50 protein-coding genes and 7 tRNA genes (1 of these 57 running past the window's edge) are annotated in these 57,671 nt (G+C 60.5%); 28 read left to right on the top strand and 29 right to left on the bottom strand.

All coding sequences use genetic code 11. The features are described 5' to 3' along the window. Positions 1-1,242 carry the final stretch of a sensor domain-containing protein gene (locus tag GV819_RS29665; RefSeq protein ID WP_161759589.1) on the top strand. Its footprint begins 2,037 nt before the window's first position, so only the last 1,242 of its 3,279 coding nucleotides appear in the window; the start codon falls outside the window, past its left edge; the stop codon is at positions 1,240-1,242. 48 nt (positions 1,243-1,290) lie between these two features. Here the strand turns inward: GV819_RS29665 and GV819_RS29660 are convergent, their stop codons facing one another. From GV819_RS29660 to gltX, 11 genes are all read right to left on the bottom strand, one after another. Next, positions 1,291-1,737 carry an Hsp20 family protein gene (locus tag GV819_RS29660; protein ID WP_161759588.1) on the bottom strand — a complete coding sequence of 149 codons (447 nt, stop codon included), beginning with the start codon at positions 1,735-1,737 and terminating at the stop codon, positions 1,291-1,293. Between the two features lie 113 nt (positions 1,738-1,850). Next, complete coding sequence (locus tag GV819_RS29655) at positions 1,851-2,810, bottom strand: tRNA dihydrouridine synthase (RefSeq protein ID WP_161759587.1); 960 nt, start codon at positions 2,808-2,810, stop codon at positions 1,851-1,853. Positions 2,811-2,974: 164 nt separating this feature from the next. Continuing rightward, positions 2,975-3,409, bottom strand: coding sequence for an acyl-CoA thioesterase (locus tag GV819_RS29650; protein ID WP_161759586.1), 435 nt, complete (start codon positions 3,407-3,409; stop codon positions 2,975-2,977). 174 nt (positions 3,410-3,583) lie between these two features. Next, complete coding sequence (locus GV819_RS29645; RefSeq protein WP_161759585.1) at positions 3,584-4,123, bottom strand: TetR/AcrR family transcriptional regulator; 540 nt, start codon at positions 4,121-4,123, stop codon at positions 3,584-3,586. 183 nt (positions 4,124-4,306) lie between these two features. Continuing rightward, positions 4,307-4,382, bottom strand: a tRNA-Glu gene (locus GV819_RS29640). Between the two features lie 78 nt (positions 4,383-4,460). Continuing rightward, positions 4,461-4,536: transfer RNA gene (locus GV819_RS29635), tRNA-Ala, on the bottom strand. Between the two features lie 52 nt (positions 4,537-4,588). Continuing rightward, a tRNA-Glu gene (locus GV819_RS29630) sits at positions 4,589-4,664 on the bottom strand. A 78-nt stretch (positions 4,665-4,742) separates the two neighbouring features. Then, positions 4,743-4,818 (bottom strand) — tRNA-Ala (locus GV819_RS29625). Positions 4,819-4,870: 52 nt separating this feature from the next. Continuing rightward, positions 4,871-4,946: transfer RNA gene (locus GV819_RS29620), tRNA-Glu, on the bottom strand. A gap of 79 nt (positions 4,947-5,025) precedes the next feature. Then, positions 5,026-5,101, bottom strand: a tRNA-Ala gene (locus GV819_RS29615). A gap of 259 nt (positions 5,102-5,360) precedes the next feature. Continuing rightward, positions 5,361-6,842: a glutamate--tRNA ligase gene (gltX, locus tag GV819_RS29610; protein ID WP_161759584.1), complete on the bottom strand. Its 1,482-nt coding sequence runs from the start codon at positions 6,840-6,842 to the stop codon at positions 5,361-5,363. A gap of 233 nt (positions 6,843-7,075) precedes the next feature. On the opposite strand from gltX, the gene GV819_RS29605 reads away from it, so the two are divergent. Both GV819_RS29605 and GV819_RS29600 read left to right on the top strand, forming a co-directional pair. After that, positions 7,076-8,122 (top strand): HlyD family secretion protein, encoded by a 1,047-nt coding sequence (locus GV819_RS29605; RefSeq protein WP_161759583.1) that lies wholly within the window; start codon positions 7,076-7,078, stop codon positions 8,120-8,122. Further along, on the top strand, positions 8,112-9,662 hold the full coding sequence (locus GV819_RS29600; protein WP_161759582.1) for an MDR family MFS transporter: 1,551 nt from the start codon (positions 8,112-8,114) through the stop codon (positions 9,660-9,662). Before GV819_RS29605 ends, GV819_RS29600 begins: the two co-directional genes overlap by 11 nt. Before the next feature lie 136 nt (positions 9,663-9,798). On the opposite strand, the gene uvrB is transcribed toward GV819_RS29600, so the two are convergent. Next, positions 9,799-11,814, bottom strand: coding sequence for an excinuclease ABC subunit UvrB (uvrB, locus tag GV819_RS29595; protein WP_161759581.1), 2,016 nt, complete (start codon positions 11,812-11,814; stop codon positions 9,799-9,801). 336 nt (positions 11,815-12,150) lie between these two features. On the opposite strand from uvrB, the gene GV819_RS29590 reads away from it, so the two are divergent. Beyond that, positions 12,151-13,347 carry an amino acid aminotransferase gene (locus GV819_RS29590; RefSeq protein WP_161759580.1) on the top strand — a complete coding sequence of 399 codons (1,197 nt, stop codon included), beginning with the start codon at positions 12,151-12,153 and terminating at the stop codon, positions 13,345-13,347. Positions 13,348-13,480: 133 nt separating this feature from the next. Then, a complete protein-coding gene (locus GV819_RS29585) occupies positions 13,481-13,678 on the top strand; it encodes a hypothetical protein (protein WP_161759579.1) in 198 nt (65 codons plus the stop codon). Between the two features lie 6 nt (positions 13,679-13,684). On the opposite strand, the gene GV819_RS29580 is transcribed toward GV819_RS29585, so the two are convergent. After that, a complete protein-coding gene (locus GV819_RS29580; protein WP_161759578.1) occupies positions 13,685-13,918 on the bottom strand; it encodes a hypothetical protein in 234 nt (77 codons plus the stop codon). A 269-nt stretch (positions 13,919-14,187) separates the two neighbouring features. Here GV819_RS29580 and GV819_RS29575 point away from each other — a divergent pair. The 3 genes from GV819_RS29575 (at position 14,188) to GV819_RS29565 (ending at position 16,724) form a co-directional block, all read left to right on the top strand. Next, positions 14,188-14,263, top strand: a tRNA-Asn gene (locus GV819_RS29575). A 608-nt stretch (positions 14,264-14,871) separates the two neighbouring features. Further along, the gene (locus tag GV819_RS29570) at positions 14,872-16,029 is read left to right on the top strand and encodes an MFS transporter (protein ID WP_161759577.1); all 1,158 of its coding nucleotides are present in this window, start codon (positions 14,872-14,874) and stop codon (positions 16,027-16,029) included. A gap of 113 nt (positions 16,030-16,142) precedes the next feature. Beyond that, positions 16,143-16,724, top strand: coding sequence for an SH3 domain-containing protein (locus GV819_RS29565; RefSeq protein ID WP_161759576.1), 582 nt, complete (start codon positions 16,143-16,145; stop codon positions 16,722-16,724). Between the two features lie 63 nt (positions 16,725-16,787). On the opposite strand, the gene GV819_RS29560 is transcribed toward GV819_RS29565, so the two are convergent. From GV819_RS29560 to GV819_RS29540, 5 genes are all read right to left on the bottom strand, one after another. Then, on the bottom strand, positions 16,788-18,317 hold the full coding sequence (locus GV819_RS29560) for a nucleobase:cation symporter-2 family protein (RefSeq protein WP_161759575.1): 1,530 nt from the start codon (positions 18,315-18,317) through the stop codon (positions 16,788-16,790). A gap of 321 nt (positions 18,318-18,638) precedes the next feature. Continuing rightward, positions 18,639-19,460 carry a hypothetical protein gene (locus GV819_RS29555; protein WP_161759574.1) on the bottom strand — a complete coding sequence of 274 codons (822 nt, stop codon included), beginning with the start codon at positions 19,458-19,460 and terminating at the stop codon, positions 18,639-18,641. A gap of 117 nt (positions 19,461-19,577) precedes the next feature. Continuing rightward, complete coding sequence (locus GV819_RS29550; protein WP_161759573.1) at positions 19,578-20,402, bottom strand: arylamine N-acetyltransferase family protein; 825 nt, start codon at positions 20,400-20,402, stop codon at positions 19,578-19,580. 219 nt (positions 20,403-20,621) lie between these two features. Beyond that, positions 20,622-22,193, bottom strand: a complete 1,572-nt coding sequence (locus GV819_RS29545) for a sensor domain-containing diguanylate cyclase (RefSeq protein WP_161759572.1) — start codon at positions 22,191-22,193, stop codon at positions 20,622-20,624. 74 nt (positions 22,194-22,267) lie between these two features. Beyond that, positions 22,268-23,128 carry a LysR family transcriptional regulator gene (locus GV819_RS29540; RefSeq protein WP_161759571.1) on the bottom strand — a complete coding sequence of 287 codons (861 nt, stop codon included), beginning with the start codon at positions 23,126-23,128 and terminating at the stop codon, positions 22,268-22,270. 97 nt (positions 23,129-23,225) lie between these two features. On the opposite strand from GV819_RS29540, the gene GV819_RS29535 reads away from it, so the two are divergent. From GV819_RS29535 to tal, 10 genes are all read left to right on the top strand, one after another. Next, complete coding sequence (locus GV819_RS29535; RefSeq protein ID WP_161759570.1) at positions 23,226-23,876, top strand: FMN-dependent NADH-azoreductase; 651 nt, start codon at positions 23,226-23,228, stop codon at positions 23,874-23,876. 319 nt (positions 23,877-24,195) lie between these two features. Then, positions 24,196-24,942 carry an ABC transporter permease gene (locus tag GV819_RS29530; protein ID WP_256667656.1) on the top strand — a complete coding sequence of 249 codons (747 nt, stop codon included), beginning with the start codon at positions 24,196-24,198 and terminating at the stop codon, positions 24,940-24,942. Further along, positions 24,932-26,206 (top strand): ABC transporter ATP-binding protein, encoded by a 1,275-nt coding sequence (locus GV819_RS29525; protein ID WP_161759567.1) that lies wholly within the window; start codon positions 24,932-24,934, stop codon positions 26,204-26,206. The genes GV819_RS29530 and GV819_RS29525 overlap by 11 nt, the downstream gene beginning before the upstream one ends. Then, complete coding sequence (locus GV819_RS29520; RefSeq protein ID WP_161759566.1) at positions 26,203-27,579, top strand: polysaccharide pyruvyl transferase family protein; 1,377 nt, start codon at positions 26,203-26,205, stop codon at positions 27,577-27,579. Before GV819_RS29525 ends, GV819_RS29520 begins: the two co-directional genes overlap by 4 nt. 5 nt (positions 27,580-27,584) lie before the next feature. After that, on the top strand, positions 27,585-28,277 hold the full coding sequence (locus tag GV819_RS29515; RefSeq protein WP_161759565.1) for a 2OG-Fe(II) oxygenase family protein: 693 nt from the start codon (positions 27,585-27,587) through the stop codon (positions 28,275-28,277). Between the two features lie 56 nt (positions 28,278-28,333). Beyond that, positions 28,334-30,412 (top strand): glycosyltransferase, encoded by a 2,079-nt coding sequence (locus tag GV819_RS29510; protein ID WP_161759564.1) that lies wholly within the window; start codon positions 28,334-28,336, stop codon positions 30,410-30,412. Next, a complete protein-coding gene (locus tag GV819_RS29505; RefSeq protein ID WP_161759563.1) occupies positions 30,409-31,512 on the top strand; it encodes a glycosyltransferase family 1 protein in 1,104 nt (367 codons plus the stop codon). The genes GV819_RS29510 and GV819_RS29505 overlap by 4 nt, the downstream gene beginning before the upstream one ends. A 7-nt stretch (positions 31,513-31,519) precedes the next feature. Continuing rightward, complete coding sequence (locus tag GV819_RS29500) at positions 31,520-32,395, top strand: glycosyltransferase family 2 protein (protein ID WP_368668955.1); 876 nt, start codon at positions 31,520-31,522, stop codon at positions 32,393-32,395. 152 nt (positions 32,396-32,547) lie between these two features. Next, positions 32,548-33,546, top strand: coding sequence for a tRNA dihydrouridine(20/20a) synthase DusA (dusA, locus tag GV819_RS29495; protein ID WP_161759562.1), 999 nt, complete (start codon positions 32,548-32,550; stop codon positions 33,544-33,546). 178 nt (positions 33,547-33,724) lie between these two features. Beyond that, positions 33,725-34,651 (top strand): transaldolase, encoded by a 927-nt coding sequence (tal, locus tag GV819_RS29490; protein WP_161759561.1) that lies wholly within the window; start codon positions 33,725-33,727, stop codon positions 34,649-34,651. Between the two features lie 73 nt (positions 34,652-34,724). Here tal and rssC read toward each other — a convergent pair whose 3' ends face one another. Next, positions 34,725-35,207, bottom strand: coding sequence for an anti-sigma factor antagonist RssC (gene rssC / locus GV819_RS29485; RefSeq protein ID WP_068587814.1), 483 nt, complete (start codon positions 35,205-35,207; stop codon positions 34,725-34,727). After that, positions 35,207-36,388 (bottom strand): two-component system response regulator RssB, encoded by a 1,182-nt coding sequence (gene rssB / locus GV819_RS29480; protein ID WP_161759560.1) that lies wholly within the window; start codon positions 36,386-36,388, stop codon positions 35,207-35,209. The genes rssC and rssB overlap by 1 nt, the downstream gene beginning before the upstream one ends. 276 nt (positions 36,389-36,664) lie before the next feature. Between rssB and GV819_RS29475 the strand changes: the two genes are divergently transcribed. Further along, positions 36,665-36,964, top strand: a complete 300-nt coding sequence (locus GV819_RS29475; protein WP_161759558.1) for a PilZ domain-containing protein — start codon at positions 36,665-36,667, stop codon at positions 36,962-36,964. 65 nt (positions 36,965-37,029) lie between these two features. Here the strand turns inward: GV819_RS29475 and GV819_RS29470 are convergent, their stop codons facing one another. After that, positions 37,030-37,716, bottom strand: a complete 687-nt coding sequence (locus tag GV819_RS29470) for an MlaA family lipoprotein (RefSeq protein ID WP_161759556.1) — start codon at positions 37,714-37,716, stop codon at positions 37,030-37,032. A gap of 204 nt (positions 37,717-37,920) precedes the next feature. Between GV819_RS29470 and GV819_RS29465 the strand changes: the two genes are divergently transcribed. Beyond that, positions 37,921-38,541 carry an HAD family phosphatase gene (locus GV819_RS29465; protein WP_161759555.1) on the top strand — a complete coding sequence of 207 codons (621 nt, stop codon included), beginning with the start codon at positions 37,921-37,923 and terminating at the stop codon, positions 38,539-38,541. 122 nt (positions 38,542-38,663) lie between these two features. After that, positions 38,664-38,927, top strand: a complete 264-nt coding sequence (locus GV819_RS29460; RefSeq protein ID WP_161759553.1) for a DUF4404 family protein — start codon at positions 38,664-38,666, stop codon at positions 38,925-38,927. Positions 38,928-38,989: 62 nt separating this feature from the next. Here the strand turns inward: GV819_RS29460 and queF are convergent, their stop codons facing one another. Then, the gene (gene queF / locus GV819_RS29455; protein WP_161759551.1) at positions 38,990-39,820 is read right to left on the bottom strand and encodes an NADPH-dependent 7-cyano-7-deazaguanine reductase QueF; all 831 of its coding nucleotides are present in this window, start codon (positions 39,818-39,820) and stop codon (positions 38,990-38,992) included. 68 nt (positions 39,821-39,888) lie between these two features. Then, on the bottom strand, positions 39,889-40,461 hold the full coding sequence (copI, locus tag GV819_RS29450; protein WP_161759550.1) for a copper-resistant cuproprotein CopI: 573 nt from the start codon (positions 40,459-40,461) through the stop codon (positions 39,889-39,891). A gap of 157 nt (positions 40,462-40,618) precedes the next feature. On the opposite strand from copI, the gene GV819_RS29445 reads away from it, so the two are divergent. Both GV819_RS29445 and GV819_RS29440 read left to right on the top strand, forming a co-directional pair. After that, positions 40,619-41,299 (top strand): heavy metal response regulator transcription factor, encoded by a 681-nt coding sequence (locus GV819_RS29445; protein ID WP_161759549.1) that lies wholly within the window; start codon positions 40,619-40,621, stop codon positions 41,297-41,299. Then, on the top strand, positions 41,299-42,660 hold the full coding sequence (locus GV819_RS29440; protein WP_161759548.1) for a heavy metal sensor histidine kinase: 1,362 nt from the start codon (positions 41,299-41,301) through the stop codon (positions 42,658-42,660). Before GV819_RS29445 ends, GV819_RS29440 begins: the two co-directional genes overlap by 1 nt. 62 nt (positions 42,661-42,722) lie before the next feature. Here GV819_RS29440 and GV819_RS29435 read toward each other — a convergent pair whose 3' ends face one another. The 3 genes from GV819_RS29435 to GV819_RS29425 all read right to left on the bottom strand — a co-directional run bounded on the left by GV819_RS29435 (position 42,723) and on the right by GV819_RS29425 (position 45,980). After that, positions 42,723-43,967 (bottom strand): lipoprotein-releasing ABC transporter permease subunit, encoded by a 1,245-nt coding sequence (locus GV819_RS29435; RefSeq protein WP_161759547.1) that lies wholly within the window; start codon positions 43,965-43,967, stop codon positions 42,723-42,725. A gap of 71 nt (positions 43,968-44,038) precedes the next feature. Further along, entirely contained in the window at positions 44,039-44,722 is a 684-nt protein-coding gene (lolD, locus tag GV819_RS29430; protein ID WP_178124932.1) for a lipoprotein-releasing ABC transporter ATP-binding protein LolD, read from the bottom strand. 7 nt (positions 44,723-44,729) lie between these two features. After that, positions 44,730-45,980, bottom strand: coding sequence for a lipoprotein-releasing ABC transporter permease subunit (locus tag GV819_RS29425; protein ID WP_161759545.1), 1,251 nt, complete (start codon positions 45,978-45,980; stop codon positions 44,730-44,732). Between the two features lie 94 nt (positions 45,981-46,074). Between GV819_RS29425 and GV819_RS29420 the strand changes: the two genes are divergently transcribed. Together GV819_RS29420 and GV819_RS29415 are read left to right on the top strand one after the other, a co-directional pair. Beyond that, on the top strand, positions 46,075-46,662 hold the full coding sequence (locus GV819_RS29420; RefSeq protein ID WP_161759544.1) for a PilZ domain-containing protein: 588 nt from the start codon (positions 46,075-46,077) through the stop codon (positions 46,660-46,662). 49 nt (positions 46,663-46,711) lie between these two features. Then, entirely contained in the window at positions 46,712-47,434 is a 723-nt protein-coding gene (locus GV819_RS29415) for a glycerophosphodiester phosphodiesterase (protein ID WP_161759543.1), read from the top strand. Between the two features lie 42 nt (positions 47,435-47,476). On the opposite strand, the gene sthA is transcribed toward GV819_RS29415, so the two are convergent. After that, positions 47,477-48,871: a Si-specific NAD(P)(+) transhydrogenase gene (gene sthA, locus GV819_RS29410; protein ID WP_161759542.1), complete on the bottom strand. Its 1,395-nt coding sequence runs from the start codon at positions 48,869-48,871 to the stop codon at positions 47,477-47,479. 190 nt (positions 48,872-49,061) lie between these two features. Further along, the gene (locus GV819_RS29405) at positions 49,062-50,054 is read right to left on the bottom strand and encodes an FAD:protein FMN transferase (RefSeq protein ID WP_434738445.1); all 993 of its coding nucleotides are present in this window, start codon (positions 50,052-50,054) and stop codon (positions 49,062-49,064) included. Positions 50,055-50,367: 313 nt separating this feature from the next. On the opposite strand from GV819_RS29405, the gene GV819_RS29400 reads away from it, so the two are divergent. Next, positions 50,368-51,666, top strand: a complete 1,299-nt coding sequence (locus tag GV819_RS29400) for an MFS transporter (protein WP_161759541.1) — start codon at positions 50,368-50,370, stop codon at positions 51,664-51,666. Between the two features lie 126 nt (positions 51,667-51,792). Here the strand turns inward: GV819_RS29400 and GV819_RS29395 are convergent, their stop codons facing one another. Continuing rightward, on the bottom strand, positions 51,793-53,256 hold the full coding sequence (locus GV819_RS29395; RefSeq protein WP_161759540.1) for a glyceraldehyde-3-phosphate dehydrogenase: 1,464 nt from the start codon (positions 53,254-53,256) through the stop codon (positions 51,793-51,795). 353 nt (positions 53,257-53,609) lie between these two features. On the opposite strand from GV819_RS29395, the gene mfd reads away from it, so the two are divergent. Then, positions 53,610-57,059, top strand: a complete 3,450-nt coding sequence (gene mfd / locus GV819_RS29390; RefSeq protein ID WP_161759539.1) for a transcription-repair coupling factor — start codon at positions 53,610-53,612, stop codon at positions 57,057-57,059. Positions 57,060-57,069: 10 nt separating this feature from the next. After that, positions 57,070-57,636: a CsiV family protein gene (locus tag GV819_RS29385; protein ID WP_161759538.1), complete on the top strand. Its 567-nt coding sequence runs from the start codon at positions 57,070-57,072 to the stop codon at positions 57,634-57,636. Positions 57,637-57,671: the final 35 nt, after the last annotated feature.

Genomic DNA, 57,671 nt, shown 5'->3' with positions numbered 1-57,671 from the left:
AGCCAGCAGATCGCCCTGCTCAAACGCCACAACCTGCGGGGCGCCCTGTTGTTTCTCGACCTGGATCACTTCAAGCACATCAACGATTCCCTGGGACACCCGGTGGGCGACACCGTGCTGAAAATCATCACCGCCAGGCTGGAAGCCAGCGTGCGCATGGAAGACACCGTGGCACGCCTGGGCGGCGATGAGTTCGTGGTGCTGTTGAGCGGCCTGGAAGGCTCGCGCAATGAAGTCAGCGAGCAGGTCCGGCAACTGGCTGGCACCTTGCGCGAACTGCTCTCGGAACCGATGTTCCTCGACGGCCAGCGCCTGCAAGTTACCCCCAGCATTGGCGTGGCACTGATCCCCGACCACGGCTCGACGCCCACCGACCTGCTCAAGCGCGCCGACATTGCCCTCTATCGCGCCAAGGACTCCGGGCGCAACACCACGCAGATGTACCACAACACCATGCAGAAGGCCGCCAGCGAGCGCCTGCGCATGGAAACCGACCTGCGCCTGGCCTTGTCCCGTGGTGAATTCAGCGTGCACTTCCAACCCCAGGTGGATGCCCGTGACAACCGGATCGTTGGCGCCGAGGCCCTGGTGCGCTGGCAGCACCCGGAACTGGGCACCCAGTCACCGAGTGAATTCATCAAGGTGCTGGAGGACAGCGGGCTGATCCTTGAGGTCGGCACCTGGATTCTCGATGAGGCTTGCCTGGCCTTCAGCCAGCTGATCAACCAGGGCCTGGTAGATCCGTATCACTTCAGCCTGTGCGTCAACATCAGCCCACGGCAGTTCCGCCAGAACGACTTTGTCGAAAAAATCGAACGCAGCCTGACTGCCCATGCCCTGCCCTACTCACTGCTCAAGCTGGAGATCACCGAGGGCATCGTCATCCAGAATCTGGACGACACCATCAGCAAGATGCGCCGACTGAAGAAACTCGGGGTCAGTTTTGCCATGGATGACTTCGGCACCGGCTACTCCTCCTTGACCTACCTCAAGCGCCTGCCGGTGGACACCCTGAAAATCGACCAGTCCTTCGTTCGTGATGCGACCCACGACCCCAATGATGCAGAGATCATCCGGGCCATTGTCGCCATGGCTCGCAGCCTGGACTTGAAGGTCATCGCCGAAGGCGTGGAAACCCCACAGCAGTTGGAGTTTCTACAAGGATTGGAATGCCACTTGTACCAGGGCTATCTGCACAGCCGGCCGCTCCCCCTGAACGAGTTCAAGAAACTGCTGAAATGACCGCCACGAAAAAGGGCGCCACCAGGGCGCCCTTCTTTTACGGCGATATTAGTTTTGCAGAGCCGCCTGCTGCACACCGTTGATCGGGATGCGCTTGGCTTTGGCCTCTTCCGGCACGACCCGCAGCAGGTCGATGTTCAACAGACCATTGCTCAGGCCCGCAGACTTGACCTCGATATGGTCTGCCAGGCGGAACGACAGCTTGAACGCGCGCTGGGCAATGCCCTGATGCAGGTAAGTGACGTTCTGATTGGCGTCGCGCTTGCCACCGCTCACGGTCAGCACGCCGTTTTCCACCTGCAGCTCCAAGTCTTCTTCCTGGAAGCCAGCCGCCGCGATCACAATGCGGTATTGATCGTCAGCGTATTTTTCAACGTTGTAGGGTGGATAGCTACTGCCCGGCTCATTGCGCAGTGCCGACTCGAACAAGTCGTTGAAACGGTCGAAGCCGACAGAGGAACGGAACAGCGGGGCCAAGGAAAATGCAGTACTCATGGGTCTATCTCCTGATATTCAGCGAGTGGTTATCTCCGCGACCCGAATTCGGCATCGCGTACCCAAGAGATATGGATCGGCCCCGGCATTTCAAGAGGTGTTTTTTGAATTTTTTACGCCGCTTCGCTGCGTGGCATACCTAGCAGGCGCCCCACCTGGTCCAGATCGGTTTCCCGACGCAAGGCGGTGAATAGCTCGACCGCTTCCGGGTAGTTGCGAGTCAGCATTGCCAACCACTGCTTCAAACGCCCAGGCGCCGAACGTGGCGTCAACTGCACCACCACCTGCGCCCAGAAGTCCTGGAGCATCGGTTGCAAATCGGCCCAGGACATCTCCTGCACTTCTTCTCCAGCCCGAGCGGCAGCAATCTGCCGGGCCAGATCCGGACGCGATACCAGTCCGCGCCCAAGCATAATGTCCTCGACGCCGCTGATCTCCCGGCAACGCCGCCAGTCCTCGACACTCCAGATATCGCCGTTGGCGAACACCGGCACCCTGACCACGTCCTGTACCCGCGGGATCCACTCCCAGTGCGCCGGAGGCTTGTAGCCGTCAACCTTGGTCCGCGCGTGCACCACGATATGCTCCGCTCCACCCTCGGCCAACGCCGTGGCACATGCCAGGGAGCCATCCGGGCTGTCGAAGCCCAAGCGCATTTTCGCGGTGACCGGAATATGTGCCGGAACCGCCCGTCGTACATGCTCGACAATCTGATTCAGCAGCTCGGGCTCCTTGAGCAGCACCGCCCCGCCCCGTGACTTGTTGACGGTCTTGGCCGGGCAACCGAAATTAAGATCGATGACCGCGCTGCCCAACTCACAGGCCAGCGCAGCGTTTTCGGCCAGACACACTGGATCGGAGCCCAACAACTGCACCCGCAACGGCACGCCGGCGGCAGTCTGTGCGCCTTGCAGCAATTCGGGGGCGAGCTTGTGGAAATAGGCAGGCGTCAGCAGACGGTCATTGACGCGAATGAACTCGGTGACACACCAGTCAATCCCGCCAACGCGGGTCAGTACATCGCGCAGGATGTTGTCGACCAACCCCTCCATGGGCGCCAGGGCAATTTGCATGAAACACACTCAACAAAAAAACGGGCAAAAAAAACGTCGCCCAGTCTACTGGGTTTCACCCACCCGCTGGGATTTTGTAGGAGCCGGCTTATCGGCGTGCCCCGCGCTCCGCACTTGAAGGCGCCTTAACTGGCAGCCAACCCCTGCGACACGGGAGAAAGCGATCAGGAAGCCTGCAAGGCCGGCCCGTAGCCCTCGAGGAACTCGACAGGCATGCGCTTGGGCTTGCCAGTGGACAATTCGATGCAGACAAAGGTGGTCTGGGCCCGCAGCAGCGTGGCGCCATCGCTCGGACGGACCAGCTGGAAGCGCCGGGTCATTTTCAAGCGTTGATCCCAGTCGACGATCCAGGTGGCCAATTGCAGTTCATCTTCCTCATAACCTGCAGCCAGATAATCAATCTCGTGCCGCACCACCGCCATCGCCCGGTCCAGACGGCGATACTCGGCCAGATCCAGCCCCAGTCGCTGGGAATGCCGCCAGGCGCAACGCTCCAGCCAGGTGACGTAGACCGCATTATTGGCGTGCCCCAAGCCATCGATATCCTCGGCGGCAACCTGCAGATCGATGACGAATGGCGTTGCCAGATCCCAACTCATGCCCAACTCCCGGTCAGATTTTTTGACTGGGGCAGTGTAACGGATGCTCAGGTGGATTGGCGTGCTGCAGATGCTGGCCGGCGATCAGCACAAACGAATTGAGTGGCGCGCCGTTGATGCTACGAATCCAACTCAACCCGCTCCTCACTCGCCATTGCAGAATCAAGCCTCAGGTCATAGAACTGCCGACTTGGCAGCACGCAGCAAGCGGTCGGACAACTCACCCGGACCCAGCGCCCGCGCCAGGGACAATCCACCTACCATCAGCGCCATGTCTGCCAGAGCCTTGTCCGTGTCTTCGGGGCTTGCGGCCAATTGCGCAACCATCAACTCCATGTGCTCGCTCAAAGCGTTGCGAAAACTGTCCGGCAAGCGCCCCAACTCACCGACTGAAGCCGGAATAGGGCAAGCCTGCTCGGTAGAGTCACGGTGCTTGCGCGACAGATAAAATGCCGCCGTAAGCGCCCTACGCTCCTCGCCACTCAAGCTCGAGTCCATTTCGTCGAGCAGGCCACGGCGGTGGGCGAGCAACTGAGTGAAGGCCTCCAGCATCAGCGCATCCTTGCTTTCAAAGTGCGCATAGAAGCCGCCCACCGTCAGCCCGGCCGCCCCCATCACCTCACCCACACTCGGCTCGGCCGGGCCATGCTGAATCAGCGCGGAACTGGCGGCCTGGAGAATGCGTTCGCGGGTCTGAGCTTTTTTATCGTTCATGGTTGCCTCCGAATATTACGGAGAAAATATTATTCGCATAATAATTTTCCGCAAGTCGCTAGCGTGACCGTCGGTCAGAGGGGCAGGCTGAGGAAAAAAGAGAAAATTGGCTGAACGCCAGACAAACAAAAGGGCCATTCAATAATCGAATGACCCTTAAAAATCCCGCAAAGCGGGTAAACGTGGCGTCCCCTAGGGGACTCGAACCCCTGTTACCGCCGTGAAAGGGCGGTGTCCTAGGCCACTAGACGAAGGGGACACAAACCCTTCTAACAACTGACCAGTGCTGAGTACTGATCGATTCAAGGCCGGTGTGGCCAGGCCTTGAACTGTAAATTGGTGGAGCTAGACGGGATCGAACCGTCGACCTCTTGCATGCCATGCAAGCGCTCTCCCAGCTGAGCTATAGCCCCGGATTTTCGCCTCGCGGCGCAGCGACGTCTTGCAACATCACTTGTGTGAAACTGGCGTCCCCTAGGGGACTCGAACCCCTGTTACCGCCGTGAAAGGGCGGTGTCCTAGGCCACTAGACGAAGGGGACACAAACCCTTCTAACAACTGACCAGTGCTGAGTACTGATCGATTCAAGGCCGGTGTGGCCAGACCTTGAACTGTAAATTGGTGGAGCTAGACGGGATCGAACCGTCGACCTCTTGCATGCCATGCAAGCGCTCTCCCAGCTGAGCTATAGCCCCGGATTTTCGCCTCGCGGCGCAGCGACGTCTTGCAACATCACTTGTGTGAAACTGGCGTCCCCTAGGGGACTCGAACCCCTGTTACCGCCGTGAAAGGGCGGTGTCCTAGGCCACTAGACGAAGGGGACACAACCCTTCTATACAACTGACCAGTGCTGAGTACTGATCGATTCAAGGCCGGTGTGGCCAGACCTTGAACTGTAAATTTGGTGGAGCTAGACGGGATCGAACCGTCGACCTCTTGCATGCCATGCAAGCGCTCTCCCAGCTGAGCTATAGCCCCTCGTCGGTTAGGACGGGGCGAATCTTAAGGGGCGATCGGAACGCTGTCAAATTTTTTTCGGTTTTTTGAAAAGAAATTTGCCGGGATAACAATCACTTACCACCCCACCCGGAAAACCCAGGCTTTTCCGCCCTTCCCGACCCGCGCCAGCTAGCGCAAAAGGGCTACCGCGGGCCAGCAACCAACCCGCCTGGCGCTTGAGACTCAAGCGTAGTCGAAAAGGTTGCCGCCTCGGCCACTCCCGCAGCGCACAACTGCCTCAGGCGATCGTGCCCAGCAGTTTTTCCCACTCTTTATTCTCTTTCTTCGACACACCACCGAGCAGATCGATGGCCTGGCGCAGGCGGAAACGAGTCAGGTCCGGCCCCAGGATTTCCATGGCATCGAGCACCGACACCGAACTGGCCTGGCCAGTGATAGCGGCAAACATCAGCGGCATGGCATCACGCAGCTTCAGTTCCAGGGACTCGACCACCGCCTGAATAGTCGCGGTGATACTGTCCTTCTCCCACTGCCGCAGGCTTTCGAGCTTCCACAGGATCAATTGCATCAGTTGGCGCACCTGATCGCCCGAGAGTTTCTTGGACTCGAAGAGCTTGGCATCCGGGGTTACGCCACCGGCAAAGAAGAAACCTGCCAAGGGAGCGATCTGACTGAAGGTCTCGACCCGCCCCTGAACGTGCGGCGCAATCTTCATCAGGTATTCGGGATTCAAGGCCCAGGTCTGCACCCGACTGGCGAACTCTTCCAGCGGCAGGTCCCGCAGCCACTGGCCATTGAGCCAGGACAGCTTCTCGACATCGAAAATCGGACCGCCGAGGGAAACCCGCGACAGATCGAAGTTGTCGACCATTTCCTGCAACGAGAACTTCTCGCGCTCGTCCGGCATCGACCAGCCCATGCGCCCCAGGTAGTTGAGCATGGCTTCAGGCATGAAGCCCATGCGCTCGTAGAACGTCACCGAGGTCGGGTTCTTGCGCTTGGACAGCTTGCTCTTGTCCGGGTTACGCAGCAGCGGCATGTAGCACAACTGCGGCTGTTCCCAGCCGAAATATTCGTACAGCAGGATCAGCTTCGGTGCCGATGGCAGCCACTCTTCGCCACGCAGCACGTGAGTGATACCCATCAGATGGTCGTCGACCACATTGGCCAGGAAGTAGGTCGGCAGGCCGTCGGTCTTCATCAGCACTTGCATGTCCATGCGATCCCACGGGATCTCGACATCGCCACGCAACAGGTCCGGGACCACGCAGACGCCTTCGGTCGGCACTTTCATGCGGATCACGTGAGGCTCACCAGCAGCCAGGCGCTGAGCCACCTCTTCCTTGGACAGCAGCAAGGCTCGGCCGTCGTAACGCGGGGTTTCACCGCGAGCCATCTGCTCGGCACGCATCTGGTCCAGCTCTTCGGCGGTGCAGAAGCACGGGAAGGCGTGCCCCAGGTCCACCAACTGCTGGGCGTACTTCTGGTAGATGTCACCGCGCTCGCTCTGACGGTACGGGCCATGAGGACCACCGACATCCGGACCTTCGCTCCAGTTGATGCCCAACCAGCGCAAGGCATCGAAAATCTGCTGCTCGGACTCACGGGTCGAACGCAATTGATCGGTGTCTTCGATGCGCAGGATGAACTCGCCGCCATGCTGCTTGGCAAAGCAGTAGTTGAACAAAGCGATGTAAGCAGTACCTACGTGGGGATCCCCGGTAGGCGATGGCGCAATGCGCGTGCGGACGGTGGTCATGGCATGTCTCGAGAAGAATAGAAAAACGAGGAATAAAACAGGGGGCGAATGGTAACAGGCGACACCAGCCCGGCTCCAGTGAGGAGGGCATTTAAGCCAAGGTTGCGCCTACAGGCCACTCCAACCCCGGTGAATAGCCAATAATCAGCCAATGGCATTTACCACCCAGTGGCTATCTGCCAGATTCGCCCACTGATAAATTTCCTTACACTTTTATTGATTACAGCCTGCCCATGCCTGCCCAACTCAAGCGTCGCCTGTTCATCTTCTTGTCCCTGGTCCTGTTGATCGCCCTGGGCTTCCTCGCCCACTGGTGGTTCCACGGGCGCTTTTATGAAACCACAGACAACGCCTACGTCCAGGGCGAAATCACCCGGATCTCCAGCCAGTTGAGCGCTCGCATCGACGAAGTGCTGGTACAGGACAACCAGCATGTGGAGAAGGGTCAACTCCTGGTGCGCCTGGAAGGCGAGGATTTTCAACTGGCGGTGGATCGCGCCGAAGCGGCCCTGGCGACCCGCGAGGCGGAGCGCCTGCAGGCCCAGAGCAAGCTGACCCAGCAAGCCAGCCTGATTGCCGCGAGCGAAGCCCAGGTGGCATCGACCCAGGCCAGCCTCGGCCGCTCGCAGATCGACCTGTCCCGGGCGCAAACCCTGCGCAAGCCCGGCTACGTCTCCGAAGAACGGGTCACCACCCTCTCCGCCGACAACCATATCGCCCACTCCCAGGTCATCAAGGCCCAGGCCGATCTGCAAGGCCAGCGCCAGCAGGTCAACGCCCTAAATGCCGAGATCAAGCGCCTGGATGCGCAGATCGCCAATGCCCAGGCCGATCTGGCTCAGACGCGACTGAACCTGACCCGCAGCGAGATCCTCGCCCCCATCAGCGGCATCATCGGCCAGCGTGCCGCGCGCAATGGCCAAGTGGTGCAGGCCGGCGCCTATCTGCTGTCGATCGTTCCTGACCAGGACATCTGGGTCCAGGCCAACTTCAAGGAAACCCAGATCGGCCACATGCGACCCGGACAGCAGGCCGAGCTGACCTTCGATGCCTACGGCGATACGCCGATCCAGGCTCAGGTCGACAGCCTGTTCGCCGCCTCAGGCGCGCAGTTCAGCCTGCTACCGCCGGACAACGCCACCGGCAACTTCACCAAGGTGGTACAGCGTATTCCGGTAAAGCTGACCTTTGCCGCCGACAATCCGCTGCAGGGCAAGATCCGTCCTGGCATGTCCGTGACCGTCAAAGTGAACATCAAAGACCCTGTCGATGGCCGGTGATCAACTGCTGCGCCCGGTAGGCGAGCCGACCCGACGTGACTGGATCGCAGTCATGAGCGCGATGCTCGGTGCCTTCATGGCAGTGCTCGACATCCAGATCACCAACTCTTCCTTGAGAGACATCCAGGGCGCACTGTCCGCCACGCTGGAGGAAGGCTCGTGGATCTCCACCTCCTACCTGGTGGCGGAGATCATCATGATCCCCCTCACCGCCTGGCTGGTGCAGTTGCTCTCGGCACGGCGGCTGGCGGTCTGGGTATCGGTGGGGTTTCTCATTGCCTCGCTGCTTTGCTCCACGGCCTGGAGCCTGGAAAGCATGATCGTGTTCCGCGCCCTGCAAGGCTTTACCGGTGGCGCGCTGATTCCCCTGGCGTTCACCCTGACCCTGATCAAGCTGCCCGAACATCATCGAGCCAAAGGCATGGCCATGTTTGCCATGACCGCCACCTTCGCCCCCTCCATCGGCCCGACGCTGGGCGGCTGGCTGACGGAAAACTGGGGCTGGGAATACATCTTCTATATCAACGTGCCGCCAGGCCTGCTGATGATCGCCGGCCTGCTCTACGGCCTGGAAAAAAAGGCAGCCCATTGGGAGCTGCTGAAAAGCACCGACTACACCGGCATTCTCACCCTCGGCGTGGGGCTGGGCTGCCTGCAAGTGTTTCTGGAGGAAGGACATCGCAAGGACTGGCTGGAATCGAGCCTGATCGTGACCCTGGGCAGCATTGCCCTGGTCAGCCTGATCAGCTTCGTGATCGTGCAGGTGTCCAAACCCAATCCGCTGATCAACCTGGGGATTCTGCGCAACCGCAACTTCGGGCTGTCGAGCATTTCCAGCCTGGGGATGGGCGTCGGCCTGTACGGCTCGATCTACCTGTTGCCGCTGTACCTGGCGCAAATCCAGGACTACAACGCCTTGCAGATTGGCGAAGTGATCATGTGGATGGGAGTGCCGCAGCTGTTTCTGATTCCCCTGGTGCCCAAGCTGATGCAGTTCATCCCGCCGAAATGGCTGTGCACCCTGGGTTTTGGCCTGTTCGGATTGGCGAGTTTTTCCTCGGGCGTGCTCAACCCGGACTTTGCCGGACCGCAGTTCAACCAGATCCAGATCATCCGCGCACTCGGCCAACCGCTGATCATGGTCACCATCTCGTTGATCGCCACCGCTTATATACAGCCTCAAGACGCGGGATCGGCCTCCAGCCTGTTCAACATTCTGCGCAACCTCGGCGGCGCCATCGGCATCGCCTTGCTCGCGACCCTGCTGGACGCACGGACCAAGACCTACTTCGACTACTTGCGCGAAGCCATAGTCCCGAGCAACCCGCAGGTTGCGGAACGCCTGGCCAACCTCACCGAGAAGTTCGGCAATGAGACTGCAGCCCTGGGCAAGCTCAGCGAGATCACCCATCAGCAGGCGCTGATCATGGCCTACAACGATGCCTTCCATTTTGTCGGGATTGCCTTGGGAGTCAGCATGCTGGCAATCCTGCTGACCAAGGCGCTGCCCAAAGGGCTCAAGGCCGGCGAAGCTCATTGACCAAGCGGCGGGAACCGGCTTTCGCAAGATCAAGCTTGTACCGGCGCCGGCTTGCCAGCGAACAGGCCCCTCACTCCATCACAGGATTCAAGGGCTTCTTCGCCGGCAAGCCGGACAAGGATGGATGATGCCGCGCTCAGACAGTCAGCAGACGCTCGCGCAGCTTGGTGATTTCGTCACGCATCTGCGCTGCGGCCTCGAATTCCAGGTCCCGGGCCAACTGGTACATCTTCTCTTCGAGCTGGCGAATACGCTTGGTGATCTCGCTCGGCGAACGCAGTTCGTTTTCGTAGCGGGCATTTTCCTCGGCGGCCTTGGCCATGCCTTTGCGCTTCTTGCTACGAGAACCCGGAACGGTGGCGCCTTCCATGATGTCAGCGACATCCTTGACCACGCCCCTGGGGGTAATGCCATTGGCCAGGTTGAAAGCGATTTGCTTGTCACGCCGGCGCTCAGTTTCGCCAATCGCCCGCTCCATGGAGCCGGTGATGCGGTCGGCATAGAGGATCGCCCGGCCATTGAGGTTACGCGCAGCCCGGCCGATGGTCTGGATCAATGAACGTTCGGAGCGCAGGAAGCCTTCCTTGTCGGCGTCGAGAATCGCCACCAGGGACACTTCCGGCATGTCCAGGCCCTCACGCAACAGGTTGATACCCACCAGCACGTCGAAGGTGCCCAGGCGCAAATCGCGGATGATTTCCACCCGCTCCACGGTGTCGATGTCCGAGTGCAGGTAACGTACACGCACGCCGTGATCAGCCAGGTAATCGGTAAGGTCCTCGGCCATGCGCTTGGTCAGTGTGGTCACCAGCACTCGTTCTTCCACGGCCACGCGCTTACCGATTTCCGAGAGCAGGTCGTCCACCTGGGTCAGGGCCGGGCGCACTTCCACCTGCGGGTCCACCAGGCCGGTAGGACGCACTACCTGCTCTACCACACGCCCGGCGTGCTCGGCCTCGTAGTTGCCCGGAGTGGCGGAAACAAAGATGGTCTGCGGGCTGACCCCTTCCCACTCATCGAAGCGCATCGGCCGGTTATCCAGGGCCGACGGCAGGCGGAAACCATATTCCACCAGGGTTTCCTTGCGTGAGCGGTCGCCTTTGTACATGGCGCCGACCTGAGGCACGCTGACGTGGGACTCGTCGATTACCAGCAAGGCATCCGCCGGCAGGTAGTCGTACAGCGTCGGCGGCGCCGCGCCGGCAGGACGGCCAGAGAGGTAGCGGGAGTAGTTCTCGATGCCGTTGCAGTAGCCCAGCTCGAGAATCATCTCCAGGTCAAAACGGGTGCGCTGCTCAAGACGCTGGGCTTCCACCAGTTTGTTGTTGGAGCGCAGGTATTCCAGGCGCTCCTGCAGCTCCACCTTGATGCCCTCGATGGCGTCCAGCAGGGTTTCCCGCGGAGTCACGTAGTGGCTCTTGGGGTAGAAGGTGAAACGCGGCAGTTTGCGAATCACTTCACCGGTCAGCGGATCGAAGGCACTGATGCTTTCCACTTCGTCGTCGAACAGCTCGATGCGGATCGCCTCAAGATCGGATTCCGCCGGGTAGATGTCGATCACATCACCCCGCACACGAAAGGTGGAGCGGGCAAAGTCCATGTCGTTGCGGGTGTATTGCAGGTCCGCCAGGCGCCGCAACAGCGCACGCTGGTCGAGCTTGTCACCGCGGTCCACGTGCAGGACCATTTTCAAGTAGGTTTCCGGGCTGCCCAGACCGTAGATGCAGGACACCGTGGTGACGATGATCGCGTCCTTGCGCTCCAGTAACGCCTTGGTCGCGGAAAGACGCATCTGTTCAATGTGGTCGTTGATCGACGCGTCTTTCTCGATAAAGGTGTCCGAGGACGGCACATAGGCTTCGGGCTGGTAGTAGTCGTAGTAGGAAACGAAGTACTCCACCGCATTGTTCGGGAAGAAGGCCTTGAATTCACCGTACAACTGCGCCGCCAGCGTCTTGTTCGGCGCCAGCACCAGGGTCGGGCGCTGCACCTGGGCGATCACGTTGGCGATGCTGAAGGTCTTGCCCGAGCCGGTCACACCGAGCAGGGTCTGGTGCGCCAGACCGGCCTCAATGCCCTCGACCATCAGACGGATGGCTTCCGGCTGGTCGCCGGCAGGCTGGAAGCGGGTGACTAGCTGGAACTCAGACATAACGTACCTCTGGAATCATTCGTATACGGCAAGACCGCACAGGAACGAGAAAGACCACGTACGACCCATGTCGCCGAGGAAAAATCGGGAATGTTCTAGATGTGGAGCCAAATACCACAGCTTTCAAGGTAAAGGTCCTACACCCGCTAACACCCTGGATGTTGCAATAAGACTAACGGTCGAAAAATAAAGCGAAAAACTTGCCGCAAAAGCTCAATCGGCTGTCGCTCCCCGCGATGATGGCCTCTATACTAGCTCCCCGTTTGTGCACCGCTCTAGTGCATTCGGCTGGAGCGCGACACGTCCCTCCACACTCCATTCAGAGCCGCCGTAAAAATGAGCCTGTTCTCCGCTGTCGAAATGGCACCACGCGATCCAATCCTGGGCCTCAACGAAGCATTCAACGCCGACACCCGCACCAATAAGGTCAACCTTGGGGTGGGCGTGTACTGCAACGAGGAGGGACGCATTCCGCTGCTGCGCGCCGTTGTCGAAGCCGAGACAATTCGCGCCGCTCAACACGCCTCCCGTGGCTACCTGCCGATCGACGGCATCGCCGCCTATGACCAGGCAGTACAGAAGCTGCTGTTCGGCAACGACTCGCCACTGCTGGCTGCCGGCCGCGTAATCACCACCCAGGCCGTTGGCGGCACCGGCGCACTGAAGATCGGTGCCGATTTCCTCAAGCAATTGCTGCCGAACGCCGTGGTTGCCATCAGCGATCCGAGCTGGGAAAACCACCGCGCACTGTTCGAGACTGCCGGCTTCCCGGTACAGAACTACCGCTACTACGACGCCGCCACTCATGATGTAAACCGCGCCGGCCTGCTGGAAGACCTCAACGCCCTGCCGGCCCAATCGATCGTGGTGCTGCACGCCTGCTGCCACAACCCGACCGGTGTCGACCTGAGCCCGCAAGACTGGAAAAACGTGCTGGAAGTGGTCAAGGCGAAAAACCTCGTGCCATTCCTCGACATGGCTTACCAGGGCTTTGGCGACGGCATCGACGAAGACGCCGCAGCGGTGCGCTTGTTCGCCGAGTCGGGCCTGACCTTTTTCGTCTCCAGCTCGTTCTCCAAGTCGTTCTCGCTGTACGGCGAGCGTGTCGGTGCCCTGTCCATCGTCAGCAGCTCGAAGGAAGAAAGCGCGCGCGTGCTGTCCCAGGTCAAGCGTGTGATCCGCACCAACTACTCCAACCCGCCTACCCACGGCGCAACCATCGTTGCCGCAGTGCTGAACAGCCCGGAACTGCGCGCCCAGTGGGAGCAGGAACTGGCGGAAATGCGCCTGCGGATTCGCGGCATGCGCACCCAGATGGTCGACCTGCTGAGCAAAGGCGCACCACAGCACGACTTCAGCTTCGTCGGCCGTCAGTGCGGCATGTTCTCCTACTCCGGCCTGACGGTTGAGCAAGTCACTCGCCTGCGCAACGAGTTCGGCATCTATGCCCTGGACACCGGCCGCATCTGCGTTGCCGCTCTGAACCAGAACAACATCGGCGTAGTGACCAAGGCGATCCTGCAGGTGATCTGATTCGCACCCGCACAAAAAAAGGGGAAGCCATCGTGCTTCCCCTTTTTCATGCCCTTGTCACACATATTCCCCCAGGCCCGGCTTCTGCAACCTCTAGACTGAGGCCATGCTTCCCTTCTGATCGAGAACACAAATGAAAGACGATGACCTGCGGGCTGACCGCGACGAGCTGGAGCGCTATCAGCCCCGCGCGCAGAAACGTGAAAAAAGCCTGGTGCTGCAAATTGCCCTCGGCGTGTTCCTTGGCGGACTGGCGCTGTGGCTGGTGCAACTGGCGGCCACCTCGCTGATGGCCAAGCTGATGCTCGGTACCTTGACCTTCGGCGGTTGAACCGGCTCAGTCCGTCAGTTCGCCCAAGCGCTGGCTGGCGGCATCGTCGAAGGCCACATACAGCGCCTCGGCGATTTGACTCTTTATCGCCTTGGCGCTCTCCAGCCCCAGGACAAAACCTTCGGCCTTGCCTGCGGCACGATTCAGATCAGCCGTGGACCCCGCCTGAGCAATTGCATCCCACAGCTTGCTGGCCTGTGGCCCTACTCCCTTGGGCAGACTGATCTGCTCAATGCTCATGACAGCACCTTGAATCGAGGGGCGAAAAAGCGTGCGGGAACCAACGAGAAATCGAAGCGGATCATAAATCTACCTTTGCGGCTTGAGGCCGGCAGCGCGTGAAACCACTTCCGGGGCGCCATGGTAGCCCCTCCCGGCCCGCCGGTAAGCGTGAGGGAGCGATAAATCCCTCAAACAATGTCACTGCATCATTCAGTTGTGTGCGTGCCGGCAAAAAAATGCCTGCACTTGCTTGACTTCCCTTTTTGAATCAGTAAGATACGGCGCATTCCGCGATAGCTCAGTTGGTAGAGCAAGTGACTGTTAATCACTGGGTCCCTGGTTCGAGTCCAGGTCGTGGAGCCATATTCCTACACTGATTTTCATCATTCCTCACAAGAGCGCCCTGCTCTTTCGGAAAATCAGCTCAAGCCCCCCCTCAGTAGATAACCGATCCGCATGTCAGCCAGGCATGCGGATGAACGTCCCCGCATGCCAGAAATCCTCATGCCCAGGTCCTGTTGCCTTGCCGCAAAGGCTTGACGTAGGCTGTGCGCCTCTTTATCCGACCAGTCAGACAATGATGTTCCTGCCAGCACAATCACCGTGCATTTCCCCCTCGATGAGCCCCTCGGCAACCCTCGCTGTTGCCCAGCATGACTGCGCGATCAACCGTCGGCGCCGCAGCGTACTGTTTGCCTTCACCTTCTCCCCGCCTCAGGGCAATCGCTGATAGCGATTGACTCCGGCCTGCAGCACAACGATTGGCTGCAGGAGCTGGCTGTAGTAACCGGCTTGCCAGCAAAGGCCCTCTGAAGAGCAGCACATCACTCAATGGTCTCTTCGCCAGCAAGCCAGCGCCTACCCAAGTGGCACACGCCCGGCAATCGCCCGCACGTCGGCCCGCCTTATCAGGCGGTGTCTGCAACACCCCTACTTTTCGGTGCCTGAACCTTCAGGCGCAGGTCTTGATCATGAACAAAGCCTTGTTAGCGGCCCTGATCCTGGGCATTTCCATCGTCGGCCTGAGCATCGGCTCAACGGTGCCGATCCTCGCTCTACGCCTGTATCAGGCCGGTGCGTCCAATAACCAGATTGGCCTCATGTCGGCACTGCCTGCAGCGGGCATGATGCTTTCGGCGTTCCTGGTCAATAGCCTGTGCCAGCGCCTGACCCGTCGTCAGATCTACCTGCTGTGCTTCAGCCTTTGCGCCCTGAGCGTCGCCGCCCTGGAACTGCCAGGGGCCAGCCTCTACAGCCTGGGTGTGGCCCGGATCGCCATGGGCCTGGGCGCGGGGCTGATCATCATTCTCGGGGAAACCTGGGTCAATGAAATGGCCGAAGACGCTACCCGCGGACGGTTGGTCGCGGTGTACACCACCTGCTTCACCTTCTTCCAGCTGTTGGGCCCCGGCCTCGTGTCGCTGCTAGGCACCGAGGGACCGACAGTGCTCGCGATTGTCAGCGTCGGCTACGCCGTGGCGATCGCCGTGGTCTGGCTGACCCTGCCCCAGGAAGACGCCCCAAGCCCACACAGCGAAAGCCGGACATTCTCGGTGCTGGGTTTCATCCGCATCGCCCCGGCGCTGTGCGTGGGCATCCTGTTCTTCGCTTTTTTCGACAGCGTGGTGCTGTCGCTGTTTCCGGTGTACGCCGCCACCCATGGCTATAGCATCAAGCTCGCGGCGCTGATGGTGACCATCATTCTCCTGGGCGATACGGCATTCCAGTTTCCTCTGGGCTGGCTCTCGGACAAGCTCGGGCGTCCCGGCATCTACCTGGGTTGCGGCGTCATCGCCCTATTGATCGGCCTGAGCCTGCCGCTGCTGATGGAGGCTCCCGGCCTGCTCTGGCCAAGCCTGGTGATTCTTGGCGCAGCTGCCGGCGGCATCTACACCCTGGCCATCGTGCTGATCGGCCAGTCTTTCAGCGGGGCCGACCTGGTGACCGCCAATGCCAGCGCCGGCCTGCTCTGGGGCATCGGCAGCCTGCTAGGACCATTGCTCAGCGGCGCGGCTATGAGTGGTGGCAGCTATGGCCTGCCGCTGACCCTGTCAGCCGCCGCCGCGCTGGTGGTGGTGTTTGCCCTGTCCCTGGTGCGCCAAGGACATTTCAGCAAGGTCGCGGAGTAAAATCCGCGCCCGCTGCATTGGTCGATCAGGACGCGGCACGTGACGATTCACAGGCCGCGTGTTTGTCATTACCATCGCGCCATCCGACTCTGCACCTCATGGATTCCCCCGCGATGGACCGACCTCTGTACCTCTTGCCTGTGTATGGGCTGCTGCTTCTACTTCCTCTGCCAGTTCTGGCCGAGACAGCGGTGGATTGCGCCACGCTGAGCGACAACGTCTCCCTGGAAGCCGGCGCATACCGCCCGCCCCTGGAAGCCAAGGTGATCGGCGCAGGACGCCTGCATTTCCACAGCGGTCCGAATGCCGCCTGCGTGAACCACACGTTGTATGTGGTCCCAGACGATGTCCTGACGGCCTATGCATCCAGCGACAACGGTTGGACCCAGGTCATGTACATCGCCAAGGACGGTGAGGACTACACCGGTTGGGTCGAGGAAAAACGCCTGCAACTCGGCGGTCATTACGGCGGCGCACAGCTGCCGGCGGACGTCACCGCCTTCATCCAGCGCCATGAAGAATGCCTGCACTTCGCCGGCGAAGAGCCCTATGACGCAGAGCGCAGGGCCTTCCTCGAGAAAGCCGTCAATGAGGTCTGTGTCGGCCATGATCGCCAGCTCGCGGCCTTGCGCAAGCAGTACCAGGAGCAACCCCTAGCCCGGCAAGCCCTCGCCTCTCTGGAGAACCTGGAATAACCCCTCGCCCATAAAAAACCGGCGCCTCCAGGCGCCGGTTTTTTTATGCCGCAATGATCGGATTCAGTGGGTGGCTTCAGCACTGCCGCGAGCATGACTCGGCGAAGATCCATCGCCTTGCTGGTTCAAGACCTCCGCTACCAGTGGCACTTCGTTGCCTTCGGCGTCATGCAGCTTGCCGCCACTGAAGTAATCCCCTTCACGCAACAGGGCAATGTCCTGAAAACGCAGGCTACGTTCGGTGCCGGCGACGAACACCGACTGCTGGTCGGAGTTGCCTGCGGTGAAATGGTTGAACGCCAGGTTCAGCAGGATCGCCATGATCGCCGACGAACTGATGCCCGAGTGGAAAATCGTTGCGAACCAGCTAGGGAAATGATCGTAGAAACTGGGTGCGGCAATCGGGATCATGCCGAAGCCGATGGACGTCGCGACGATGATCAGGTTCATGTTGTTGCGGTAGTCGACCTTGGACAAGGTACGAATGCCACTGGCAGCCACGGTACCAAACAGCACGATACCGGCACCGCCCAGCACCGAGGTAGGCACCGCGGCGATCACCCGCCCCATGAACGGCAACAGGCCGAGGATCACCAGGAACAACCCGCCGGTGGCGACCACGAAGCGGCTCTTGATCCCGGTGACTGCCACCAGCCCGACGTTCTGGGCAAAAGCACTCTGGGTGAAGGAGCCGAAGATCGGCGCAATCATGCTCGACAGCATGTCAGCACGCAGGCCATCACCGAGGCGCTTGGAGTCGACCTTGGTGTGGATGATTTCACCCACGGCCAGGATGTCCGCCGAGGTTTCCACCAGGGTCACCATGACCACGATGCACATCGACAGGATGGCCGCGATATGAAAGGTCGGCATGCCGAAATGGAACGGCGTGGGCAGGCCAAACATCGGCCCCTGGGTGACGCTGGAGAAGTCCGCCATGCCCAGGAACAGCGCAATCACCGTACCGATGATCATGGCCAACAGAATCGACAGCCGGGAAATCGCCGCGCTGCCAATCTTGCTCAGCAGCAGTACCAGCGCCAGGGTGATGGCCGCCAGGCCGATGTTCGACATGCTGCCGAAATCCGCCGCACGACTGTTGCCACCCATGGCCCAGCGCGCCGCCACCGGCATCAGCGTGAGGCCGATGGTGGTAATGACGATGCCGGTGACCAGGGGTGGAAAGAATTTGGTGATCCGCGAGAACACCGGCGTGATCAGCAGGCCGATCAGCGAAGCCACGATCACCGCGCCGAGAATCGACTGGAAACCACCCTCGCCGCCGCTGGTAACGATTGCCACCATGGTCGAGACACCGGCAAAGGACACCCCTTGCACCAACGGCAGCTTGCACCCGAAAAACGGCACGCCGAGGGTTTGCAGCAATGTAGCCAACCCCCCGGCAAACAACGATGCGGCAATCAGCAGGCCGATCTCCGCCGGCGATAAACCTGCAGCCTGGCCGACGATCAGCGGCACAGCAACGATGCCGCCATACATGGTCAGGACGTGTTGCAGGCCATAAGCCATATTCGCGCCAATGCCCAAATTCTCATCTTCGGGCCGCTGCTGTGAAACCTGAGGGGTATTCATGGTGTGGGGTTCCCTGTTTTTGTTATGCGCACACTGTATGCAACATTAAAGACAACTGTCTATATAATTGTATACAGTTTATCGGCCAGCCTTCAGGCACATCCCCCTTGCGATTGCGCGGGCTGAAATCGATCTCCAGCCGTCGAGACTTCGACCTCTTACAACCTGAAACCGCCCCACCGCTGCCTTGCAACCTCCACCCTCGGCAGTACTGACCGATCCTGCCACCAACAGCGTCCTCACTCCCACGCCTGGAAAACAGCATAAAAAAAGGGCCGACCTCTCAGGGAGATCGACCCTTGCTCTGAATCAGCAGCCTACTCAGGAAGCCGGCACGCGGATTTTGTACACATTTGGCGCAACACGAATCCACTGATCGCTCACCAGCGGGTAGACCCGGGTCCGAGACGACAATCGCAACAACTGCGAGTTGATATTGCCCAGCGTCTTCACGTTACCGTCGCGCAGGTAGCTTTGCATGTTGCTGCGCAGATTGACGATGGTGTTCCAGGTGTCCTGGTTATTGATGATGTACTGGGCATTGGTTTCGAACTCCTCACCCGGGTCGTCGTTGCGGCCATTGGGCCCCAGGAACAGGTTCCACGGCATCCAGGTGTAGAAACCATGAAAGGTATCCCAGCCCAAAGGCCTTGGCGGCACACCGGCATTGGCTCGCACCACGCCACGGCCGATCTCCTCGAGCAAGGTCTTGCCCTGGTCGTAGTCCGCCGCCACTGGTGGGGTGACGTTGACCCCGTTATCCCGCCCATAGCTGGTGAAGCGCCCGCCAAAACCGTCCCAGAAGCCTTTCAGCTCCTTCAGGTGCCCACGCTGCACCACGGACATGTAGAAATCCCGCAGTTGGTTATAGGCAATGATGTGATGTCGGCTCACCGCAACCGTATAGGCCGGCCCAACGCCCGAGGTTTTGAGATCAACGCTGTAGTTGTCGGACGGAGGAAAGGGCGAGCCGGCCCGGGCATCCATGTTGAGGTTGTAGTCACCGGCAGGGTTGGGCACCGCGAAACTGCTGGCCGAGCCCAGGCTGAGCAGCCCGAGCAGCCCTGCAAACAACCCTTGGCGCAGACGTCGTAACGGTGATGCGGAACTGCAAGACCTGTCTGATCGGTTGATTTTCTGCATGATTCTCTCCATAGAAAAGTGCCGTTTCGGCAGTCGATTCTAAGGAGCGACGGTCCCCGAATTTAACCGGGAACCGATTCCGTGCCCGAGCGCTGCAGCCTTATCGAACGCAGCGGCTCAGGCCTCCAGCAACTGCTCGAGAACCCGCGGTAGGTCAGGATGCAACGGCAGGCGCAAGCCGAACTCATCCTGCAGCAGGCCCATCAGTTCCCGGGCATCAGTGATTTCCCGACGCTCGCTCGGCAGCCCCATGCGATGCAACGCATAGCTGCCATTGTTCAAGGTGCGACGTATTCCCGGCCCCATCAGCGCCACCTTCAGCTGACCGAGAAAAGGCGAATCCTTGTGGGTCGAGACGTACCAGTTGCCCATCTCGTAATCCACATCGCCCTGCACCTGCAGATCGAAGACATACATCGCCCGCCATTCATCCATGACCTTGACGCGCAAGGTGTAGCTGCCTTCGCGCTCAGTGATGCGGTAGGGCTCATGGGGCGTGGCCTGCTCCTCACAGGTATCCAGCAGCAACGGCGCAGTGGGCACCATGCCGCCAAAGCCGACATCGACAATGTACCGTCGCCCCTCCAGGTGCAGCAGCGCCAGGCGATGACTGCGCGCGGTATGCGCATCTTCCGGCCCACCGATCACCACGCGCCCAGTGATGCCCCGAGCCTCATAGCCCAGGTGCTGCAACAGCACCAGGAAGGTCTGATTGAGTTCATAGCAGTAGCCGCCACGCCCCTGATGGAGAATCTTGCGCTCCACCGAAGCCAGGTCGATGGGCACCGGCACTCGCAGCAGGGTCGAGAGACTCTCGAAGGCAAAACGGCAGACGTGCCGCAGTTGCAGCTCCTGCAGGGTCTCCAGGGTCGGCGGTGGCGCACGGTCATAACCGAGTCGGCGCAGGTAGAGGTCGAAGTTCATCAGGTGCGGCTGGCTCATGCACAAGTCCTTGAAATGAGTGTCGCGCAGGGACCCGATCCTACTTTTCCGGCCCTGACATATCGGCGCCATGTATAAGCCAAAAGAGCGAGCCCCCAACAATCAATTCGGTTGATATTTTTTATCGTACCAGCGCTGGACTGGCACTTGCCCAGCCAGCCCTGATCGCTCAGAACCCCAATCCGAGCACTCGGTTCTTCAAGAAAGGTTGGTGCTCGCTCAACGATCGGAGCGCTGCAATAGATCCTCGGCGGTTTCCCCTGACAATGTCGCTACTCGGTTGCGGCCATTGGCCTTGGCCTGATACAGCGCCGCATCCGCCCGTTCGATGAACACCTCGATGCTGTCGCGCCCAGCGGGGACAAAGGAGTAACAGCCCAGACTGACCGTCACACACCCTACCGGGGAGCCGGAGTGGGTGATATTGCGCGCCATGACGCTTTGGCGAATCTGCTCGGCCATGGCCAGCGCGCCATGAATATCAGTGTCGGGCAGCAGCACCGCGAACTCTTCGCCGCCATAGCGCACGGCCAAGTCGGCCTTGCGCTGGCAGCAGCCCTTCAGGGCTTGCGCCACCTCCGTCAGGCAGTGGTCACCCGCCACATGCCCGTAGGTATCGTTGTAGCGCTTGAAGTAGTCGATATCGGCCATGATCAGGCTCAGCGGCGTGCTCTGCCGCGCCCCCCGACTGAACTCGATCTCCAGGGAGCGCTCGAACAAGCGCCGATTGGCCAGGCCGGTCAGGCTGTCATGGGTAGCAATCACTTCCAAGGCTTCCTGGGCCTCTCGCAGGTCAGCCTCGATCCGCTCGCTATTGCGCACCTGATGCACAAACACCCAACCGAACAACCCCACCCCCAGCAAGACCAGGGCGACGATGGCCGTGGACTGATAGGCCGAGGCATACCAGCCCTTGAGAATCGAATCCCTGGAGTTCGCCGCCGCCACCACCAACGGATACGCCTGCAATTGGCGGTAGCCATACAAGCGCGTCACTCCGTCCACCACCGAGGTGATCATCGCGTTGCCAGCGGTAGCTTCAGGCAAGTACTTGCTGAAAATCTCGCCACGCGACAGCGAAGCACCGATCTGGCGCTCCTCGAAGGGGCGCCGCGCAATCAGGGTGCCGTCGGACAAGGCGAGGAACATCGAGCCCTGCTCATCGATATTGAAGCTTTTGAAGAACTGATCGAAGTACGCCAGCTTGATGCCAGCCATCAGTACACCCTGGAAATTCCCGTCTTCGTCATTGATTCGGCGTGAGATGGGAATGATCCATTCACCGTTGGCACGGCTGCGAATCGCTGGACTGATGTGCGCCTGCAGCGAGGCATTCTGCTGGTGGAAACGGAAGTAATCGCGGTCCGCTACGTCCTTGCCGTGGGGCGAATCATTAAAGGAACTGACGACCCACTGTCCCTGCTTGTCGTAGAGAAACACCCCGCTGAGCTGCGCCAGGGCCTGCACCCGCCGGGCGAAGATTTTCTGCAGACGCGACTGCTGCTGGGAAACCCCACCCAGAGCCTGGATCCAGTCGGAGAGGCTCATCAGCACCAGGTCTGCCTCCATGAAGGTGTCCTCGGCCTGCTGGGCGATGGCCCGGGTCAAGTTGGTGGAGTTGACCTCCGCCTGGGCCAGGTCATGGCGCCAGGACTGCTCCAACTGGAGATACAGCAGACCGCACAGGCACAGAAAGACTGTGGAGATGAAAGCCACCGCCGCCTTGAGCAATGGCAAGCGCTTCAGTGTGCCACCAGGGGCATGATGAGCATCGTATATGGGGACAGGCAAAAAGGTCGTCCTGAAGGGAAAAGGCGTGAGTGGCCTCGCCTCACTCGGAGGTTATCGGCCACACAGGGCAATGCCTAAAGCGTAGATCGCCGGCTGCAAGCATATTCGATGATGACCTTAGACAGCGCCGCAACCATGGCCGGGTCCGCCTCGGGCGCGGTGAACAAGCGGAACTGGGCATCGGGCAACGCCGGTAAACCGTATTCTGCGCCCAACGCGGCGAGCCCTGGTCCCAATTGGCTGACCGCCATCGGCGCCACGGCAAAACCGGACAACACCGCCGCGCGCAAGGCCGCGTTGCTGCTGCAGAGCATTGCCGTACGCTGCGCGATACCGGCCTTGGCCAGCCGGCTCAAGGCCACGGCCCGATAAGGGCAGGGTTCAGGAAACAAGGCCAGAGGCAACGGCTCGGGCAGACGCGTAACCGGCTGTGGCAACCCGGCCCAGACCAGAGGTTCGGACCAGAGCAACTGGCCCGACTCGGAGGTTTCACATAACGACCCCACCACCAACTGCAGACTGCCCTGGGCCAGACGGTCCAGAAGCGTACCGGGAACACTGACCTCTACGTCGATCTGGATGCCCGGGTACTGGCCGGCAAAATCTTGCAATGCCCGCAGCAGGCGAGGCTCGGCGAAATCCTCAGACAGACCGATGCCCATTCGTCCATGAAACGCCACCCGCTTCAGTTCGGTCCAGGCATCGCGGTTCAATGCCAGGATGGCTCGGGCATAGGCCATCAGCCGCTCGCCATCGGCGGTCAGTTGCTGTGAACGGGTCGTGCGCAGCAGCAGTGGCTTGCCGACCTGCTGTTCCAGGCGACGCAGGTGGCCACTGACTGCCGACTGGGTCAGGTGCAGTTTGTGCGCAGCACGACTGAATCCTTCCTCATCGACGACAGCGACAAAAGTGCGGAGCAACAAGACATCGAACATATTTCGATACACCATCAATTGAGCGCTAATTGACAATTTATATTTAAAAAATAGCTATGTTGCAATAGTCGCTCCCCCTCCACCAAGAGACCTGTTCATGACCCGGCTCCTGCACATCCAATGCTCGCCTCGCCTACGCCGCTCCGCCTCACTGGAAATCGCTCGCAGCTTCATCCAACGCTTTCAACAGCATGTACCGGACGCCGAGGTCAGCACCCTGGACCTGTGGAATCTGCAACTGCCGGAACTCGATCAAACAACGATGGACGCCAAGTACGCCCACCTTGGCGGCCACTCATTGACTGCAGCCGAACAGAGCGCCTGGACCCGCCTTCAGGAACTGGCCACCCCTCTGCATCAGGCCGACCTGCTGGTGCTCTCCATACCGCTGTGGAATTTCAGCATTCCCTACAAGCTCAAGCACTTCATCGACCTGGTGTCGCATCAAGGCATTCTGTTCAGCTTCAACCCCGAGCGCGGACTGCATGGCCTGCTACAGGACAAGACGGCCGTAGTGGCCTATGCCCGGGGCCTGGACTTTTCCACCCAGTCAAGCACGCCGGCACCCGCGTTCGACTTCCAGAAGCCCTACATCGAAGCCTGGTTGAATTTCATCGGCATCGACGACCAGCACTCGCTGATTGTGGAAAAAACCATCCTCGGAGCGGACACCGACCAGGCCTCCCGAAAAGTCACATCCCTGCAGGCACAAGCCCTGGCGGAGCGCCTAGCAACACGATATCGCTAGTTTGATCGGCAAGCCTGGCGGACCGGCCAACGGACTCCGCCAGCCCTTCGCGAACCACCTTCCGGATGCTCCTCAAGAATGCCCTTCGGCCAATGCTGATAAAAAATACTTTTCACATCCTCGCTTCATGCATTTCTGGTCTATACACAATCCATTGAAATGCTTCGATTAAAACCGTCACCCCATTTCTCTGTACCTCTAGTAGCCGTACATGTCGTGATGTTGGAAGCTGATTGCCAAGGAGTGGACGTTGACAAGGGGTAACGCGCTGAATCGTTTTACTTTCAGGCCCTGGCGCCATCAAGAACTGCTATTGGCCCTGATTGAGCGCGAAGTCCTCGGCAGATATCGAGGTTCGATCGCGGGACTGCTCTGGTCCTTTCTCAACCCCCTTTTCATGCTGCTGGTGTACACCTTCGTATTCAGCGTGGTGTTCAAGGTGCGCTGGGGAAACGGCAGCGACTCCAAAAGCGAATTCGCCCTGCTGGTATTCACCGGCATGATGGTCTTCAACCTGTTTTCAGAATGCATCAGCCGCGCCCCCGGACTGATCCTGAGCAACGTCAACTACGTCAAAAAAGTGGTCTTCCCCTTGCATATCCTGCCGTGCGTGATGCTCGGGGCCGTACTGTTCCACACCTTGGTGAGCTTCATCGCCTGGCTGCTCTTCTATCTGCTGATGTTCGGCCTACCTCCGCTCACCGCCCTGCTGTTTCCCCTGGTGTTGCTGCCCTTGGCGCTGTTCACCCTCGGGCTGTCATGGATACTCGCCTCGCTGGGGGCCTATCTGCGGGATATCGGCCAGGTCATCGGGGTGCTGATGTCAGCCTTGATGCTGCTCTCCGCAGTGTTCTATCCGGTGAGCGCATTGCCTGAGTCCTACCAGCACTGGCTCTATCTGAACCCGCTGACCCTGGTGATCGAGTTCGCCCGCGACGTACTGATCTGGGGCGTGGTGCCCAATATCAACCTGTGGCTGGGGCAAATGGTGGTGGCTGCCGCCGTGGCATTCTGCGGGCGGGCGTGGTTCGAGAAAGCCCGCCAGGGGTTCGCCGATGTGCTCTGATCTAGCAATCAAGACCCAAGAACTGGGCAAGTGCTACCAAATCTACGAACAGCCCCGGGACCGCTTGCTGCAATTGCTGCGGCCTCGCGGCAAGCGACGCTATCGCGAGTTCTGGGCCCTGAAAGCGGTCTCGCTAGAGATTCGCCGGGGCGAGACCGTAGGCATCATCGGCCGCAACGGCAGTGGCAAGTCGACCTTGCTGCAACTGATCTGCGGCACCAGCACCGCCTCCACCGGAAGCGTGGTCTGTCACGGCCGGATCGCCGCCCTGCTGGAACTGGGTTCAGGCTTCAATCCGGAGTTCACCGGCCGCGAGAACGTCTATCTGAACGGCGCGGTGCTGGGCCTGAAGCGTGCGGAAATCGAGGCACGCCTCGACGAAATCGCCGCCTTCGCCAATATCGGCGAGTTCATCGACCACCCCACCAAGACCTACTCCAGCGGCATGCTGGTGCGCCTGGCCTTTGCCGTTTCGGTCTGTGTCGAGCCAGACATCCTGATTGTCGACGAAGCCCTGGCGGTCGGCGACGCGTCCTTTCAGTTCAAGTGCCTGGAGCGGCTGGATCGCCTGACTCGCCAAGGCATGACCCTGCTGTTCGTGTCCCACGACATGAGCATGGTCAAACGCTTCTGCAACCGGACGCTGTACCTACGTGACGGCGAGATTCGTGCCAGTGGTACGTCGGAGGCGATGGCCGAGCTCTACCTGCTGGACATGCGCGACGAGCAACGACGCTGGGCCAGTGACGGAGCGATCCAGGTCACCCCAAAAACGGCGCTCAACCCGGAGCGTGGCATGGCGTTCGGCACCGCTGAAGGACGGATCACCTCGGCCGTGTTCTGCAGTACCGGAACGCTGTACTCCAGTTTTGTCTATGGGGACACGATCGAGATCGCCGTCGACACCCTTATCAGCGATGCCATTACCCGACCCAATATCAGCCTGACCATCCAGGAAGCCCGACTACTGGTGGTCAGCGGGATCAACGTGCCGCTGTGCAGCGATGCCGCCCGCAACGGCTGGCGCAACGCCCGGATCCGCCTGAAATTCGCTGCCAACCTGGCTGCGGGGCGCTACCACATCACCCTCAAGCTGATGAACGGCGAAACGGAAGAAACCTCCCACCTGATCGAAAAACAGGTGGCCCTCCTGGCCTTCGACATGCTGCCAGGCACCAAGCATTTCCTGGGAATCGTCGACTTGCACATCGAACCTGTACCCGCCGAACTTCAAGAACCCACGGCAATCGAGGAGCGCTCATGAGTGACAAGGAGTGGCAAGTCGCGATCTTCGGCACCTTTGACGTGGCCAATTACGGCGACCTGTTGTTTCCCCTTATCGCCAAGACAGAGTTGCAGGCGCGCCTGGGCGCAGTGCAACTCCACGCTTTCTCCTATCACAGTCGCTCCACGCCGGAGTGGCCTTATCCGGTGACCTCGGTCAGCGAACTGCCGCGGTTGATAGACACCCTGGACGGAGTGCTGATCGGCGGCGGCTTCATCATTCGCTTCGACAAGCTGGTGGCCAGCGGTTACTACCCGCCGACTCCGGAGATTCACCACCCTACCGGGTATTGGCTGTCGCCCGCGCTGCTTGCCCTGCAACACGGTGTACCGTTGATATGGAACGCACCGGGCATGCACTGCAACGATATTCCGTCCTGGGCGACGCCGCTGCTCAAGCTGACCCTGGAACTCAGCCCCCACGTCCAAGTGCGCGATGCACTGTCGCAGGCAACCCTGTCGGCCTTGAGTGACCAGGCCCGGGTCGAGGTACTGCCGGACACCGCCTTTGGCCTGCCCAACCTCATCGACCTGCAGCAGCCGTCCAACGAGTACCGCCTGCTCTGTGAACAGGCCGGTTTGAACGGCCCCTACCTGGTGGTGCATTCGATTGCCGGCCTGGAAAGTTTTCTACAACTGTGGAAAACCCACTCGGCGCTATTTGCCCCTTGGCAACTGCTACTACTGCCCATCGGCCCGGTGCTGGGGGATCACGAGTCGATTCTCGGCGCCGACCTGCCACGAGCCGTGAGCCTGCCGACCTGGCCAGCCCCACTGCTGCTGGCTGAAATCCTCGGCCACGCCCAGGGCGTGATCGGCCACAGCTATCACCTGGCGATTACCGCCCTGGCCTTCGGTGTCCCCATCTTCAGTTCGGCCAACCTGAACAGCGGCAAATACACCTCCCTGCTGCAGTACCAGGGGATCTACCCACTGCACGCCAACCAGGTCATCGATCCGCAGTGGTTTGTCGAACGCCTGGGCCAGCGCTGTTCCTGCTCCAGATTGATCGAGTCCCAGGAACAGTTGCGCCGTCATTGGGATCAGGTGGCCGAACTCATCACCCAGGGTCATCGCCCCACCAGTCAGCCAATGAACCAGTTCTGGCAGTCACTGCCCGGCCTGCTGGAAGAAACCCGTCTGGACTGGCGTGAGGAATGCCTGAGCCAACAAGCAGAGCTGGATCAGTTGAAAACGCAGTGGCAGCAGTTGACACAACTGCACAGGCAGCAACAGGAACTCATGAGCCAGACCCGCAGCGAACTCGACCGGATGTATCGCTCCAGCTCGTATCGAATCACCGCACCGCTGCGCTCCATCCGCCGCCGTTTCAAATATCTATTGGGAAGATGACCACGATGCTAGACCTGACCAAGCTCACCAAACAGCCACTGCACAGCCAACCCTTTCGCTGGGGACAGATCGGTAATCTTTACTCAGCCGAGAATGCTGCCGCACTGGCAGCCACTTACCCCCATGACGCCTTCAAGAGGGTTTACGGGTATGGCGGAGAAAAAGACTACGAATATCAGGCACGACAACTGGTGGAAATGGGCACCGGGCGCATTGTCAATGCGCAAAGCCTGAGCCCTGCCTGGCTGCAACTGGCCCAAGAGCTGACTGCACCGGCCTATCGCCTGGCGCTGTCGGAACTGACCGATATCGACCTGCGGACAGCGCCCATGGAGGTCAACGTCTTCCACTATGGGCCGCAAGCCTGCCTGGGCCCTCATCCCGACCTCAGCGACAAGCTAGTGACCCATATCCTGTATTTCAACGATTCCTGGAACATCGAGGATGGTGGCTGCCTGAACATCCTGCACTCTGCGAACCCGAAGGATGTGATCGCGGTGATACCACCACTGGTGGGCAACTCCGCAGTGCTGGTGCGCGCCGACCATTCATGGCACGCGGTGTCGCAAGTGGTGGACAGTTGCCAAACCTCGCGCCGCAGCATGACCGTCACCTTCTACCGCCCGGACTCCCTGAGTTCGATGTGGCCAACTGGAGACCAGACACCACTGCATGACTATGAGGCCCCTCATGGCTAAAGCACACTCGCAGCGAATGGACCGCGCCGCCGCTCTGCAGTCAGCCAAGGATCACAATGCCTGATCGTGCGACGCTGTTCCGACATCTGCGCAATGCCTATCGAAGGCTGCCAATGCCCTATTCCCTGAGGGCATTATTGAGCCGGCTCTATCAGCGGATGTTGTTGCCTGCCCAAAAGGCAACCCGCCGACAGGTCCTGGCACATATCGAGTTTCAGCCTCCACCCGGTGTACTGCAGGAATCGCTCTCGAACCTTCCGGACTACATATTCTGGGGAGTTATCGACTGGGATTTTCGCCACCAGCGGCCACAGCATCTGGCCCAGGGACTGAGCCTCGGCGGACGCCGGGTGTTCTATGTCTCGGCCACTCTGGAAGATGACCTGCGCGCCGGTTTTTCGCTACGACCACTGGATCAGTCGGGGCGCCTGTTTGAGGTACGGCTGTTTGCCCGCGCAGCCCCGATCATCTACCACTCTGCTGCGGATCAGGCGGTGGTCCACCAGTTGCGCCACAGTATCGGCGAGCTCCTTGCCTGGGCGAACTCTACCCAGGTGATATCGCTGGTCCAGCATCCCTTCTGGTGGCCCATCGCCAGGGTGCTCCCCAACAGCCAAGTGGTCTATGACTGCATGGATCACCATCAAGGGTTTGGCAATAACGCCCAAGGTCTGTTGCCGCTGGAACAAGAGCTGATACACGAAGCCGATATGACGCTGTTTGCCTCGGCGTGGCTTAAACAGTACTGGAGCGAACACAGCCCGGTAGCACCTGGCAAACAGCGCGAGGTGCTGCGTAACGCCGCCGATTTCGGCTATTTCTCCAAGGTTCCGGAGCGCTGCTATCAGGACCCGCAAGGACGCCCGGTGATCGGCTATTACGGGGCGCTGGCGCCCTGGTTCGACGTAGAACTGGTATCCGCTATCGCCGACGCCTTTAGCGACTGTACGGTGCTGCTGATTGGCGCAGATACCGACCGCATAGGCCCACGCCTGCGGCGTCACGCCAACATCAAGCTGACTGGCGAAGTACCTTATGTGCAACTGTCCGCTTACCTGCAGGCTTTCGACGTCTGCATCCTGCCGTTCCGGATCGAGGCTCTGACTCTGGCAACCAATCCGGTCAAGGTTTACGAGTACCTGAGCGCCGGCAAGCCAGTGGTGGCGGTGGATCTTCCCGAATTGCATGAGTTCAGCCAGCAGGTCAGGATCGCCAAGGACGCCCCCGCCTTTATCGAGGCCATCGCCCAGGCGCTGAAGGAGCCCTTCCCCTCCACCGTCTCGCGCCAACGCCAGGACTTCGCCGCGCAACAGACCTGGGAGCAGCGGGTACAGACGCTGGTTGCCCTGACCGAGGGCGTTCATCACGAGCCGCTGGTGAGCGTGATCGTGGTGACCTACAACAATCTGGCTTTCACCCGCGACTGCCTGGCGAGTCTGGCCGCCGATCCCCAGGGGCAGCAGCTGGAAATCATTGTCGTCGACAACGCCTCCACCGATGGCAGCGTCGAGTTTCTACAGCAATGGGCCACCAACACTCGACACTCACTGATCCTCAACAGCGCCAACCTGGGCTTCGCCGCAGCCAACAACCAGGGACTGGCCCTGGCCAAGGGCGAGTTCCTGGCCCTGCTCAACAACGACACCCAGGTCACGCCCGGCTGGGCGCAGAGCCTTCGCCGTCACCTGCAGCGTAATCCCGGGCTCGGTCTGATCGGGCCGGTCACCAACAACATTGGCAATGAAGCGAAGATCGACATCAGCTACCCGTCACTGAGGGACATGCCGATCCGCGCCCGGCAATACACCTGGCGCCATATCGGCCTGACGATACCCTGCGCCACGCTCGGTTTTTTTGCCGTGATGCTGCCAAGATCAACCTACCAACGCGTGGGACCGCTGGACGAAGCCTTCGGCCTGGGCTTCTTCGAGGACGACGACTACTGCCGCCGGGTCGAACAAGCGGGGTTGTCCTGCGCCTTTGCCGAAGACGTGTTCATTCATCATCATCTTTCGGCCTCGTTCAACCAGATGCCCGAGAGCAAGCGCCAACAGCTGTTCGACCGCAACAAGGCCCTCTATGAAGCCAAATGGGGTCGCCCCTGGATCCCTCACACCTCCCGGGACACACCATGAGGCTGGTCTATCTCTCGCCGGTCAGCTGGCACAGCTTTGCGCAACGACCTCATGAACTGGTCCGGCAGTTCCACGCCAGAACCCAGGCCCCGGTGCTGTGGATCGACCCCTATCCCACACGCCTTCCGGTGGTTGCAGACCTGTTCACCCGGCACACACACCGCCAGCAAGACGAACCCACACCCGATTGGCTTACCCTGATCAAACCCTGGGCCCTGCCAATCGAGCCTCTGCCAGGCTCAGGCTGGCTGAATCGCCTGTTCTGGCAGGGCTTGATGCAGCAAGTTCGACACTTTGCCCAGGGGCCGACCCAACTGGGCATTGGCAAGCCCTCGCGACTGGCCCTGCAACTGTTGCAGGAGCCGATCTTCGACAACAGCTTTTACGACATCATGGACAATGTGCCCGCCTTCTACCGAGGCTGGTCGCGCCGCGCCATGCGTCAACGCCAGCACGAAACGGCCAAAGCCGTGACCACCGCCCTGGCCTCTTGCTCGACCTTGCAGCACTACTGGCAGCGGCAACAGGTTGACACGCGATTGCTGCTCAATGCCTGCGCCAGTGAACGACTGCCCTCTGTGCCGCTATCCCGGCCCGCTGGAAATGCCGGACGCCCCGTGTTCGGCTACGTCGGCACCCTCGCAAAGTGGTTCGACTGGGACTTCGTACTCTCCCTGGCACTGGCCTTTCCCCACGCTGAAGTACGCTTGATCGGCCCGCAACACGGAGCCTCACCCACGTCACTGCCAGCCAATATTCTGCGCTTGCCAAGCCTTCCGCACGTGGCTGCACTGGCAGCAATGACTGAGTTCGACGTCGGTCTGATTCCGTTCAAGAGCAACGACATCACCCGTTTTGTCGACCCGATCAAGTACTACGAGTACCGGGCCCTGGGCTTGCCGGTGGTCAGCACGGCGTTTGGTGAAATGACCGTGCGCCGCCATATACCAGGGGTTTTTCTCAGCGATAGCGTCGCGGATATCCCCCGGAGCATCCAGCAGGCATTGGCGTTTAGCGAACCGCTTGCGGACACCCTGAAGTTCCGCGAGGCCAACTCCTGGGCCAAACGTTTCGAGGCGGCCCATACCGCAATCTTGTGACGTGGTGGTGGTCAACTACAACGCCGGTTCTCTGCTGGGCGATTGCGTGGCCTCGGTACTGGCCCAAGGGGTCAACAGGCTGGTACTGGTCGATAACGACTCCCATGACGACAGCCTGCAACGGCTACAGGCCCGCTACGGCACCGATCCACGCCTGATCATCCTGCGCAATGCCAGCAACACCGGCTTCGCCGCTGGCTGCAACCTCGGCACCACTCAGTGCACGCGGCCCCACATCCTGTTCCTGAACCCCGATACCGTACTGCAAGCCGGGGCAATCGAAGAGATGATTGACGCCTTGTGCCGCTCCGAAGAGCTCGGCATGGCGGGCGGTTTGCTGTGCAACTTCGACGGCAGCGAACAGCCTGGTGGCCGCAGGGTCTTTCCTACCCCACGCCGAGCGACAGTCCGCGCCTTCAACCTGTCAGGCCTGGCCTGGCTATCGCCCCGACTGTTTTCCGACTTTCTCCTGCATCGAGAGCCCCTGCCCACCCGGCCGATGAACGTTGAGGCCATTTCCGGTGCCTGCATGCTGGTCAAGCGTGAAGCGCTGGACAGCGTCCGCGGCTGGGACGAAGGCTATTTCCTGCACTGCGAAGACTTGGACCTGTGCATGCGTTTCCGCCAGGGTGGCTGGAAGGTCTGCTTCGTGCCCCAAGCCAAGGTCTTCCACGCCTGGGGTGCCTGCAGCCGCTCACGACCGCTGTTTGTCGAATGGCACAAACATCGGGGCATGATTCGCTTCTATGGCAAGTTCTTCCGGGATGACTATCCCAAGGCTCTGTCCTGGTGTATTTGCGCCGGGGTGTGGACGAGGTTTGGCTTTATGGTGGGGTACCACTCGCTGACGCGCTTGGGTCGGATGTTTGGCATCAGCCAATGACTCGCCAAACGATCTCCGATGGTCCATTCCGGCTGAGGAACCAGCAGATTGCGCACCAACTTTCCTGATAAACTCGACGCCATCCATTCTTTTGTTCACGGTGCGAAGAAGCTTGCTTCATTTGCCGCCGCTACGCCTCAAAGCAGAGCCTCATGCCCTCGAACACCACCTCCGTGCAGCCAATCCTTTCGCGCCGCTTCTCCGTGGCGCCGATGATGGATTGGACTGACCGTCACTGCCGCTACTTTCTACGTCTGCTGTCCAAACACACCCTGCTCTACACCGAAATGGTCACCACCGGCGCGCTGCTCAACGGCGATCATGAGCGGTTCCTGCGTTACCACCAGTCCGAGCATCCCCTGGCGCTGCAACTGGGCGGCAGCACTGCGGCGGATCTGGCGGCCTGTGCACGCATGGCGCAGGAGCACGGCTACGACGAGGTCAACCTCAATGTCGGCTGCCCCAGCGATCGGGTGCAGAACAATATGATCGGCGCCTGCCTGATGGGACACCCGGCACTGGTGGCCGATTGCGTGAAGGCCATGCGTGATGCGGTGTCGATTCCGGTGACGGTCAAGCATCGGATCGGGATTAACGGACGTGACAGTTATGCCGAGCTGTGTGATTTCGTCGGTCAGGTTCATGAGGCCGGCTGTACCAGTTTTACCGTACATGCACGAATCGCCATTCTCGAAGGCCTGTCACCCAAGGAGAATCGGGACATCCCGCCACTGCGTTACGACGTGGCCGCACAGTTGAAGGCAGACTTTCCACAGTTGGAGATCATCCTCAATGGTGGAATCAAGACCCTGGAGGCCTGCCATGAGCACCTGCAGACCTTTGACGGGGTGATGCTGGGGCGTGAGGCCTATCACAATCCCTACCTGCTGGCCGAAGTGGACCAACAGTTGTTCGGCAGCAGCACACCGGTGATTTCCCGAGCGGAGGCACTGGCACAACTGCGGCCTTATATTGCTGACCACCTGGCGTCCGGTGGCGCCATGCACCACATCACTCGACATGTGTTGGGTTTGGGGACGGGGTTTCCGGGCGCACGTAAGTTCCGCCAACTATTGTCGGTGGACATTCACAAGACCAAGGACCCGCTGGCCCTGCTGGATCAAGCCGGGCAACTGCTTGAAGGACGTTAACCGCCAGCCGAGTTGAACCTGATCCGGCTTTTGGCATCGTATCTATCTGGATAGCGCCCCGGCATTCAAACACCTGTTTTCAGGTCGTTGCCTCCGGGGCCTTTGTAAGCATTCCGCGCCCTTGAGCGCCTGGCGGCGCTCGGGTAATGTCATCAGACCCACAGGACAGAGCACGCTCATGACTTCCAAGCTGGAACAACTGAAGAAATTCACCACCGTGGTGGCCGACACCGGCGACTTCGATGCCATCGCCCGGGTCAAGCCGGTGGATGCCACCACCAACCCTTCACTGCTGCTCAAGGCTGCGGCCATTCCTGGTTATGCCGACCTGCTGAACGCTTGTGTCCGCGACTGCAAAGGCGATGTCGGCCTGGCCAGTGACCGTTTTGCTGTTGCCGTCGGCCAAGAGATTCTCAAGGTCATTCCGGGCCGTATTTCCACCGAAGTGGACGCCCGCCTGTCTTTCGACACCGAAGCCATGCTCAAGCGCGCCCATCGCCTGGTCGAACTCTATGAGAACGCCGGCGTGGGTCGCGATCGGGTGCTGATCAAGATCGCTTCCACCTGGGAAGGTATCCGCGCTGCCGAGAAGCTGGAGCGTGAAGGCATCCAGACCAATCTCACCCTGCTGTTCTCCTTCGCACAGGCCGTTGCCTGCGCCGAAGCCGGAGTGTTCCTGATTTCGCCATTCGTGGGCCGGATCTACGACTGGTACAAGAAGGCCAACGGCAATGACTACACCGGCGCTGATGACCCAGGCGTTCAGTCGGTGGCTCGCATCTACAACTACTACAAGGCCAATGACTACAAGACCGTGGTCATGGGTGCCAGCTTCCGCAACCTGAACCAGATCGAGCAACTGGCCGGCTGCGACCGCCTGACCATCAGCCCGGACTTGATCGAGAAACTGGCAGCCGATACTGGCAAGCTGGAGCGCAAGCTGAGCCCGGGCAAGACTGGTGAAACTCGCCAGAGCCTGAACGAAGCGCAATTCCGTTGGGCCTCCAACGAGGACGCCATGGCCACCGAAAAACTGGCCGAAGGCATTCGTCAGTTCGCCCGTGACCAAGAGAAGCTTGAGGCCCTGTTGGCCGCCAAGCTCTGATTGCTCAGCAGCAACGCAAAAAGGGCGAACCCTCACAGGTTCGCCCTTTTTTGTGCGCCGGCGCTTCAGTCGATCAGTGACGCTCCAGGGCATTCACCAGATCGTGGAAAGCTTCGCGGTTGGAGTCGTTGAGGCCCATGAGAATCTTGTGGGCCTCCAGAACCTTGATCCGCACCACTTCTTCCGACTGGTCCTGAGACGGCAGGTCGGTCAGGCACTCGGGGCAGGGAATTGGACGATCGACGATGTTGAACACCTGATCGAAGCCCATGGACTGCAACAAGCGGGTGATGTCTTCGTGGGTGGTGACGACAGTGGGCAACAGACCGACCTTCTGCCGCGACAGGATCGACAATTTGGCCAGCAGGCCCAAAGTTGTGCTGTCGATGCTGCGGGTTTCAGTCAGGTCGATCACAATCGCCGAAAAGTTCAGCGCCGTGAAAATCCGCTCAATAGTCGCATCCAACGCCGAACATAGGGTCAGGCGCACTTCACCGACGAACTTCAAGACGAAGGTGCCGTCCTGCTCGGCGAACTGGATTCTACCGGTACTCATTAAAGGTTCCTGCTCAACACTAACAGGGCGATATCATCCGGCATCTCCCCTAGCGTGGCCAATCCAAAAACTTGCCGCAGGCCATCCAGGCTGCCGCCCGCCGCCCTCACCCGCTCGGGTAAGGCCGCTTCTTTCTCTTTGAGTGTAGGCTCAGGCAAAAGGTCCAGAATGCCGTCAGACATCAGCGTCAAGCTGAACACCGGCGGCAACTCCAGAATATGGTCTTCATAGGTGGCCTCATTGAACAGGCCTACCGGCAAACCACGCCCGTCCAGATAACCCACGCTGTCTGGGGTGTACAACACCGGCAACGGCAAGTGCCCGCCAATGCTATAGGTCAACAAACCAGTCTCCTCGTCGATGACTCCACCGACCATCGTGACATGCTTGCCCAGCTTACAGCTGATCAGGCCGCGGTTGATATGACCCAACACTTCCGAAGGCTTGAATTCCGGCAAGGTGCCGTTGCGCTTGGATTCGAACAGCAAGCGCGTGGTCATGAACTTCAACAGCACCGTGACAAAGGCCGAAGATGCGCCATGCCCGGAAACATCCGCCAGGTAAAAGGCCACCCGACGCTCGTCGACACGAAAATAATCGACAAAATCCCCCGACAGGTACAACGACGGGATGATCTGGTGAGCGAAGTTGAATTCATCGATCGACCAGGGACTGGTCGGCAGCATATTCATCTGCACCTGGCGACCGGCGTTCTGGTCTTCCTGAAGCAGGTTGAGGCTGGCTTCCAGCTCACGATTGGCCGCTTCGAGCTTGTCCCGGTAACGCTGGTTCTCCAGCAACAGGCGCGCGCGATCCAGGGCCCGGCGCACCGAGTGCTCGAGCACCGCCAGATCTTCCAACGGCTTGATCAGGTAGTCCGCCGCTCCCAGGCGCAAGGCTTCGACCGCATCGTTCATCACGCCCGCACCTGAAACCACGATCACCGGAGTTTGCGGCGAACGCTCAGTCACTTGGCGGATAAGCTCGAGACCGCCCATCTGCGGCATGCGCAGATCGCAGATCACCAGATCGGGGTTGTCGTGCTCGAATACCTGAAGACCCTGCTGGCCGTTAGCGGCCTGCAGAACGCTGAAGCCACTGTCTTCCAAATAGGCCGCGAGACTCGCGCGCACTACTTCGTCGTCATCGATTATCAGCAGCGTGGCACTGGTTTTTGGCATGTGGGCAAACGGCGCCAGAATTAGGTTGGCGTAGGTGGCTTGGCCTGGGGCCTGACGCACGCTACTGGATTTGCTTTCTAGCCACTCTTGAGGCGGAACCAGGACCCTCGGCCCTGCACGCCCGACCATCAGAGGTGCCCTTCTAAGGCGCAGACGGTACTCCCATCCGCGGGGCGTTTCAAGCTCATGCCGATGGTCGCCTGACGTCTTTACACCGCAAATCACTGGGAGTTATAAAAACCGCTAAAACCGCAACTCAATCGCAGGATGGAACCCATGAATCAAAACCAGCGCGACTACAGTGAAAAGCGCGATTACATCCGGATGCGGGTGGATGCCGAGGTCACGCTGATCCACCAGGGACAGGTGATTGAAGCAGTCTGCATCGATCTTTCCAGCAGCGGCATGCAGGTTCAGGCGCCCCGCTCCTTTCAGGTCGGAGATCAACTGAGTGTACGTATCGATTCGGAGCACGCAGCCCTCAGAGGATTGGAAGCGGAGACCGAAGTGGTCTGGGTCCATTCACAGGAGGATGGCGGCCAGAAACTTGGGCTTACAATCATTAAAATGAAGTAAACCCGAGCCCCATGAAAAAGGCGGCCCGAGGGCCGCCTTTTTGGTTCAACAAGACAGTCAGTCGATTAAAAATCGTCTTCGACCTTGCCATCCTTGACCTTGAACTCACGGTTTTGCAGGTAGGCATTGCGAATGAAGGTGTACCTGTCGCCGCGAACCAGCTTGTCCGCTGACAACAGGCTGGCACGGGTATCAATGATGTCCACGCCGATGGTGGTGTTGCGCGCCGGAATGTCATTCATGTAGCGGTAGGGTTCGGTGTAGCTATCGACATACTTGGCCGGCGCATCGCGCAGGGTGCTTGGCCCCAGCAGCGGCAGCATGACGTACGGACCGCTACCAACGCCCCAATGGCCGAGGGTCTGACCAAAGTCTTCGTCGTTGCGCTGCAGGCCCATCTTGGTGCCGACATCAAAGAAACCGGCCAGGCCCAAGGTGGTGTTCATCAACAGGCGCGCAGTGTCGACACCGGCGGCGCGGGGCTTGGCCTGGAGAATGTCGTTGGCCAGGTTGCCGACGTCACCGATATTGCGAAACATGTTGTGGATGCCGTCTTCCAGAAACTGCGGCGTGACCGCCTGATAGCCTTGAGCCAACGGCTTCAGGGCATAGGTATCCAGCGTGTCGTTGAACGTGAAGATGGGACGGTTGATGCTTTCCCACGGATCCTCTTCGGCCGCCTGAGCGACCAAGGGAGCCAGCGTCACACCGGCACTCATACATAGCGGAACTAGATAACGGCTCCAGCGCATAGCAGGAAACTCCTTGGATTGTTCTCTCGTGGGGCTATGCCCTGAGGGTAAGTTCAGGAGTATAAAACGGATAAGCCGGTTTAGGCAGCTTCACTGCAAGCAGTCTTGATACATTGGCCAGTCAATGCCGCTTACATTCACTCAATTGTCACCTGGATGTCATGTTCCACAGCTAGCCTCGAAAGGTATTTCAAGGATGCTGACATGCCCCACGCCGATGCCTCAGTGCAACCCTCTCGCCCTCTGGCTGCCGTGCTCTTCGGGCTCAGTGGCTGCCTGGTAGACTTCGGCGCGCGAACGCGCCTGCAAACCGCCGAGCAGCCTAGCCCGGAGCAGGCCCAGGCCACACCCGGAGCGCTGGATACCTTGCGCCGCCTGCATCAGCAAGGCATACCTTGCGCCTGGCTGGAACAACTGCCTATCGCCAGCAGCCGCCACCTGGCCGCCACCTTGCCGAAATGGCTCAAATCTACCCCGAACGCCCCTGCCCCCTGGCCCGCTCCCGACGCCTGCTGGCAGGCATTGATGGCACTTGAGGTCAAGGGGATCGACGGGTGCGTGTTGGTCAGCGGTGAACCTCAGTTGCTGCAATCGGGGCTCAATGCTGGCCTCTGGACCATCGGCCTGGCGTCCTGCGGCTCTCTGTGCGGCATGACCCCCAGCGAATGGCAGGTGCTGAGCCAGCAGGAGCGCGAACTCAAGCGCGGCAAGGCCACCGTGCAACTCTTCGGCCTGGGCGTGCACTCGGTCATCGATCATCTGGGCGACCTGGGTACCTGCCTGGCGGACATCGAACTGCGCAGGCTCAAAGGCGAAAAACCCTGACATAAGCCTGTTGATCAGGATCATGCACAGCGCCTGGGAGTGGATTACTCTACGTTCTGGGCATGGACCTTTGCCTGAACCTCGTGGTCCATCCCTGTGCCTATCAATAAAGGGAGAACGCCATGCCTGCCCGCGAACTGCAAGAACAACTCGACACCCTGCGCGAGCAATTGGAGCAGAACCCTCCGCTTTCGGAAGCCGAGCGCACCAACCTGCAAGAGCTGATGCAGCAGATCGAGCTGCAACTCAAGCTGGAGACCAGCACCCACGACAGCAGCCTCGCCGACGGCGTCAACCTGGCGGTGGAGCGCTTCGAGCTGGAACACCCGGCCATTGCCGGAACCCTGCGCAATATCGTCCAGACCCTGGGCAACATCGGTATCTGATGAACGCCCGATAACACCAGCCCCATAAAACCAAAGCCCCGCACTGAGTGCGGGGCTTTGGCTTACTGGCGTACCAGTCGGTGATTGGCGAAATCCGCCGTCTCGGTACTGCGGTAAGGGTTGATATCCAGCCCGCCGCGACGCACATAACGGGCATAGACGGTGAGTTTCTCTGGCTTGAGCAGGCGCTGCAGATCGAGGAAGATCCGCTCCACGCATTGCTCATGGAAATCCGAGTGCTGCCGGAAACTCACCAGATAAGCCAGCAGGCTGGCGTGATCCAGCGCGGCGCCACGGTACTCCACCACCACACTGCCCCAGTCCGGCTGGCTGGTCACCGGGCAATTGGATTTGAGCAGGTGGCTGTGCACGCTCTCCTCCACCAGCCGCGAAGCATCGCAACGCAACAGTTCCGGACGCGGATGCGCATAGCTGTCGACGCTGATCTCCAGCTCGTCAATACATACCCCGGGCAGCGCCACCACACCCTCCGCCTCGACCTCACCGAGGCTGCGTATACGCACGCCCACCGGTTTGCCCGCAGCGGCCGACAGGTCATGACGCAAGGTTGTCTCCAGCGTCGCGCGGTCGGCGAACGGTGTCTGGTTCAGCGAGTTGAGGTACAGCTTGAAGGATTTGGACTCGATGATGTTCGGTGAATCCGCCGGAATGCTGAACTCGCCGATGGCCACCACCGGCTTGCCCGATGGCAATAGCCAGGACAGTTCGAAGCAATTCCAGAAGTCCACGCCCTTATACGGCAGGGTGTCGGCAGTCAAACCCAGCTCGGCCCATTTTGCTGCCCGGGGAATCGGGAACAGCAGGGACGGGGTATAGGTGGAAACGTATTCACTGGACTTGCCCAGCGGCGAATGTTCGGCTGCGGGATGCATGGCGGAAACCTGACTGAATAATCAGCGGATTCTATCAGCCTTTGCTCCCGCCTTTGAGCCCCGACTGCCTATGGAGTGACCGTCAGCTTGCCAACCATCCCCGCCTGATAGTGCCCAGGAATGTTGCAAGCGAACTCCAGGCTGCCGCTCTTGCTGAAAGTCCAGGTCAGCTCGGCCCGCTTGCCCGGCTCCACCAGCACACTGTTGGGGTCGTCATGCTTCATCTCGGCACCATGCTCCATGCCCGCCATCGAGCCATGCCCCATGGCGGAGTGGTCCATGCCGCCGGCCGCCATGTCCTTGACTGCGGTGGGAGTGAGCATGCCACTCTGCTGCATCTTGAGCATCTCTTGCTGATGCTGGGCATGCATCGTCGCATCCCCCAGGTTGAACTCATGCAGCAACTGGCCCTTGTTGATCAGGACAAAGCGCACGGTTTCGCCAGCCTTGATCTCCAGAGACTTGGGATTGAAGGTCATGTCCCCCATCACCACTTCAATACTGCGGGTGGCCTTGGCCGCTGGCGCTGGCTGACCGAAATCATAGGATGCCGCTGGCGAAGCCCAGAGCGGCGCGCTCAATAGCATCAGGCAGCCCCCCAGGATCGATCGGCTTTGCAACAACAGGTTTTGCACACTCATTATCAGACTCCAACAAGATCAGTATTCAGCCTGTGGCACACTCTAGAACCCCGCCGCTGCCAGCCAGCTGACGACTAGATTACAACTTTGTCAGTTTGATCTGCCCGACGAGCCTGCAAGGTATAAAGCCCGGGGTCCATACGCCACGAGTCCCATCATGAAACTGCTGATCGTCGAAGACCAACCGAAAACCGGCCACTATCTGCGCCTGGGCCTGAACGAAGCCGGCTTCAATACCGAACTGGTAGCGGATGGCAGCACCGGCCAACACCTGGCGTTGACCGGTGACTACGCCCTGTTGATTCTCGACGTGATGCTCCCGGGGCGCGACGGTTGGCAGATTCTGCAGGCAGTGCGCAGTGCCGGGCTGGATATACCGGTGCTGTTCCTCACCGCCCGGGACGCCGTGGAGGACCGAGTCCACGGCCTGGAACTGGGAGCCGACGACTACCTGGTCAAGCCCTTCGCCTTTTCCGAACTGCTGGCCCGGGTGCGTAGCCTGCTGCGCCGAGGCAGCGCCGTCGCCCAGGAAACCTGCCTGCAACTGGCGGACCTGCGCCTGGACCTGATTCGCCGCCGGGTGGAGCGCCGCGGCCAGCGCATCGACCTGACTGCCAAGGAGTTCGCCCTGCTGGAAATGCTACTGCGGCGCCAGGGCGAGGTCCTGCCCAAGTCGCTGATTGCCTCCCAAGTCTGGGACATGAATTTCGACAGTGACACCAACGTCATCGAGGTAGCGATCCGCCGCCTGCGCCTGAAGATCGATGACGACTACCCCAACAAACTGATCCACACCGTACGCGGCATGGGCTACGTGCTCGAAGAGCGTCAGGCCTGATGCCCCGCCTGTCCTTGAGCGGGCGCCTGGCGCTGTTGTTCGCCGCCTGCACTGCCGTGGTCTCGCTGTTGGCGGGGGTGTTGTTCAACCGGGCCAGCGAGGCGCACTTCATCGAGCTGGATCAGCAACTGCTGGATGGCAAACTGATTGCCCTGCGCAGCGCCTTGCAGGGCGTTACCGAGGCCAGGGATTTCCCCCGGCACCAGGCGAGACTGCTGGATGAGCTGAGCCACCAGCCGGACCTGGCACTGCGGGTCAGCAGCGCCGACGGTCAGCTATGGTTCGACAGCGCCCCGGGCCTGCCTGTCTCTCTACCCTCTGCCGCCGGCCTGCACAGCCTGAACCAGGCTGGCACCGCCTACCGGATCTACCCAGCCCCACTGACTCCCGGCCGCGCCGACTCGCCGCAGCTGACCCTGGTGCTCGACATCACCCATCACCAACACTTCCTGCAGCGCATGCAGCATCTGATCTGGCTCACCGTAGGCTTGTCGGCCCTGGCCACCGCCCTGCTTGGCGCCTGGGCCGCCCGCAGCGGGTTGCAGCCCTTGCGGCACATGAGTGCAGTGGCCGCCGGGGTCTCCGCCAACTCCCTGACCCAACGCCTGCCCCAGGAACAAATGCCCGCTGAACTGGCAGAACTGGCCAGCAGTTTCAATGCCATGCTCGGCCGTCTAGAAGAGTCGTTCCAACGCCTCTCGGCCTTTTCCGCCGACATTGCCCATGAGTTGCGCACGCCGCTGTCGAATTTGCTGACCCACACCCAGGTCACCCTGACTCGGCCCAGATCAATCGAGGATTACCGCGAAACCCTGCACAGCAACCTCGAGGAACTGCAATGGATGGCGCAACTGGTCAACGACATGCTGTACCTGGCCAAGGCCGACCACGGCCTGCTGACCCCGAAGCGCGAAGCGCTGGACCTGGCCCAGGAGACCGACATGCTGCTGGAGTTCTACGGCCCGCTGGCCGAAGACGCGCAGATCGAACTGGCCCGCGAAGGCCATGCCGGCTTTGCCGGGGACCGCAGCATGCTGCGCCGGGCGCTGTCCAACCTGCTGGACAACGCCCTGCGCTTCACCCCTGCCGGGGGCTCGATCAAGGTACGGATCAACGACAGCGCCCGACACCTGAGCCTGAGTATCGAAAACACCGGTGAGGGCATTGCCAAAGAGGTATTGCCGCGCCTGTTCGACCGTTTCTACCGGGCGGACCCGGCGCGGCGCGAAGGCAGCAGTGAACATGCGGGGTTGGGACTGGCGATCACCCAATCGATCATTCGTGCCCATGGCGGGCAGATTCGTTGCGAATCAGCGGCGGGTCGGACCCGTTTCGTGATCGAACTGCCAAGGCAGGATTGAGGGCCTGCCCGCCGGCTCCTACAAGGTCCGTGTAGGAGCCGGCTTGCCGGCGAAAGCGGGTCTCAGGAGTAACGCAAGGCGTGCGCCGGTTCGACCTTGGACGCCCGCCACGCCGGATACACGGTCGCCAGGAAGCTCAGGACAAACCCGGCACCGCAGATCAACGCCACGTCGCCACCCTGCAACTCGGAGGGCAGATTGCTGACGAAGTAGACGTCGGAACTGAAGATCTGCTGACCGCTGACCCTTTCCAGCCAACCCACCAGCTCACTCACGTTCAACGCCGCGATCACTCCAAGCACCCCACCGATCAAGGTGCCGACAATCCCGATCACCGTGCCCTGGACCATGAAGATTGCCATGATCTGTCGCGGCGTGGCGCCGATGGTGCGCAGGATCGCGATGTCCGCACCTTTGTCGTTCACCACCATGATCAGGGTGGCGATGATGTTGAACGCCGCCACCGCGACAATCATCAGCAGCAACAGGCCGATCATGGTCTTTTCCATCTTCATCGCGCTGAACAGGCTGCCCTGGGTATGGGTCCAGTCATCAGCCCGGAAATCAGCTCCCAGGCCTTTGGCGATGTCCGCCGAGACCTGTGGCGCGGCATACAGATCCTTGACCGCCAGGCGCACGCTCTGCACTTGGCTCGGTTGCCAGTGCTGCATCTGCGCCGCGTCGGCGACATGGATCAGGCCCATGGAGCCATCCAGCTCGGCACCGACCTTGAACACCCCAACCACATTCAAGCGCTGCATGCGCGGGGTAATCCCTCCCGGCGCGCTACTCACTTCAGGCACGATCAGGGTCAGCTTGTCACCGACATTCAGGCGAAAGCGCCGTGCAGTGATCTCGCCGATCACCACCCCGAACTCACCCGGTTTCAAGTCCTGCAGGCTGCCCTGGACAATATGCTGGGCAACGATGGAAACCTTGCCTTCCTGATCCGGGTCGATGCCGCTGATCTGGATCGGCTGCATCGCGCCCTTGTAGGAGAGCATGCCCTCCATCTCGGTGAACGGCACTGCCGCCGTGACTTCCGGGTTTTTCAGGGCCGCGGCGGCCACCGGCTGCCAGTCATCAATGGGCTTGACCCCGACGATGGTGGCATGGGGCACCATGCCGAGGATCCGCGAACTCATTTCCCGCTGGAAGCCGTTCATCACCGACAACACCACGATCATCGCCAGCACGCCCAGGGCGAGGCCGATCATCGAGGTCATGGAGATGAACGAGACAAAGCGATTGCGCCGTTTGGCGCGGGTGTAGCGCGCGCCGATAAAGATCGATAAAGGTCTGAACATGGGCACGTCACCCTGGAAAAATTAATGACCCGGCGCCGGCGAGCATGTCGTCGACGCCGTGTGCGGCCGCATCAGATCGCGACCAGGTGACCTTCTTGCAGGTGCAGTACGCGGTCCATCTGCCGGGCCAGGTTCATGTCGTGGGTCACCACCAGGAAGGCGGTGCGCATCGAAGTGCTGAGTTCCAGCATCAGGTCTTGAATACCCTGGGCAGTGTGCGAGTCGAGGTTGCCGGTGGGTTCGTCGAGCATCACCAGCCCCGGTTTGTTCACCAGGGCCCGGGCGATGGCTACGCGCTGGCGTTCACCGCCGGACAACTCCGATGGCTTGTGCTCCAGGCGATGGCCAAGGCCAACCCGCTCCAGCAATGCGCTGGCGCGCTGACGAGCCTCAGGGATTGGCGTACGGCCGATCAGCAACGGCATGCAGACGTTCTCCAGAGCAGTGAACTCCGGCAGCAGATGGTGGAACTGATAGACGAAACCCAGGGAGCGATTGCGCAGTTGACCACGGGCCTTCTCGCCCAGTGCCGACAATTCTTCACCGGCCAGCCAGACGCTGCCCTTGGAGGGTGTATCCAGGCCGCCCAACAGGTTGAGCAAGGTACTTTTGCCAGAGCCGGACGTACCGACGATGGCCACCCGCTCACCCGGGTGCAGTTCCAGTTGCAGGCCGGACAGGACCACCACCGATTCCGGGCCCTCATCATAGGCTTTGCCCAAGTCACGGCAGCTCAGGATTGCTTTTTCACTCATGCCCAACTCACTCATAACGTAGCGCCTCCGCAGGCTGGGTGCGCGCAGCACGCCAGGCTGGATACAGGGTGGCGAGGAAACTCAGGACTAGCGCCGCACCGCAGACCATCAACACGTCCTCAGCCATCAGTTGCGACGGCAGGTAGTCGATGAAGTACACGTCGGCATTCAGGAATTTGTGCCCGATCAGGCCTTCCAGACCGGAGATCGCGGCGCTGACATTCAACGCAGCGAGCATCCCCAGTACCGCGCCGATCAAAGTGCCGACCACGCCAATCACCGTGCCCTGGACCATGAAGATCGCCATGATGGTCCCGGGGGTCGCGCCAAGGGTGCGCAAGATGGCGATATCGCCCTTCTTGTCGTTCACCACCATCACCAGGGTCGAGATGATGTTGAACGCGGCCACCGCGACGATCAGCAGCAACAACAGGCCGATCATGGCTTTTTCCATGCGGATGGCCTGGTACAGGTTGCCGTGGGTACGGGTCCAGTCACGAGCGTAATAATGGTTCTCACCCAACTGCTGGGCGATTTCCCAGGCAGTGCGCGGCGCCTGGAACAGATCGTCGAACTTCAGCCGCAGGCCCTGGACCTGATCCGGCTTCCAGCGATGCAGGCGAGCCAGGTCTTCGAGGTTGGTCAGGCCCAGGTAACCGTCGATCTCACCGGCGCCGACGTGGAAAATCCCCACCACGGTAAACCGCTTCATTCGCGGGAACATGCCGGCCGGGGTCACCGTGACTTCCGGAGCGACGAAGGTCAGCTTGTCGCCCAGGCCAACGCCCAGCTTGGCCGCCGCCTTGTCACCGATGACGATGCCGAAGCTGCCGGGCGCCAGTGCGTCCAGCTGACCCTGTTGCATGAAGTGGTCGATGATCGACACCTGCCGTTCTTGGGCCGGATCGATGGCATTGAGCAGCACCTTCTGCACCTGACCCTGGTTGGTCAGCAGGCCCTGCATCTGGGTGAACGGCGCCACAGCCAGGACTTTCGGGTTCTGCTTGACCTTGTCGGCCAGGCCTTGCCAGTCGCTGATGGGCTCACCGGATTCGATGGTGGCGTGGGGCACCATGCCCAGCACGCGAGTGCGCATCTCATGATCGAAGCCATTCATCACCGACAGCACCACGATCATCACGATCACGCCAAGGGCGAGTCCGATCATCGAGGTCAGGGAAATGAATGACACAAAATGATTGCGACGCTTTGCACGGGTATAACGCGTGCCAATAAATGCAAACAGAGGTCTGAACATGTCGGGGCTTGTTCGGAGGAAAAGAAGACGTCCTTGTGGCGGGGCCTGGTAAGCAGCTTTACACTCAGACCACTGCCTCTACCATGGGTTCGCCATGTCGACATTAGATGAAGAAGATCGCCGCGAATACTACCGTATCGAGGACACGATCGCACTGGAAATTAGCCCCTTGTCCGCCCATGACGCGGCGAGCAAGGAAGTGTTGCAGGATGAGTCCCCACTGTTCAATTTGCTCAGTGAACTGCACCTCAGCGAATTCGAATCCCAGCACCTGCTGCGCCAGGTCAGCGAGCGCGACCGCACCCTGGCCAACTACCTCAAGGCCATGAACAAACGCATCGACCTGCTCGGCCAGGTGGTGGCACAGACCGTGTTCGGCAAGTTCGGCGAGCCGCAGCGTGTTGTCCTCTCCGAAGGCGGCATCGAGTTCAACCATCACCAGTGCTACCCCAGCGGCAGCCACCTGGCGGTCAAACTGCTGCTGATGCCGCAGGCCTCGGGCCTGCTGCTGCGGGCCAAGGTCACTCACTGCGAACCACAGAGCTTTGGCACCTTCGAGATCGGTACCGAGTTCGAAGCATTGACCGATGCCCAGCGTCAGTTGCTGGCGCGCTATATCCTGCAAAAACAGGCCCAGCAACGCCGTCTGGCCCGGGAGCAGAACGACCCGGCCGCCAGTTGAGCAACTGCCTGACCCTCTCTTAACGAACAACATCCGTGAAGGAGCAATTGTGACCCTGATCTATGGCCATCGCGGCGCTAAAGGCGAAGCACCGGAAAACACCCTGACCAGCTTTCAGGAATGCCTCAAGCACGGCGTCCGCCGTTGCGAGCTCGACCTGCACCTGTCCATGGACGGCGAGCTGATGGTGATTCATGACCCGACCCTCAAGCGCACCACAGACCGGCGTGGCAAGGTAGTGGAACATTCCGCCGCCAACCTGGCGACCTACGATGCACGCAAAGGCGGCCCGGGATGGATCACCCCCTGCCCTATTCCGCGCCTGGAGGAGCTGTTCGAGAAGTGCGATTTCGAGCACTGGCAACTGGAAGTCAAAAGCGCCTCGCGCACCCGTGCCGCAACTACGGTACTGGCGATTCGCGAGATGGCCCAACGCTTTGGCCTGCTGGACAAGGTCACTGTGACCTCAAGCTCCCGGGAAGTGCTGAAGGCCGCGGTCGAGCTGACCCCGGACCTGTCTCGCGGACTGGTAGCCGAATACGCCTGGCTCGACCCGTTGAAGGTCGCCCAGAGCTATGGCTGCGAGATTCTTGCGCTGAACTGGACCCTGTGCACCCCGGAGCGGCTGCAACGGGCGCAGCGTCAGGGTTTGCATGTATCGGTATGGACGGTCAACGAGCCCGCGCTGATGCGCAGGCTCGCCGACTTCGGCGTAGATAGCCTGATTACAGACTTTCCCGGTTTGGCCAGCGCCACTCTCGAGAATTACTGAAATCGGTCTCCCCGGCCGGCTCAGGCCACCGGCCGGAGCCGCTCAAAAAAGCCGGTTGAGGCCGTCGTACGCGGCTACCCGATAGGCTTCGGCCATGGTCGGGTAGTTGAAGGTGGTGTTGACGAAGTACTTCAGGGTGTTGTGCTCGCCCGGCTGGTTCATGATCGCCTGGCCAATGTGGACGATTTCCGAAGCCTGGTAGCCGAAGCAGTGCACGCCGAGGACTTCCAGGGTTTCCCGGTGGAACAGGATCTTCAGCATGCCTTGCGGCTCGCCAGCGATCTGCGCACGGGCCATACCCTTGAAGAACGCCTTGCCCACTTCGTAAGGCACCTTGGCCTGGGTCAGCTCCTGCTCGTTCTTGCCGATCGAGCTGATCTCGGGAATGGTGTAGATCCCGGTCGGCACGTCGTTGACGAAGCGCCAGCTGCCATTGTCGACGATGCTGCCAGCGGCGGAACGACCCTGGTCGTGAGCGGCACTGGCCAGGCTCGGCCAGCCGATCACATCACCGGCACCGTAGATGTTCGGCACACAGGTGCGATAGTTCTCGTCCACTTCGATCTGGCCACGGCTATTGACCTTGACCCCGATATTCTCCATGCCCAGCTTGTCGGTATTGCCGGTACGGCCGTTGCACCAGAGCAAGGCGTCGGCCTTGATCTTCTTGCCGGACTTCAGATGCAGGATCACCCCGTTATCTACGCCTTCAACGCGGTCATATTCCTCGTTGTGGCGCACGGTGATGTTGTTGTTGCTGAAGTGATAGCTCAGGGCCTGGGAGATCTCGGAGTCGAGGAAGCTGAGCAACTGGCCGCGGTTATCCACCAACTCCACCAGCACCCCAAGGCCACTGAAGATCGAAGCGTATTCGCAACCGATGACCCCAGCACCGTAAACGATGAGTTTGCGCGGGGTGTGGCCGAGGCTGAGGATGGTGTCGCTATCGTAGATACGCGGGTGGCCAAAATCGATGTCCGCCGGGCGATAAGGGCGCGAGCCGGTGGCGATGATGATGTGCTTGGCCACCAGCTTTTCCACTACGCCGTTGGCGCAGACCACTTCAACGGTCTGCTCGTCAGCAAAGCTGCCGGTGCCGAAGAACACGTCGACCCGGTTACGGGCGTAGTAGCCGGTGCGCGAAGCCACCTGCTTGGAGATAACCTTCTCGGCGCTCTTGAGCACGTCCGGAAAGGAAAACCAGCGCGGCTCGCCAATGGCCCGGAACATCGGGTTGGTGTTGAACTGCATGATCTGCCGGACCGAGTGACGCAGGGCCTTGGACGGAATGGTACCCAGGTGGGTGCAGTTACCGCCGACCTGACGACGGCTATCGACCATCGCCACTTTGCGCCCTGCTTTCGCGGCGTTCATTGCCGCACCTTCTCCAGCGGGGCCTGAGCCCAGCACCACTACGTCGTAGTTGTAGACAGCCATGCGTACTCCTCAGAACAGGCCGAGATGCCCTTCTGGCATCTCCGGCTAAATCATGCCGCGGCCAGCGGCATGAAGGATCAATTTGGCTCGGTTACGAACCCGGGCACAGTCTATAGAAGCGTCAACGCCGCGCACATTAACCCTTGGTCGCGTCGTAGGCTACTTTTGCCTGCACTACAGCTGCGCAAGGCTAGTGTTTTGGCCCAGCGAACAGCCGATCGAACTCCGGGTTGCTGCGTGTGACGAATCCTGTATCGGCACGCATCACAAAAAATGCTGCGATCGCGTGTTTTTCCGCGTAATCCCAACCGGCCTCCGGGCCGAGTATCAACAACAGCGTCGATAAGCCATCGGCCATCAGCGTCGAAGGATGAATCACCGTCACCGAGGCCAACTGGTGAGTAATGGGCTTGCCGGCTCGAGCATCAAAAGTGTGGGAGTAACGCTGGCCGTCCTGCTCGAAGTAATTACGGTAGTCGCCGGACGTGGATACACCATAACCGTCCAGAGCAATTACTCGCTGGGCCACTTGCTGATCATCCCGGGGCTCTTCCAGGGCAATGCGCCAGGGTGAACCATCAACCTTGTGACCCACCGCCTTGAGCTCGCCCGTGGCCTCGACAAGGAAACTGTCGATCCGCAATTCCACAAGCCTGGCAGCGATACGGTCCACGGCGTAGCCGGCGGCAATGCTATTGAAGTCCACCTCCACGGCCGCGTCCTTGCACAGCTCCGCCCCCTTGATATGCAACTGCTCATACCCAACCCGCGCCCGCACCTCGGCCAGCGCCGCGGTGCTCGGGACCTTTTCCTCTCGCCCCTGGGGACCAAAACCCCAGAGATTGAGCAGCGGCTCCACCGTCAGGTCAAAAGCGCCATCGCTGTCCCGAGACAGCTGCTCGCCCACCCGCACCAATTGCAGCACCGGTTCAGGCATCGGCTGACAACTGTTGGCCGGCAAATCATTGAAACGCTCGATATCCGAATCACTGCGATAGGTGGACATCTGCCGATCGACCTCAGCCAAGATTCCCTCGACCTCGGTCTTGACCAGCGACGCTGCCGGGCCATTGGCATGGCGCACATACTGCACGGAATAGGTGCTGCCCATGGTCGGACCGGAGACGCTCTCCAGGTGATCGCCCCCACATCCCGCCAACAGCAGCATCGCCGCCCATGACATCCCCCATCGCCACCGCTGATTACCTGGCAAGGCTTTCTCTCCCGATCAACCACCCCGCAGGGCTGGCTCTCAATGCAAAACGCCATTATGCGACAGACGGCGTCTGCCTGCGCACCTCCCTACAGCCTTCGCCCGCGGGCCGAACCCCGACCTAGAGCCGGCAAAGTCCATCCAAGAGTTTTTGTTGCTGGATGACTTTTATACACATATCGTTACAAAACTGTTCAGCGTGCAGCCTCGAGCCCCGACTTTGCAGTGAGGGACGCATAACGACCAGGGATTGCTAACAAGACAGCCAAAGTGAGTGAAAAACATGTCCACGACCACGGGCAAAGGCAAGGCGATTTTTCGCGTTGTCAGCGGCAACTTTCTCGAGATGTTCGACTTCATGGTCTATGGCTTCTACGCCACCGCAATCGCCAAGACCTTCTTTCCTGCCGAGAGTGCATTCGCCTCGTTGATGCTGTCCCTGGCGACCTTCGGTGCCGGCTTCCTGATGCGCCCTTTGGGGGCGATCTTCCTCGGTGCCTACATTGACCGTCACGGCCGCCGCAAGGGCCTGATCATCACCCTGGCCCTGATGGCCGCGGGCACCGTATTGATTGCCTGCGTGCCAGGCTATGCCACCCTTGGCGTTGCCGCGCCATTGCTGGTGCTGCTGGGACGCCTGCTGCAGGGCTTCTCCGCAGGCGTCGAACTGGGCGGCGTCTCGGTGTACCTGGCCGAAATTGCCACTCCAGGCCGCAAGGGCTTCTTCGTCAGCTGGCAATCGGCAAGTCAACAGGCCGCAGTGGTGTTCGCCGGCTTGCTCGGCGTTGGCCTGAACCACTGGCTGAGCCCCGAGCAAATGGGGGATTGGGGCTGGCGCGTGCCATTCCTGGTGGGTTGCATGATTGTTCCGGCGATTTTCATCATCCGCCGCTCCCTGGAGGAAACCCCGGAATTCCAGGCCCGCAAGCATCGCCCTTCGTTGCAGGAAATCGTCCGCTCCATCGGTCAGAACTTCGGCATTGTCATCGCCGGCATGGCCTTGGTGGTGATGACCACCGTGTCCTTCTACCTGATCACCGCCTACACCCCGACCTTCGGCAAGACCGAACTGCACCTGTCGGATTTCGACGCTCTGCTGGTGACCGTGTGCATCGGCCTGTCGAACTTCTTCTGGCTGCCGGTAATGGGCTCGCTGTCTGACAAGATCGGGCGCAAGCCGCTGCTGCTGAGTGCCACCATCCTGGCGATCCTCACGGCTTATCCAGCGCTGTCCTGGCTGGTAGCCAATCCGAGCTTCAGCCACCTGCTAATCGTCGAGTTGTGGCTGTCCTTCCTCTATGGTTCGTACAACGGCGCCATGGTGGTGGCCCTGACCGAGATCATGCCGGTCGAGGTGCGCACCACTGGTTTCTCCCTGGCCTACAGCCTCGCCACCGCAACCTTCGGTGGCTTCACTCCGGCGGTCTGTACCTATCTGATTCACGTACTGGGCAACCAGGCGGCACCGGGGATCTGGCTCAGCGGCGCAGCGGTGCTGGGGCTGATCGCCACCCTGGTGCTGTTTCGCGGCAATCGTCACGCCTTGCGCACAGCGCAAGCGGCAACCGTCGGCGGTGCCTGAAAGGCTTAGCTGGCAAGGCGCCCCCTACGGCAATCTCGCCTCTTCCATGTAGGGGTTGGCTTGCCGGAGAAGGCCACAAACAAAAACGCCCCGACATGTCGGGGCGTTTTCATTTCTGCAGAGTGCTTAGCGTGGGAACGCTGGCGGGTTGACCCCAGCCATGTCTTCCATCACCCGCACTACCTGGCAGCTGTAACCGAACTCGTTGTCGTACCAGACGTACAGCACAACGCGGTTGTCCTGAACGATGGTCGCTTCAGCGTCGACCACACCGGCGTGACGCGAGCCCACGAAGTCAGTGGACACCACTTCCTGGGAATTGACGAAGTCGATTTGCTTGTGCAGATCGGAGTGCAGCGCCATGTAGCGCAGGTACTCGTTCATCTCTTCACGGGTAGCGGCTTTCTCAAGGTTCAGGTTGAGAATGGCCATCGACACGTTCGGCGTTGGAACGCGGATCGCGTTACCGGTCAGCTTGCCGGCCAGCTCAGGCAGGGCCTTGGCAGCAGCGGTAGCAGCACCGGTTTCAGTGATCACCATGTTCAGCGCGGCGCTACGGCCACGGCGATCGCCCTTGTGGAAGTTGTCGATCAGGTTCTGGTCGTTGGTGTACGAGTGAACGGTTTCGACGTGACCGTTGATGATGCCGAACTTGTCATTCACAGCCTTCAGCACCGGCACGATGGCGTTGGTGGTGCAGGAAGCGGCGGACACGATCTTGTCGTCAGCGGTGATTTCGCTGTGGTTGATACCGTGAACGATGTTCTTCAGCTTGCCTTTGCCAGGCGCGGTCAGAACAACGCGGTCGATACCCGGGCAGGCCAGGTGCTGGCCCAGGCCGTCGGCGTCACGCCATACACCGGTGTTGTCCACCAGCAGCGCGTTCTTGATCCCGTACTGGGTGTAATCCACTTCAGTCGGGTTCTTCGCGTAGATAACCTGGATCAGGTTGCCGTTAGCGGTGATGGTGTTGTTTTCTTCGTCGATAGTGATGGTGCCGTTGAACGAACCATGAACCGAATCGCGGCGCAGCAGGCTGGCGCGTTTGGTCAGGTCGTTTTCAGCGCCTTTACGCACCACGATGGCGCGCAGACGCAGGCCGTCGCCACCACCGGTTTTTTCGATCAGGATGCGTGCCAGCAGACGGCCGATACGACCGAAGCCGTACAGCACCACGTCAGTGCCTTTGCGGGCCGAAGTATTTTGCTGACCAACCACGTCAGCCATTTCTTCGCGAACGAACTGCTCGGCGCTGCGGCCATTGCCTTCGTTACGGAATTTGAACGCCAACTTGCCCAGATCTACCGAAGCCGCGCCGAGCTTGAGCTCGCTCATGGCCTTCAGCAGAGGGAATGTTTCGTGGACGGAGAGTTCGCTGTCGTCGGAGGAACGGTGGCGAGCAAAGCGGTGGGCTTTGAGAATCGCGATGACAGACTGGTTGATCAGGCTGCGGCCATAGATCGAGCTCACCACATTGTTATTGCGGTACAGCTGACCGATAAGCGGAATCATCGCTTCTGCGAGTGCTTCACGGTCGATCCATTCACCAAGACACTGGTCGGGCTTCTGAGTCACGGGAACCTTCCACATGTAGGGGCAGAAAAAAGGGGCTACATTATGCCGCCGAGAACCTCGCGTAGCAATGCGCGCCTGTCGTGCGGAACGTAACAAAAAGCCCTTGCAAAAAAATACCACTGCGCTAGAGGCCAGTAAACACGGGGCCTCCAGCAGCGTCAATTTTTTGGAGATCCAGCCAAACTGTCTGTAACCCTCCGTAACACTGCGCCAATCCCGCACTACATTTCGCCCTGAAAAGCGCATTTTGTTGTCATAGCCACTACATTTCCCCCAACCAGCGTAATAGACGCATCAGCCACTGACAGTGACTGCCCGGGGCCGTTACAATTACCGACTTTGTCGCAACGCTTGGAGCTTGACCGTCCGTGCCCGTCCTGCGTCTACCGCTACTCCCTGCCGCCGCCGGCAAACAGCATTGGGGCAATCTGCCCGGTGCCGCCCTGAGCCTGGCCATCGCCGAAGCCGCTAGCGCTGCAAAGCGCTTCACCCTCCTGCTGACCGCCGACAGCCAAAGCGCTGACCGACTGGAACAGGAGCTGAGCTTCTTTGCCCCGGATCTGCCGGTGCTGCATTTCCCTGACTGGGAAACCCTGCCCTACGACCTGTTCTCGCCGCACCAGGACATCATTTCCCAGCGCATCGCCAGCCTCTACCGGCTGCCGGAGCTGGAGCATGGTGTGCTGGTGGTACCGATCACCACCGCCCTGCATCGCCTGGCACCAACCCAGTTCCTGCTGGGCAGCAGCCTGGTACTGGACGTTGGCCAGAAGCTAGATGTCGAGCAGATGCGTACACGCCTGGAAGCCAGCGGCTATCGCTGCGTGGATACGGTCTATGAGCACGGCGAGTTCGCCGTGCGCGGTGCCTTGATCGACCTGTTCCCGATGGGCAGCAAGCTGCCCTACCGCATCGATCTGTTCGACGATGAAATCGAAACCCTGCGCACCTTCGATCCGGAGAACCAGCGCTCCATAGACAAGGTCGATTCGATCCGCCTGCTGCCGGCCAGGGAATTCCCTCTGCAGAAAGACGCGGTGACCCGCTTCAAGGCGCGTTTTCGCGAGCGCTTCGATGTCGATTTCCGGCGCTGCCCGATCTTCCAGGACCTGAGCAGCGGGATTACCCCCGCCGGTATCGAGTACTACCTGCCGCTGTTTTTCGAGGACACCTCCACTCTGTTCGACTACCTGCCCCAGGACACCCAAGTGTTCTCTCTACCGGGCATTGAACAGGCGGCAGAGAACTTCTGGAACGACGTACGCAATCGCTACGAAGAGCGCCGCGTCGATCCGTCCCGGCCTTTATTGCCACCAGCGGAACTGTTCCTGCCGGTGGAAGACTGCTTCGCTCGCCTGAAAAACTGGCCGCGCGTGGTCGCCAGCCAGCAAGACATCGAAACCGGTGTCGGCCGCGAACGCTTCCCCGCCCATGAGCTGCCCAACCTGGCCATCGAGGCCAAGGCCAACCAACCCCTGGCAGCGCTTTCCGGCTTCCTCGACGAGTTCCCCGGCCGGGTGCTGTTCACCGCCGAATCCGCCGGGCGCCGCGAGGTGCTGCTGGAGTTGCTGGAACGCCTGAAGCTGCGGCCAAAAACCGTCGACAGCTGGCCAGATTTCGTCAAAAGCAAAGAGCGCCTGGCGATTACCATCGCTCCGCTGGACGAAGGTCTACTGCTGGACGACCCGGCCCTGGCCCTGGTGGCCGAGAGCCCGCTGTTCGGCCAGAGAGTGATGCAGCGTCGGCGCCGGGAAAAACGCGCCGACGCCAACAACGATGCCGTGATCAAGAACCTCACCGAGCTGCGCGAAGGCGCGCCGGTGGTGCATATCGACCACGGCGTCGGCCGCTACCTGGGCCTGGCGACCCTGGAAATCGACAATCAGGTCGCTGAATTCCTCACCCTGGCCTACGCCGAGGGCGCCAAGCTCTATGTGCCAGTGGCCAACCTGCACCTGATCGCCCGCTACACCGGCAGCGACGACGCCCTGGCCCCGCTGCACCGCCTGGGCTCGGAGACCTGGCAGAAAGCCAAGCGCAAAGCCGCCGAACAAGTGCGCGACGTCGCCGCCGAGCTGCTGGACATCTACGCCCGCCGCGCCGCACGCGAAGGCTACGCGTTTGCCGATCCCAAAGCCGACTACGCAACCTTCAGTGCCGGCTTCCCTTTCGAGGAGACCCCGGACCAGCAAACCACCATCGAAGCGGTACGCGCCGACATGCTCGCGCCCAAGCCGATGGACCGCCTGGTGTGCGGCGACGTCGGCTTCGGCAAGACCGAAGTGGCAATGCGCGCGGCTTTTATTGCCGTGCACGGCGGTCGCCAGGTGGCGATCCTGGTGCCCACTACCCTGCTCGCCCAGCAGCACTACAACAGCTTCCGCGACCGCTTCGCCGACTGGCCGGTGACCGTGGAGGTGATGAGCCGCTTCAAGTCGACCAAAGAGGTCAACGCCGCGGTGGCCGACCTCGCCGAAGGCAAGATCGACATCGTCATCGGCACCCACAAGCTGCTGCAGGACGATGTGAAGATCAAGAACCTCGGCCTGGTGATCATCGACGAAGAGCACCGCTTCGGTGTTCGTCAGAAAGAACAGCTCAAGGCCCTGCGTAGTGAAGTCGACATCCTCACCCTGACCGCCACGCCGATCCCGCGGACCCTGAACATGGCCGTCTCGGGCATGCGCGACCTGTCGATCATCGCCACCCCGCCGGCCCGACGCCTGTCGGTGCGGACCTTCGTCATGGAGCAGAACAAGAGCACAGTGAAAGAAGCCCTGCTGCGTGAACTGCTGCGCGGCGGGCAAGTGTATTACCTGCACAACGATGTGAAGACCATCGAGAAGTGCGCCGCCGAGCTCGCCGAGCTGGTGCCCGAAGCACGGATTGGCATCGGCCACGGACAAATGCGCGAGCGCGAACTCGAACAGGTGATGAGCGACTTCTACCATAAGCGCTTCAACGTGCTGATTGCCTCGACCATCATCGAGACCGGCATCGACGTGCCGAGCGCCAACACCATCATCATCGAGCGCGCCGACAAGTTCGGCCTGGCCCAGTTGCACCAGTTGCGTGGCCGGGTCGGGCGCAGTCACCACCAGGCATATGCCTACCTGCTGACGCCGCCGCGCCAACAAATTACCCCGGACGCAGAAAAGCGCCTGGAAGCCATCGCTAACACCCAGGACCTGGGAGCCGGTTTCGTACTGGCCACCAACGACCTGGAAATCCGCGGCGCCGGCGAACTGCTGGGCGACGGCCAGAGCGGCCAGATCCAGGCCGTAGGCTTCACCCTTTACATGGAGATGCTCGAGCGTGCGGTGAAAGCCATCCGCAAGGGCGAGCAGCCGAACCTCGACCAACCCCTGGGCGGCGGCCCGGAAATCAACCTGCGCCTGCCGGCACTGATTCCCGAAGACTACCTGCCGGATGTCCACGCCCGCCTGATCCTCTACAAGCGCATCGCTTCGGCCACCGACGAGGATGGCCTGAAGGATCTGCAGGTGGAAATGATCGACCGTTTCGGCCTGCTGCCGGAACCGACCAAGAACCTGGTCCGCCTGACCCTGCTGAAACTCCAGGCCGAACAACTGGGGATCAAGAAAGTCGACGGCGGCCCGCAGGGCGGCCGCATCGAGTTCGCCGCAGATACCCCGGTGGACCCATTGGCACTGATCAAGCTGATCCAGGGGCAACCCAAACGCTACAAATTCGAAGGCGCAACACTGTTCAAGTTCATGGTGCCGATGGAGCGTCCGGAAGAGCGCTTTAATACATTGGAGGCGTTGTTTGAGCGCCTCACCCCGAAAACTGCTTGAAGGACGCCCCATGCGCCTGCTCTGTTCGTTGACCCTGCTCCTGGCCCTGGTCGCGCCAATGGCTTTTGCCGACGACCTGTACCAGGTGGAATTGATCCTTGTCCGGCAGAACGCCGAGCCGCAGATCCTCAGCCACGCGGCCCCGGAAGATTGGGCCGCCGGCGCCCAGCACCTGGCTGCGGACAACCAGCGCAGCCCTTCCCTGGGCGGCATCGTTGAGAAACTCGGCGCCAGCGCTGACTACAGCGTGCTACTGCACAAGGCTTGGCAACAGACCCTGAGCGAAAACCCGGTCAAGGTTGCCCTCAGCGACGGAGCGGAACAGTTTGGCCAGTACCCCATCGAAGGCACCCTGAGCCTCAAGCTCGGGCGCTTCACCGATGTCGAGGCGGATTTCTGGATCAACCAGATCGACAGCAATGGCCTGGTCACCCGCAGCGAACACCTGAAGCAGCAAAGCCATACCAAGAACGGTCAGCTCAACTATCTGGACAACGGCCACCTGGCGCTGCTGATCAAGATCACCTCGCTGACCGCGCCTGCGCCCCGCCCTGCTCCAACTGAAATACCGGACTGATTGAAGTCCCTATGACCCCACCCCTGACCAAACCC

The sequence above is a fragment of the Pseudomonas sp. Fl5BN2 genome (genome assembly GCF_009908205.1).
Lineage (GTDB): Bacteria > Pseudomonadota > Gammaproteobacteria > Pseudomonadales > Pseudomonadaceae > Aquipseudomonas.
Note: the sequence above shows the minus strand (reverse complement) of the source record. Positions and strands in the feature narration are given on the sequence as shown.

Coding starts and splice junctions, on each gene's coding strand:
- GV819_RS29405 (WP_434738445.1), bottom strand. CDS start 50,054: ATGTCATGGGCGGCGATGCTGCTGTTGGCGGGATGTGGGGGCGATCAC.
- GV819_RS29540 (WP_161759571.1), bottom strand. CDS start 23,128: ATGTTCGATGTCTTGTTGCTCCGCACTTTTGTCGCTGTCGTCGATGAG.
- GV819_RS29510 (WP_161759564.1), top strand. CDS start 28,334: ATGCCTGATCGTGCGACGCTGTTCCGACATCTGCGCAATGCCTATCGA.
- GV819_RS29520 (WP_161759566.1), top strand. CDS start 26,203: ATGAGTGACAAGGAGTGGCAAGTCGCGATCTTCGGCACCTTTGACGTG.
- GV819_RS29555 (WP_161759574.1), bottom strand. CDS start 19,460: ATGCAGAAAATCAACCGATCAGACAGGTCTTGCAGTTCCGCATCACCG.
- lolD (WP_178124932.1), bottom strand. CDS start 44,722: ATGAGTGAAAAAGCAATCCTGAGCTGCCGTGACTTGGGCAAAGCCTAT.
- dusA (WP_161759562.1), top strand. CDS start 32,548: ATGCCCTCGAACACCACCTCCGTGCAGCCAATCCTTTCGCGCCGCTTC.
- GV819_RS29645 (WP_161759585.1), bottom strand. CDS start 4,123: ATGAACGATAAAAAAGCTCAGACCCGCGAACGCATTCTCCAGGCCGCC.
- uvrB (WP_161759581.1), bottom strand. CDS start 11,814: ATGTCTGAGTTCCAGCTAGTCACCCGCTTCCAGCCTGCCGGCGACCAG.
- GV819_RS29515 (WP_161759565.1), top strand. CDS start 27,585: ATGCTAGACCTGACCAAGCTCACCAAACAGCCACTGCACAGCCAACCC.
- GV819_RS29465 (WP_161759555.1), top strand. CDS start 37,921: ATGCCCCACGCCGATGCCTCAGTGCAACCCTCTCGCCCTCTGGCTGCC.
- GV819_RS29650 (WP_161759586.1), bottom strand. CDS start 3,409: ATGAGTTGGGATCTGGCAACGCCATTCGTCATCGATCTGCAGGTTGCC.
- GV819_RS29460 (WP_161759553.1), top strand. CDS start 38,664: ATGCCTGCCCGCGAACTGCAAGAACAACTCGACACCCTGCGCGAGCAA.
- GV819_RS29600 (WP_161759582.1), top strand. CDS start 8,112: ATGGCCGGTGATCAACTGCTGCGCCCGGTAGGCGAGCCGACCCGACGT.
- GV819_RS29580 (WP_161759578.1), bottom strand. CDS start 13,918: ATGAGCATTGAGCAGATCAGTCTGCCCAAGGGAGTAGGGCCACAGGCC.
- tal (WP_161759561.1), top strand. CDS start 33,725: ATGACTTCCAAGCTGGAACAACTGAAGAAATTCACCACCGTGGTGGCC.
- GV819_RS29435 (WP_161759547.1), bottom strand. CDS start 43,967: ATGTTCAGACCTTTATCGATCTTTATCGGCGCGCGCTACACCCGCGCC.
- GV819_RS29525 (WP_161759567.1), top strand. CDS start 24,932: ATGTGCTCTGATCTAGCAATCAAGACCCAAGAACTGGGCAAGTGCTAC.
- GV819_RS29560 (WP_161759575.1), bottom strand. CDS start 18,317: ATGAATACCCCTCAGGTTTCACAGCAGCGGCCCGAAGATGAGAATTTG.
- queF (WP_161759551.1), bottom strand. CDS start 39,820: ATGCATCCCGCAGCCGAACATTCGCCGCTGGGCAAGTCCAGTGAATAC.
- GV819_RS29655 (WP_161759587.1), bottom strand. CDS start 2,810: ATGCAAATTGCCCTGGCGCCCATGGAGGGGTTGGTCGACAACATCCTG.
- copI (WP_161759550.1), bottom strand. CDS start 40,461: ATGAGTGTGCAAAACCTGTTGTTGCAAAGCCGATCGATCCTGGGGGGC.
- GV819_RS29605 (WP_161759583.1), top strand. CDS start 7,076: ATGCCTGCCCAACTCAAGCGTCGCCTGTTCATCTTCTTGTCCCTGGTC.
- sthA (WP_161759542.1), bottom strand. CDS start 48,871: ATGGCTGTCTACAACTACGACGTAGTGGTGCTGGGCTCAGGCCCCGCT.
- GV819_RS29470 (WP_161759556.1), bottom strand. CDS start 37,716: ATGCGCTGGAGCCGTTATCTAGTTCCGCTATGTATGAGTGCCGGTGTG.
- GV819_RS29475 (WP_161759558.1), top strand. CDS start 36,665: ATGAATCAAAACCAGCGCGACTACAGTGAAAAGCGCGATTACATCCGG.
- GV819_RS29585 (WP_161759579.1), top strand. CDS start 13,481: ATGAAAGACGATGACCTGCGGGCTGACCGCGACGAGCTGGAGCGCTAT.
- GV819_RS29440 (WP_161759548.1), top strand. CDS start 41,299: ATGCCCCGCCTGTCCTTGAGCGGGCGCCTGGCGCTGTTGTTCGCCGCC.
- GV819_RS29550 (WP_161759573.1), bottom strand. CDS start 20,402: ATGAGCCAGCCGCACCTGATGAACTTCGACCTCTACCTGCGCCGACTC.
- GV819_RS29445 (WP_161759549.1), top strand. CDS start 40,619: ATGAAACTGCTGATCGTCGAAGACCAACCGAAAACCGGCCACTATCTG.
- GV819_RS29660 (WP_161759588.1), bottom strand. CDS start 1,737: ATGAGTACTGCATTTTCCTTGGCCCCGCTGTTCCGTTCCTCTGTCGGC.
- GV819_RS29590 (WP_161759580.1), top strand. CDS start 12,151: ATGAGCCTGTTCTCCGCTGTCGAAATGGCACCACGCGATCCAATCCTG.
- GV819_RS29565 (WP_161759576.1), top strand. CDS start 16,143: ATGGACCGACCTCTGTACCTCTTGCCTGTGTATGGGCTGCTGCTTCTA.
- GV819_RS29400 (WP_161759541.1), top strand. CDS start 50,368: ATGTCCACGACCACGGGCAAAGGCAAGGCGATTTTTCGCGTTGTCAGC.
- GV819_RS29395 (WP_161759540.1), bottom strand. CDS start 53,256: ATGTGGAAGGTTCCCGTGACTCAGAAGCCCGACCAGTGTCTTGGTGAA.
- GV819_RS29425 (WP_161759545.1), bottom strand. CDS start 45,980: ATGTTCAGACCTCTGTTTGCATTTATTGGCACGCGTTATACCCGTGCA.
- gltX (WP_161759584.1), bottom strand. CDS start 6,842: ATGACCACCGTCCGCACGCGCATTGCGCCATCGCCTACCGGGGATCCC.
- GV819_RS29505 (WP_161759563.1), top strand. CDS start 30,409: ATGAGGCTGGTCTATCTCTCGCCGGTCAGCTGGCACAGCTTTGCGCAA.
- GV819_RS29385 (WP_161759538.1), top strand. CDS start 57,070: ATGCGCCTGCTCTGTTCGTTGACCCTGCTCCTGGCCCTGGTCGCGCCA.
- rssC (WP_068587814.1), bottom strand. CDS start 35,207: ATGAGTACCGGTAGAATCCAGTTCGCCGAGCAGGACGGCACCTTCGTC.
- GV819_RS29420 (WP_161759544.1), top strand. CDS start 46,075: ATGTCGACATTAGATGAAGAAGATCGCCGCGAATACTACCGTATCGAG.
- GV819_RS29570 (WP_161759577.1), top strand. CDS start 14,872: ATGAACAAAGCCTTGTTAGCGGCCCTGATCCTGGGCATTTCCATCGTC.
- rssB (WP_161759560.1), bottom strand. CDS start 36,388: ATGCCAAAAACCAGTGCCACGCTGCTGATAATCGATGACGACGAAGTA.
- GV819_RS29535 (WP_161759570.1), top strand. CDS start 23,226: ATGACCCGGCTCCTGCACATCCAATGCTCGCCTCGCCTACGCCGCTCC.